At 74.6% G+C, this 57,161-nt stretch carries 41 protein-coding genes and 1 riboswitch; of the genes, 21 read left to right on the forward strand and 20 right to left on the reverse strand.

Going from position 1 to position 57,161, the window contains the following annotated elements:
• Positions 1 to 69: 69 nt before the first annotated feature.
• Positions 70 to 3,231 (reverse strand): AAA family ATPase, encoded by a 3,162-nt coding sequence (locus tag ABZY91_RS20115; protein ID WP_355404069.1) that lies wholly within the window; start codon positions 3,229 to 3,231, stop codon positions 70 to 72.
• Between the two features lie 259 nt (positions 3,232 to 3,490).
• A riboswitch (SAM riboswitch) is annotated at positions 3,491 to 3,613 on the reverse strand.
• A 473-nt stretch (positions 3,614 to 4,086) separates the two neighbouring features.
• Entirely contained in the window at positions 4,087 to 5,469 is a 1,383-nt protein-coding gene (locus ABZY91_RS20120; protein WP_355404071.1) for a helix-turn-helix transcriptional regulator, read from the reverse strand.
• Between the two features lie 400 nt (positions 5,470 to 5,869).
• Here ABZY91_RS20120 and ABZY91_RS20125 point away from each other — a divergent pair, with 400 nt between their 5' ends.
• Both ABZY91_RS20125 and ABZY91_RS20130 read left to right on the forward strand, forming a co-directional pair.
• Positions 5,870 to 9,061, forward strand: a complete 3,192-nt coding sequence (locus ABZY91_RS20125; protein WP_355404073.1) for a M28 family peptidase — start codon at positions 5,870 to 5,872, stop codon at positions 9,059 to 9,061.
• Positions 9,062 to 9,301: 240 nt separating this feature from the next.
• On the forward strand, positions 9,302 to 10,669 hold the full coding sequence (locus ABZY91_RS20130; protein ID WP_355404076.1) for a cytochrome P450: 1,368 nt from the start codon (positions 9,302 to 9,304) through the stop codon (positions 10,667 to 10,669).
• A gap of 36 nt (positions 10,670 to 10,705) precedes the next feature.
• Here ABZY91_RS20130 and ABZY91_RS20135 read toward each other — a convergent pair whose 3' ends face one another.
• The 5 genes from ABZY91_RS20135 to ABZY91_RS20155 form a co-directional block, all read right to left on the reverse strand.
• Positions 10,706 to 11,242, reverse strand: a complete 537-nt coding sequence (locus tag ABZY91_RS20135; protein ID WP_355404078.1) for a hypothetical protein — start codon at positions 11,240 to 11,242, stop codon at positions 10,706 to 10,708.
• 203 nt (positions 11,243 to 11,445) lie between these two features.
• Positions 11,446 to 11,787 carry a PRC-barrel domain containing protein gene (locus ABZY91_RS20140; protein ID WP_329880965.1) on the reverse strand — a complete coding sequence of 114 codons (342 nt, stop codon included), beginning with the start codon at positions 11,785 to 11,787 and terminating at the stop codon, positions 11,446 to 11,448.
• A gap of 58 nt (positions 11,788 to 11,845) precedes the next feature.
• Complete coding sequence (locus ABZY91_RS20145; protein WP_329880964.1) at positions 11,846 to 12,106, reverse strand: GlsB/YeaQ/YmgE family stress response membrane protein; 261 nt, start codon at positions 12,104 to 12,106, stop codon at positions 11,846 to 11,848.
• A gap of 165 nt (positions 12,107 to 12,271) precedes the next feature.
• Positions 12,272 to 14,515: a discoidin domain-containing protein gene (locus ABZY91_RS20150; RefSeq protein WP_355404080.1), complete on the reverse strand. Its 2,244-nt coding sequence runs from the start codon at positions 14,513 to 14,515 to the stop codon at positions 12,272 to 12,274.
• Between the two features lie 417 nt (positions 14,516 to 14,932).
• A complete protein-coding gene (locus ABZY91_RS20155; protein ID WP_329880962.1) occupies positions 14,933 to 16,189 on the reverse strand; it encodes an ROK family transcriptional regulator in 1,257 nt (418 codons plus the stop codon).
• Between the two features lie 194 nt (positions 16,190 to 16,383).
• Here ABZY91_RS20155 and ABZY91_RS20160 point away from each other — a divergent pair, with 194 nt between their 5' ends.
• From ABZY91_RS20160 to ABZY91_RS20185, 6 genes are all read left to right on the forward strand, one after another.
• The gene (locus ABZY91_RS20160) at positions 16,384 to 17,697 is read left to right on the forward strand and encodes a sugar ABC transporter substrate-binding protein (RefSeq protein WP_355404083.1); all 1,314 of its coding nucleotides are present in this window, start codon (positions 16,384 to 16,386) and stop codon (positions 17,695 to 17,697) included.
• Between the two features lies 1 nt (position 17,698).
• Complete coding sequence (locus ABZY91_RS20165) at positions 17,699 to 18,733, forward strand: sugar ABC transporter permease (RefSeq protein ID WP_355404085.1); 1,035 nt, start codon at positions 17,699 to 17,701, stop codon at positions 18,731 to 18,733.
• A complete protein-coding gene (locus ABZY91_RS20170) occupies positions 18,730 to 19,572 on the forward strand; it encodes a carbohydrate ABC transporter permease (RefSeq protein WP_329880958.1) in 843 nt (280 codons plus the stop codon). The genes ABZY91_RS20165 and ABZY91_RS20170 overlap by 4 nt, the downstream gene beginning before the upstream one ends.
• A 38-nt stretch (positions 19,573 to 19,610) precedes the next feature.
• The gene (locus ABZY91_RS20175) at positions 19,611 to 20,960 is read left to right on the forward strand and encodes a GH1 family beta-glucosidase (RefSeq protein WP_355404087.1); all 1,350 of its coding nucleotides are present in this window, start codon (positions 19,611 to 19,613) and stop codon (positions 20,958 to 20,960) included.
• A 194-nt stretch (positions 20,961 to 21,154) separates the two neighbouring features.
• Complete coding sequence (locus tag ABZY91_RS20180) at positions 21,155 to 21,811, forward strand: LysE family transporter (protein ID WP_355404089.1); 657 nt, start codon at positions 21,155 to 21,157, stop codon at positions 21,809 to 21,811.
• Positions 21,812 to 22,069: 258 nt separating this feature from the next.
• Complete coding sequence (locus ABZY91_RS20185; RefSeq protein ID WP_355404091.1) at positions 22,070 to 22,636, forward strand: hypothetical protein; 567 nt, start codon at positions 22,070 to 22,072, stop codon at positions 22,634 to 22,636.
• Positions 22,637 to 22,712: 76 nt separating this feature from the next.
• On the opposite strand, the gene ABZY91_RS20190 is transcribed toward ABZY91_RS20185, so the two are convergent.
• Both ABZY91_RS20190 and ABZY91_RS20195 read right to left on the reverse strand, forming a co-directional pair.
• A complete protein-coding gene (locus ABZY91_RS20190) occupies positions 22,713 to 23,645 on the reverse strand; it encodes a siderophore-interacting protein (protein ID WP_355404093.1) in 933 nt (310 codons plus the stop codon).
• Positions 23,642 to 24,685, reverse strand: a complete 1,044-nt coding sequence (locus tag ABZY91_RS20195) for an ABC transporter substrate-binding protein (protein WP_355404095.1) — start codon at positions 24,683 to 24,685, stop codon at positions 23,642 to 23,644. Before ABZY91_RS20195 ends, ABZY91_RS20190 begins: the two co-directional genes overlap by 4 nt.
• A 140-nt stretch (positions 24,686 to 24,825) precedes the next feature.
• Between ABZY91_RS20195 and ABZY91_RS20200 the strand changes: the two genes are divergently transcribed.
• Together ABZY91_RS20200 and ABZY91_RS20205 are read left to right on the forward strand one after the other, a co-directional pair.
• Entirely contained in the window at positions 24,826 to 25,941 is a 1,116-nt protein-coding gene (locus ABZY91_RS20200; protein ID WP_355404097.1) for an iron chelate uptake ABC transporter family permease subunit, read from the forward strand.
• Positions 25,938 to 27,056 carry an iron chelate uptake ABC transporter family permease subunit gene (locus tag ABZY91_RS20205; RefSeq protein WP_355404100.1) on the forward strand — a complete coding sequence of 373 codons (1,119 nt, stop codon included), beginning with the start codon at positions 25,938 to 25,940 and terminating at the stop codon, positions 27,054 to 27,056. Before ABZY91_RS20200 ends, ABZY91_RS20205 begins: the two co-directional genes overlap by 4 nt.
• Before the next feature lie 61 nt (positions 27,057 to 27,117).
• Here ABZY91_RS20205 and ABZY91_RS20210 read toward each other — a convergent pair whose 3' ends face one another.
• From ABZY91_RS20210 to ABZY91_RS20235, 6 genes are all read right to left on the reverse strand, one after another.
• Complete coding sequence (locus ABZY91_RS20210) at positions 27,118 to 27,942, reverse strand: lipase family protein (protein ID WP_355404102.1); 825 nt, start codon at positions 27,940 to 27,942, stop codon at positions 27,118 to 27,120.
• A 119-nt stretch (positions 27,943 to 28,061) separates the two neighbouring features.
• Positions 28,062 to 28,634, reverse strand: a complete 573-nt coding sequence (locus ABZY91_RS20215; RefSeq protein ID WP_355404103.1) for a 3'-5' exonuclease — start codon at positions 28,632 to 28,634, stop codon at positions 28,062 to 28,064.
• 100 nt (positions 28,635 to 28,734) lie between these two features.
• Entirely contained in the window at positions 28,735 to 29,514 is a 780-nt protein-coding gene (locus ABZY91_RS20220; RefSeq protein ID WP_355404105.1) for a hypothetical protein, read from the reverse strand.
• The gene (locus ABZY91_RS20225) at positions 29,511 to 33,845 is read right to left on the reverse strand and encodes an NEW3 domain-containing protein (RefSeq protein ID WP_355404107.1); all 4,335 of its coding nucleotides are present in this window, start codon (positions 33,843 to 33,845) and stop codon (positions 29,511 to 29,513) included. The genes ABZY91_RS20220 and ABZY91_RS20225 overlap by 4 nt, the downstream gene beginning before the upstream one ends.
• A 51-nt stretch (positions 33,846 to 33,896) precedes the next feature.
• Positions 33,897 to 36,359, reverse strand: a complete 2,463-nt coding sequence (locus ABZY91_RS20230; RefSeq protein WP_355404108.1) for a discoidin domain-containing protein — start codon at positions 36,357 to 36,359, stop codon at positions 33,897 to 33,899.
• 239 nt (positions 36,360 to 36,598) lie between these two features.
• Positions 36,599 to 37,711, reverse strand: coding sequence for a LacI family DNA-binding transcriptional regulator (locus ABZY91_RS20235; RefSeq protein WP_329880943.1), 1,113 nt, complete (start codon positions 37,709 to 37,711; stop codon positions 36,599 to 36,601).
• 170 nt (positions 37,712 to 37,881) lie between these two features.
• Here ABZY91_RS20235 and ABZY91_RS20240 point away from each other — a divergent pair, with 170 nt between their 5' ends.
• From ABZY91_RS20240 to manA, 7 genes are all read left to right on the forward strand, one after another.
• Entirely contained in the window at positions 37,882 to 39,171 is a 1,290-nt protein-coding gene (locus ABZY91_RS20240; protein WP_355404110.1) for an extracellular solute-binding protein, read from the forward strand.
• Between the two features lie 98 nt (positions 39,172 to 39,269).
• The gene (locus ABZY91_RS20245) at positions 39,270 to 40,142 is read left to right on the forward strand and encodes a sugar ABC transporter permease (protein WP_355404112.1); all 873 of its coding nucleotides are present in this window, start codon (positions 39,270 to 39,272) and stop codon (positions 40,140 to 40,142) included.
• A gap of 3 nt (positions 40,143 to 40,145) precedes the next feature.
• Positions 40,146 to 41,108, forward strand: coding sequence for a carbohydrate ABC transporter permease (locus tag ABZY91_RS20250; RefSeq protein ID WP_355404114.1), 963 nt, complete (start codon positions 40,146 to 40,148; stop codon positions 41,106 to 41,108).
• Between the two features lie 104 nt (positions 41,109 to 41,212).
• On the forward strand, positions 41,213 to 42,529 hold the full coding sequence (locus ABZY91_RS20255) for a glycosyl hydrolase (RefSeq protein WP_355404116.1): 1,317 nt from the start codon (positions 41,213 to 41,215) through the stop codon (positions 42,527 to 42,529).
• Positions 42,530 to 42,580: 51 nt separating this feature from the next.
• On the forward strand, positions 42,581 to 45,631 hold the full coding sequence (locus ABZY91_RS20260; RefSeq protein WP_355404118.1) for a glycoside hydrolase family 38 C-terminal domain-containing protein: 3,051 nt from the start codon (positions 42,581 to 42,583) through the stop codon (positions 45,629 to 45,631).
• Between the two features lie 106 nt (positions 45,632 to 45,737).
• Positions 45,738 to 46,739 carry an ROK family protein gene (locus ABZY91_RS20265; protein ID WP_355404120.1) on the forward strand — a complete coding sequence of 334 codons (1,002 nt, stop codon included), beginning with the start codon at positions 45,738 to 45,740 and terminating at the stop codon, positions 46,737 to 46,739.
• A 21-nt stretch (positions 46,740 to 46,760) separates the two neighbouring features.
• A complete protein-coding gene (gene manA, locus ABZY91_RS20270; protein ID WP_355404121.1) occupies positions 46,761 to 48,059 on the forward strand; it encodes a mannose-6-phosphate isomerase, class I in 1,299 nt (432 codons plus the stop codon).
• 158 nt (positions 48,060 to 48,217) lie between these two features.
• Here the strand turns inward: manA and ABZY91_RS20275 are convergent, their stop codons facing one another.
• The 5 genes from ABZY91_RS20275 to ABZY91_RS20295 form a co-directional block, all read right to left on the reverse strand.
• Complete coding sequence (locus tag ABZY91_RS20275) at positions 48,218 to 48,853, reverse strand: thioesterase family protein (protein WP_329880928.1); 636 nt, start codon at positions 48,851 to 48,853, stop codon at positions 48,218 to 48,220.
• Positions 48,850 to 49,179 carry a hypothetical protein gene (locus ABZY91_RS20280; RefSeq protein WP_329880926.1) on the reverse strand — a complete coding sequence of 110 codons (330 nt, stop codon included), beginning with the start codon at positions 49,177 to 49,179 and terminating at the stop codon, positions 48,850 to 48,852. The genes ABZY91_RS20275 and ABZY91_RS20280 overlap by 4 nt, the downstream gene beginning before the upstream one ends.
• Before the next feature lie 233 nt (positions 49,180 to 49,412).
• Positions 49,413 to 50,393, reverse strand: coding sequence for a DUF6528 family protein (locus tag ABZY91_RS20285; RefSeq protein WP_329880924.1), 981 nt, complete (start codon positions 50,391 to 50,393; stop codon positions 49,413 to 49,415).
• A gap of 376 nt (positions 50,394 to 50,769) precedes the next feature.
• The gene (locus ABZY91_RS20290) at positions 50,770 to 52,161 is read right to left on the reverse strand and encodes an FAD-binding oxidoreductase (protein ID WP_355404124.1); all 1,392 of its coding nucleotides are present in this window, start codon (positions 52,159 to 52,161) and stop codon (positions 50,770 to 50,772) included.
• Between the two features lie 153 nt (positions 52,162 to 52,314).
• The gene (locus ABZY91_RS20295; protein ID WP_355404126.1) at positions 52,315 to 52,797 is read right to left on the reverse strand and encodes a cysteine/serine endopeptidase inhibitor; all 483 of its coding nucleotides are present in this window, start codon (positions 52,795 to 52,797) and stop codon (positions 52,315 to 52,317) included.
• A 191-nt stretch (positions 52,798 to 52,988) separates the two neighbouring features.
• Here ABZY91_RS20295 and ABZY91_RS20300 point away from each other — a divergent pair, with 191 nt between their 5' ends.
• The 4 genes from ABZY91_RS20300 to ABZY91_RS20315 form a co-directional block, all read left to right on the forward strand.
• Positions 52,989 to 53,267, forward strand: coding sequence for a hypothetical protein (locus tag ABZY91_RS20300; RefSeq protein ID WP_355404128.1), 279 nt, complete (start codon positions 52,989 to 52,991; stop codon positions 53,265 to 53,267).
• 70 nt (positions 53,268 to 53,337) lie between these two features.
• Positions 53,338 to 54,189 (forward strand): alpha/beta hydrolase, encoded by an 852-nt coding sequence (locus ABZY91_RS20305; RefSeq protein WP_355404130.1) that lies wholly within the window; start codon positions 53,338 to 53,340, stop codon positions 54,187 to 54,189.
• Between the two features lie 640 nt (positions 54,190 to 54,829).
• On the forward strand, positions 54,830 to 55,795 hold the full coding sequence (locus ABZY91_RS20310; RefSeq protein ID WP_355404132.1) for a TauD/TfdA family dioxygenase: 966 nt from the start codon (positions 54,830 to 54,832) through the stop codon (positions 55,793 to 55,795).
• 147 nt (positions 55,796 to 55,942) lie between these two features.
• Positions 55,943 to 57,161, forward strand: a 1,219-nt coding sequence (locus ABZY91_RS20315) for an ROK family protein (RefSeq protein WP_355404134.1), incomplete at its 3' end; no start/stop codon positions are given.

The following is a 57,161-nucleotide window of genomic DNA, read 5'->3' on the forward strand; positions in this document are numbered from 1 at the left end:
GGGATCGTGTCCGGTACGCGGCCCGGCCGCGGGGCGGCCCACCGCCGGCGGTCGCCGGGAGCGCGGGCCTCAGCCGGCGACGAGGTCGGCCGGGCGGTTGCGCGCTCCGAGTGCGCGCACGGGTCCCTCCTCGGGGCCGCCGGCGCCCGTACCCGGACCGACCAGCTTGGCGAGGTCGACCCGGCGACGGACCCCGAGCTTGCGGTAGACCCGGGTGAGGTGCTGCTCGACGGTGGAGACGGTGATGTAGAGCTTGCGGGCGATGTCCCGGTTGGAGAGCCCGCGGGCCGCCAGTTCGGCGACCCGCCGCTCGGCCTCGGAGAGCCCGCCGGCGGCCGGTTCGCCCACCGGATCCGCGGCCGGGCGCTCGGCGGGCACGACGGCCAGCGGCGGGTTGCGCCGGAGCCGGCGGTCGGTCTGCCGGGCGCGGCCGGGGTCCCCGTCGTTCCGGTGGGCCTCGCTCAGCTCGGAGAGGGTGGCGGAGAGGTCGGCCTCGGCGCCGGCCTCCTCCAGCAGGGCGACGGAGCGCTCCAGCAGCTCGGTCCGCTCGGACCGCTCCCCCGCCGCCGCGCGGATCCGCAGGGCCAGACCGCGGACCCGCGGGTGTCCGGCCGGGCCGAGCCGCGCGAGCTGCTGGTCGGCCAGGGCCGCCGCGGTGGGGCGGTGGCCGAGAGCGAGGTACGCCCGGGCCGCACCGAGCCGCCAGGGCGCGATCGCGGGCAGGTGGTCCAGGCCCCACCGGGCCATCGCGTCACCGCAGGCGCGGTAGTCGGCGAGCGCCTCCTCGGCCCGCCCGAGGGCCAGCCGGTGGCCGGCGAGCGCGAACCGGTGGTGCAGCCCCGCGGGGGTGCGGGCCATCCCCTCGGGGGTGGGCAGCTCCAGGAAGTGGGCGGCGTCCTGGTGCAGGCCCGCCGCCGTACGGGCGGCGGCCATGGTGGCCAGGGGAAGTCCGGCCGCCACCCCCCAGGCCTCCGGCCGGACGTGGGCGAAGGCCGCCCGGCCGGCCTCGTCGGCGGCCCGCAGGTCGCCCTGGCGCAACGCCGCCTCGGCCCGCAACGCGGCCAGCAGGGCGTGCCAGTTGGCGCCGCAGCGGGCCCCGGCCCGCTCGGCGAGCGGACCGCACCAGTGCGCGGCCCGGTCGGCCCGGTCGGCGTAGAGCAGGACGGTCAGCGCGGCGGTCAGCGACTCGGTCCGGACACCGCCGAGCCGCCCGGCGCGCAGGATCAGTTCGGCCTGGACGACCGCCGTCTCCGGTGCGACCGTGCCGGCCAGCAGGGCGGCGAGCAGGCGCATGCCGTCGCCCCGGTGGTCGGCCGTCGTCGGCCGGCCCGGCTGCGGGCGGGCCGGGTTGGGCAGCAGACCCGGGTACCAGTACGCGAGCCAGTGGCGCAGGGCCTCGGCGGGGGCGGCGTTGCCGGGCTCGGCCTCGAACCGGGCGAGGGCGGCGACCCCCTGCTCGGTGCGCCCGTGCCAGAAGTGGTGGCGGACGACCTTCAGCTCGTGCCGCCGCGCGGCGGCCGCGTCGGTCACCGTGCCGGGCAGGGTGGGCACGCACTCGACGGCCGCCGTCCCGAAGGAACCGAGCACGCCGACGACGGGGCCGTGGCCCGCCTCGGGCCCGAACCCTCCGGTGCTGTGGAGCCCGTCGGCCCGGCCCGCCACCCCACGGATCGGCCCGCCCGTCGGCCCACCGGACGGGTGGCCGTGCGGGTCAGCACGCAGGTCACCGCGCAGGTGACCGGAGAGGCTGCCGGACAGGTCGCCGGAGAGCCAGCCGGACAGGCCGCCCTCCGTCCCCCCGACGGGGCCGGCGTCGTCCGCGGTCCACGCCCCGCCGAAGCCGGCGGCGCTCCCGAGGGTGCTCGCGGGCACGCTTCCGACGGCGCTCAGCGTCGCACCGAAGCCCCCGGTGCTCCCGGTGCTCCCGGCACCACCGACTCCACCGACCGGGCCGGCACCGCCGGTCCCGGCCAGGCCCGGCGGCCAGCCGTAGGTGCCCGCGCCGGTGCCCGCGCCGCCCCCCGTGCCCGCACCCGGTCCGGGCACCTCGCCGGAGGCACCGCCGGCAGCCGACAGCGAACTGCGCAGGTGCCCCTCCGCCACCCGTGCGTGCCCGTGCACGGTCGCGTCGGCCGCTCCGGCCGCGCGCAGCAGCCGGCCGGCCCGCTGGTGCAGGGCCGCCAGCTCGACCGGCCGCATCGCGGCCAGCAGGTCCCCGGCGGCGGTCGGATGGCGGAACCCGCCGTCCCGGAAGAGACCGGCCGCGTGCAGCAGGTAGAGCGCCCTGGGCAGCGAGTCCGGGGCCAGCAGGAGGAGTTCGGCGAGCAGGTCCGGGGTCGCGGACGCGCCGAGCACGGCGACGCCCCGAGCGTAGTGCAGCGCCAGCGGGTCGATCCGGTGCAGGCAGTGCATCAGCCCGCGCCGGTAGCCCTCGCCGACGACCAGCTCGTCCGGGACGCCGGCGGCCTCCTGGTCGCCGATCAGGCTGTGGACGAGCAGCGGGTTGCCGCCCGTCAGGGCGTGTGCCTCGACGGCCATTCGGGCGGACGCCGCGCCGAGCCGGGCCCGGAGGAGTTCGGCGACCAGGTCGGCGGAGAGCAGGTCGAGGCGGATGTGCTGGTGGTGCGGCTGGCGGGCGAGTTCGACCTCGAAGAAGGGGTTGGACGGGGTCATGGTCTCGCGCGAGCTGAGCACCGTGAGCACACCCGCGCTGCGGGTACGGCGGACCAGGTAGAGCAGGAACTCCAGCGACTGCGGGTCGGCGTCCTGCCGGTCGTCGACGGCGATCAGGACGGGGGCGCGCTCGGCCAGCCGGCGGACCAACCGGAACAGGCCCTCCAGGGTGCGCTGGGTGAGCTGCCCCTGCGGGCCGTCCGGCAGGACCGGGCGGGCCCCCTCGGCGGCGCCCTGGGCGAGCAGCGACTCCGCCGCGGCGGCCTCCTCCGGTTCGAGGTCGGCGCCCTGGAGCAGTTGCCGGGCCAGCCCCAGCGGGAACTCCCGCTCCAGCGGCGAGCCGGTGCCGACGAGGACGTGCGCGCCGCGCTCGGCCGCGGTGTCGGTGAAGGCGTAGAGCAGGTCGCTGCGGCCGCTGCCGACCGACCCGTGCAGGACGATCACGCTTCCGGCGCCGGCCGCGCAGCGGTCGAACGCGTCGCGCAGTCTCCGGTACTCGGGCTCCCGGCCGACCGGGAGGGATCTCGACGGGTCTCGGGGCGCGGGGAAGGTGGGCATCCGTTCTCCTGGAGCAATGCGCACGGGAGGTCGGGCCGCTGGGCGCTCCTCCTCGCACGGGGTCGTGGGCGAGGGAATCGGACGGACCGACCGAGGCGGGCAGCACTGCCCGGCCGGCCGACCGGCGTCAGCGACAGAGGGAGCTGGCGCGCCGGAGCAGGTCGACGTCGAGCCTGGCCACCAGCCTGAGGCCCGCGGCGTTGCGTCCGCCCGCCCGCTGTTCCACGACCTTCTCCGTCCCCCGAGCCCAACCGGGCCATGACTGCGCTTGTGACGACGCGTCATCGGAACGCCACGTCACCCGGCTTATCCCCGGGGCACCCCACCGCAGTGTGGGGGTTGCCAGTCAGCCGGCCGGGGCCCGTGGCTGACATTCTTCGCCGGTCCGAGTCTAGGAAGGCGCCGCCGATCCCGTCAATTGCGGGAACCGCCCTCGGCGTCCACGAATCCGCCGGTCCGGACGTCGGCCGCACCGCCGCGAAACGGGGCGCAATCCGGCCGCAACACCGCTGCCACAGTGGGTCGGTGGGCGGACGGCGAGGTCCGGACCGGCGAGTTCCGCTCTGACGCGCCGTCGGTTGCCCGGGGGCCGGTCCGGGGCCCGGCCGACCGTGCGCGAAGGGCACCGGCGGCCTCACCCGGCGGGCCCGGGGGCCCGGGTGAGGCCCCTCTCGACGGCCGGCGAGGCGGCCCGGTCCCCGCTCGGGTACGACCGGACACACGATCGGCGCGATCACCCGGCCCCGCAAGGATCCCGCCACGGCCCCGCCGGTCCCGCTCCGGCGCGCGCCCTCGCCCGCCGTCCCACCCGCCGTCCCGCCCGCACCGTCCCGTGCCGTCGGGCGCCCTCGACCCCTACCCCGCCAGCCCGTGCGCCGTCAGCCGCTCGCGCAGCCCGGCCAGTTCGTGCCGCACCAGCGCCGGCAGCCCCGCCCCGCCGGCGTCCGCCGCGAACACCGGGCCCAGCAGCTCCGCCGCCGCCCGGGGGTCGCGCGCCACCAGCAGGCAGTCCGCGACCCGGACGGTGAACAGCAACCGGGCGGAGGGCAGTTGGTCGGGCGCGAGGAGGGCGAGCGCCGTCTCGGCGGCGTCCACGGCCCGGCGCGCCAGCCGGAGGTCCCCGGCGGCGGCGGCCGCGTCGCGCAGCGCCGCGGCGGCGCCCGCCTCCACCCGCAGCCGCATCGAGGCGATGGAGAGCCAGGCCGCGTCGGTCTCGTCGTGGGCCCCGATGTGGTCGAGGTGGAGCCGCGCGCGGGCGAGGTGCCGGACGGTGGCGCGGACGTCGCCCGCCAGCGCGTAGGCGCGGGCCTGGCCGATCTGGCTCATCGCCCCCGCCCAGTGCCGGCCCGGCGCCGCCCGGGCCATCTCGCGGGCGTACCCGAGCGCGGCGGCGGGGTCGCCGTCGAGGCGGGCGAGGGCACTCATGTCGCTGAGCGCGGCGACCTGGGTGGCGGGGTCCCCCGCGAGTTCGGACCAGCTGAGGGCGCGGTCGAAGCAGGCCATCGCGGTGGCGTTGCGGCCGTCCTGCATGCGCAGGGCGCCGGCCGCGTGGGCGTACTCGGCGGCGAGCCGGGCGAGCGGGCGCCGGGTCAGGCCCGCCGGGTGGGCGGCGAGGCGCCGGAGGATGACCCGGAGGGTCTCCTCGACGGCGGCGGTGCCGGGGCCGGTGGGGGCCTCGCCGGCGCGGAGGTGGGCGGCGAGCAGGCCGGTGAGGGCGTGGGCGGTGTCGGGGTCGAGGGGCGGGGCGGTCTCGGGGTCGGCGGCGCGGAAGGCGGCGTGCAGGGCGGCGAGGTCGGTGGCTTCGGGGACGGCGCAGCCGTCGGCGTCGTGCAGCGGACAGAGCAGTCCGTAGTCGGGGAGGCGCTCGGGCGGCCGGGCGGTGAGCGAGGGCGGGAGGGCGGGGCCGACGAGGGAGACGGGCGGGCCGGGGAGCGGGGGGCGGGCCCAGTCGGCCGGCAGCCCACCGCCGTCCTCCGGTTCGCCGTCCTCGGCCCGTCGGCAGGCGGTGCGCAGTTCGCCGCCGGCGGCGAGGAGGTCGTCGAGGCGGTCGGCGAGGCGCGGGCTGGTGCGGCGGGTGCCGTGTTCGAGCTTGCTGACGGCGGTGTGGTCGTAGCCGATCTCGGCGCCCAGCTGGGCCTGGGTGAGGCCCGCGCGGCGGCGCCACTGCCGCAGGCGGAGGCCGAAGGCACGCCAGAGTTCGTCCTCGGCGAGGGTCGCCGCGCCGCGGTTCCGGTGCAACGGGGCTGCCCTCCCGAGTGCGCTCCCGGGCCTTCCGGTGGGGAGGTCCGCTCAGGAGGACGGTACTGGACGGAGGACCCCTCCGTACATGACGTGGTCTCAACCACTTTTCCCCTCTGGTCTCAACCTCTCCACCAGCTGGTCTCAACCTCTGCACGTGCCCTGGCCTCCCACGCTGCCCTTCCGGACCCCAACACCGTTACCGGGTGGGCGGCTTGACAGAACTTGCCAACAGCTCGAAGTGCTCGCCGAACCCGTTGACCGTGGCATGACGGCGTGTGAGGGTTCCGGCACCCGAGCGCGGACGCCCGCAACGGCCGTCCCCCATGCGGCCCGCGGTGAGTGCCTTTCCGGCACACCCGTCCGCGGTCGAGCACCCCCACGTTCGAGGAGCCTCGTAATGAAACGCAGATTACTGACGGCGGGCACCACCCTGGCCGTCCTGGCAGGCATGCTCACCGCCACCGCGGTCGGGCAGGCCGCTGCCGACCCGGGCCCGTCGGCCATCGCGCCGCCGAGCGCGCTGACCGCAGCCGTGAACGCCGCCGACCAGGCGGCCGCGGCAGGTCTGGACGCCCTGGCCAAGGGCCCGGGCGAGACGTACGAGCGTCAGTCCGTCACCCCCTGGCTCGCCGGCCTCTACTCCGTCGCCTACGAGCGCAGCTACAAGGGCCTGCCGGTGGTCGGCGGCGACGCCGTCGTCATAGCCGACGGCGAGGGCAAGGTGCGCGGGTCGCAGTCCGCCTCCTCCGGCCCGATCGGCGTGCCGACCACCCCCCTGATCAGCGCCGACAAGGCGGAGAAGACCTCCCGCACCAAGCTGGTCACCGTCAACGGCGTGGAGACGCGCCGCCTGGTGGTCCGCGTCCAGGACGGCGCCGGGCGACTCGCCTGGGAGACCGTGCTCACCGGCCGCACCGAGTCGGCGCCGAGCCGTCTGCACGTCTTCGTCGACGCCCGCAGCGGCGAGGTCATCGACAGCTACGACGACGTCCGGGCCGGCACGATCAACAGCAAGTGGAACGGCCCGCCGCCGGTCACCATCACGACCACCGGCTCCGGCAGCTCGTACTCGCTGCGCGACCCGAGCCGGCCGGGCCTGAGCTGTGCCGACAACGCCACCGGCCAGGTGTTCTCCAAGTCCTCCGACTCCTGGGGCAACGGCAGCCCCACCAGCAAGGAGACCGGCTGCGGCGACGTGATGTTCGCGGCGCAGAAGGAATGGGACATGCTCCGGGACTGGCTGGGGCGCAACGGCCACAACGGGAACGGCGGCAGCTGGCCGGTCAAGGTCGGCCTGAACGACGTCAACGCCTACTGGGACGGCTCCTCGGTCTCGATCGGCCACAACAACGCCAACGAGTGGATCTCCTCGATCGACGTCGTCGGCCACGAGTTCGGCCACGGCATCGACCAGTTCACCCCGGGCGGCGCCAACAACGAGAACGGCCTGGGCGAGGGCACCGGCGACATCTTCGGCGCGCTGACCGAGGCGTACGTCAACCAGCCCGCCCCGTACGACAACCCGGACTACACCGTCGGCGAGATGATCAACCTGGTCGGTCGCGGTCCGATCCGCAACATGGCCAACCCCTCGCTGGTCAACGGCGACCCGAACTGCTACTCCTCCTCGATCCCGAGCACCGAGGTCCACGCGGCCGCCGGCCCGCTGAACCACTGGTTCTACCTGCTCGCCGAGGGCTCCAACCCGGGTGGCGGCAAGCCCACCAGCCCGACCTGCAACAGCTCCACGATCACCGGCATCGGCATCAAGGACGCGGGCCGGATCTTCTACGGCGGCATGCTGCTCAAGACCAGCGGCATGACCTACAAGAAGTACCGGACCACCACCCTGACCGCCGCCAAGAACCTCGACTCCACCTGCAACCTGTTCAACCGCACCAAGGCGGCCTGGGACGCGGTCAGCCTCCCGGCGCAGCCCGCCGACCCGACCTGCAACGTGACCGGCCCCGAGTTCTCCCTCGCGGTGAGCCCGACCGCCGGCTCCGTCCAGCCCGGCGCGTCCACCTCGGCGACGGTCAACACCGCGGTGGTCTCGGGCAGCGCCCAGACCGTCGCCCTGACCGCCTCCGGCGCGCCGAGCGGCGCCACCGCGACGGTCAGCCCGTCCTCGGTGCAGAGCGGCTCGTCCGCCACGCTGAACATCACGACCTCCAACACCACGGTCCCCGGCACCTACGTGATCACGGTCACGGGTACCGCGGCGACCACCCACACCGCGCAGTACACGCTGACGGTCGGGAACGGCAACCCCAACCCCAACGCGCCTGACATCAGCGTCGCCAACGTCCAGGCGCACCTGAGCCAGTTCAACACCATCGCCTCGCAGAACGGCGGCAACCGCCGCACCGGCACCGCCGGGTACAGCCAGTCGCTGGCCTACGTGAAGGCCAAGCTCCAGGCGGCCGGCTACACCGTCAGCGAGCAGACCTGCTCCACCTGCACCTACACCGCCAACAACCTGATCGCCGACTGGCCGGGCGGCCCGGCCGACCAGGTCACCATGTTCGGCGCGCACCTGGACGGCGTCGCCGCCGGCCCGGGCATCAACGACAACGGCTCCGGCTCCGCCGTGCTGCTGGAGACCGCGCTGGTCCTGGCGCAGCAGAACCCGACCATGAACCGGCACGTCCGGTTCGCCTGGTGGACGGGTGAGGAGCAGGGCCTCCAGGGCTCGAAGCACTACGTCAACCAGCTGAGCTCCACCCAGCGCAGCGCGATCAAGGGCTACTACAACTTCGACATGGTCGGCTCGCCCAACGCCGGCTACTTCATCAACAACGTCAACTCCGCCACCTCGGCACCGATGAAGGCGTACTGGGACTCGCTGAACCTCCAGCCGGAGGAGAACGTCGAGGGCCAGGGCCGGTCGGACGACGCCTCGTTCCAGTCGGCGGGCATCCCGACCTCCGGCTACGCGGCCGGCGCCAGCGCCACCAAGACCTCGGCCCAGGCGGCCAAGTGGGGCGGCACCGCGAACCGCGCGTACGACTCCTGCTACCACTCGGCGTGCGACACCACCAGCAACATCAACGCCACCGTGCTGGACCGCAGCGCCGACGGCGTCGCGTACACCCTGTGGAAGACCTCGGTCGGCACCGGCCCCATCCCGACCAACGACTTCTCCATCGGGGTGAACCCGGGCTCCGGCACGGTCAAGCCGGGTGAGTCGACCAACGCGTCGGTCTCCACCCAGACCACCTCCGGCTCGGCCCAGACGGTGAACCTCACCGTCGCCGGCGCCCCGACCGGTGTGACGACCTCGGTCAGCCCCTCCTCGGTGCAGTCCGGCGGCTCGGCCACGCTGAACATCTCGGTCGGCTCCTCCGTCCCGGCCGGGACCTACAACCTGACCGTGACGGGTACCGGCTCGGTCAGCCACTCCACCTCCTACTCGCTGGTGGTCGGCACCGACCCGGGGCCGGGCAACGGCACCTGGGCGGCCGGTACCACCTACCAGGCGGGTGACACCGTGACCTTCAACGGTCTCAGCTACCGGTGCCTCCAGGGCCACACGGCCCAGGTGGGCTGGGAGCCTCCGATCGTCCCGGCCCTCTGGCAGCGGATCTGAGCGGACCGGATCCGTTTCCGGGACGGGACATAGGCGGTGCCGCGGTTCGTCGAGGGGGACGAACCGCGGCACCGCCGCTTTGTGCGCCCCGGCTCCGCGCCGGCCCTCCCGGCGCCCCGTCACCGCTCCGGGGACCTCCCCGCCGGGGTGACGCCCGGTGACCGGAGCGTCACCGCACACCGGCGGGCTGACGTAGAGTCGGCGCGGACCCCACGCCGGTCCCCGACCGAGGAGGCACCCGTGACCATCACCGCGCACCCCGGCCCCGACCGCCCCGCAGGCTCCGACGACGCACCCACCGGGGGCAGCGGGAGCACCGGGGGTACCGCTCCCGCGCCCGTTCCCGAGCTCCCCGCCGAGGCGGTCGAGGAGTGGCGCACCGAGGAGGCGGAGCTGGTCGACCTGCTGTCCCGCGCCCACCGGCACCTCGGCGGCGTCGCCGCGTTCCGGATCGGCCCCCGGCCCACCGTGCTGGTCACCGACCCGGAGGCCGTCCAGCACGTGCTCGGCCGCCACCCCGAGCGCTACGTCAAGCGCTCCCACCGCGCCCGGGTCCTCACCGGCGAGGGCGTCCTCTCCGCCACCGGTGACGCCTGGCGGAACCAACGCCGAGCGCTCCAGGCCCAGTTCACCGGGACCGGGATGCGCCGCCACGAGCAGCGGATCGCCGCCGCCGCCCACCGGGCCGCCGACCGCTGGGCGGCGTACGCCCGCACCGGCGAGACCCTCGACGTCGGCGACGAGATGCGGCACTTCGCCCTCGACACCATCTGGCGGGCCCTCACCGGCCACCCGCTCGATCCGGCCACCGCCCACGAACTCGACCGCATCGCCGCCGTGGTGGCCGCCCTCCCCCAGCTGCCCTCCGACGGCGACCGGGCCCACGAGGCCGTCGCCGCCGACCTCGCCCGGATCGACGCGGTCGCGCACGCCGCCATCGACACGGCCCGCCACCGGGAGGACGGCCCCGACGGGCCCGGCGTGCTGCGCGTCCTGCTCGACGCCGCCGAGCACGACCCCGCGTACACCGACCGGCTGATCCGCGACGAGCTCGTCACGCTGCTGGTCGCCGGCCACGAGACCACCGCCACCACGCTCACCTGGCTCTACCTGCTCCTCGACCGGAACCCCGAGGCGCGCACATGGGCCCTCGCCGCCGGTCCCGAGGGCTCCCCCGAACGGCGCGAGGCCGTCCAGGCACTGGTCTCCGAGACGCTCCGGCTCTACCCGTCGGCCTGGATCCTCCCCCGGCACGCCCTCACCGACGACACCCTGGCCGGCCACCGCGTCGAGGCCGGCACCGACCTGCTGGTCTGCCCGTACCTCACGCACCGCGACCCGGTGCTCTGGCCCGACCCCGGCCACTTCGACCCGACCCGGTTCACCGCCGGCGGCGCCCGCCCCGCACACCTGGCCGCCTACTTCCCGTTCGGCCTCGGCGCCCGCGCCTGCCTGGGCACCCAGTTCGCCCTGCGCGAGTCCACCGCGGTGCTCGAACTCCTGCTCCCCGCGCACCGGGTGGAGTTTCTGAGCACCCCCGCCGGGGCCACCTACAGCATCACCGTCCGCCCCGACGGCCCGACCCCGGCAGTCCTCACGGGGCCGTGACCGCCCTCGGGCGGGCCGCCGCCGGCCGCGCCGCCCTCAGACCTTGACGACCTTGAAGTCGGTGTACGCGCGGTCGCGGTAGATCTCGGTGGCCGCTCCCAGCCAGGCCTTTCCGTCGGTCCGGTGGGCGACGGTCCGCCGGGACGAGTCCTCCAGCTTGAAGCCCGCCTCACCCGGGACGACCTTCCACTCCGTCGCACACCCGGAGGACCGGGTCAGCCTGATGCCCTTGTCGACCGAGCACCAGGTGTCGTAGCCGCCCCAGTTGGAGCTGGTCGACCGGATCGTGTAGCCGGCCCCCTTCGTCTCGAAGACGACGGCGGTGCCGTTGCCGTTCTCGTCGTTCGTCAGCAGCACCCAGTCGTTGTTCGTGTCCACCTCGAAGGTCACCCCCCGGTTCCCGTGGTTCGAGGCGATCAGGTAGTAGGACTGGCCCGTCTCGATGGCCTCGTCCTGCGGGACCGAGTGGCCGGCGGGGGCCGTGAGGCCCACCAGCGCGACCGCGGCGATCGCGGCGGCGCAGGCCTGACGGGCGGAACGGTGACGGGAAGCGGCCGGGACCGGGTTCTGCATGACGGGACTCCAAAGGTCGTACACGCTGCGATGCGGTGTCGGAGAGAACGATCGCAGGGCCCGGCGCCCCCGGGCGACCGCCCGGAGGCCGGTTCACCCGATGGGGGGAACCCGACGTCCGCGGGCCACCGCCCGGCCGCACGGCGGCGGCCCGCCCTCGCGACGGGCGAGGGCGGGCCGTGGGCCGTGGGCCGTGGGCAGTCCTAGGCGAGCGGGCCGTAGTAGCCGCCGAGGAGTTGGAAGTAGGCCGGGTCCAGGGCATTCAGGAACGGCGGTGCCGACCTGATGTCGGTCTTCGTCCGGCCGATGTGGACGATCCGTTCGGCCGGGTCGATCTTCGTCACGGTGCCGGCGGGCAGCAGCACCTGGTGGCCGAAGAGCCACCCGGTGTCGACCACCAGGTAGGCGGCGTCGACCTCGACGGTGTGCCGGTCCACCTTGCCCACGTAGCCGTCGAGGGCGTGGACCGCGAAGCCGGTGAGGTCGAGGGCGGCCTCGTGCCCGGATCCGCCGAGGTAGCGCCACAGACCGTTGCTGTCGCTCATCTGAACTCCTTCTCCTTCCAGCGGTGTTCGGGTCCCTGCGCGGCCGGTCGCGCAGGGGTCAGCGGCGCCGGCCGACCTGGGCCGCGGTGGTGAAGGAGATGAGCGCCGCGGCGACGCCGACCTGGAGCAGGTGGCGGATCCAGTCGACGCCACCGGTGTGCCGCACGCCCAGCGCGCCGGCGAGGGCGTTGCCGACGAGGGCGCCGACCAGTCCCAGCAGGATCGTGAGCCAGAGCGGCACGGGCTGCCGGCCCGGCAGGACGAGCTTGGCGAGCAGGCCGACGACCAGCCCGACGACGAGTGCCCAGATCAGGGTCATGAGTAGGCCTCCTGTTCGGCTCCGTACGCCCCGGCCGTCCGGCGGGGGCGTCCACCGTCTGCCCCCGTCCGGCGGTTCCACTCCTCCCGGATCGGCGCGCGGCGCGGACGCGCCGGTGACCCGGCCGGTGGTGCGGCCGGGCCACGACGTCAGGGGGTCGTCGGGTCAGGGAAAGGACACCACCGTCGACGGGACGGTGGAGGTGCCCGAGGTGGCGCCGCCGGTGCCGTTGATCACGTGCTCGAACTGGCCGTTGCCGCCGAGCGAGACCACCGACAGCCCGTGGAACCGCACGCCCGGCCGGACCGGTGCCTCGAATCCGTGGTCCATCCGGATCGTCGGGTCCACGTTGAAGTAGCAGTAGCTGCCGAGGCCCCACCCCTCGTGGACGGCGACGTCGTCGCCCACCTTGTACGCGGCGAAGCCCTTGGTGGCGCCGTTCTGCACGGCCGCCTGGTTCGGGGCGTCGTAGGCGATCTCGTTCTGGTAGAAGATCGTCCGGCCGCGCTCGCCGGTCCACTCGACGTCGTACTTCTTGAAGTGCTCGACGAAGAGGCCGGTGGCGAGCACGTCGTCGCCGCGGACCAGCAGGCCGTAGTCGGAGGGGTTGACGGTCCAGCCCACGCCCGCGCCGTGGTCGGCGCGCCAGATCCAGGTGTGGTCGATGACGACGTCGTCGCTGTTGACGACGATCCCGGTGGTCGCCGATCCGGGACCCGCCCCGCCGACCCGGACGAAGACGTCCTGGAGGGTGGTCGGGTCCGCCGCGTGGTCGGCGGCGGCGTCGTCCGGGCCGATCTGCACCAGCGTCGCCGAGTTGACGGGTCCGGCGTCGACCAGCAGGCCGGCCAGCCGGACGCCGTCCACGTCGGCGACCCGGATCGCGGTCACCCCGTGGTCGGGCACCACGGTGGCCAGGCCGAGGCCGAGCACCACCGTGCCGGGCCTGGTCACCTCGATCGGCCGGTCGACGTGGTAGACGCCGGGGGTGAAGAGCAGGTCCAGGCCCTGCGCGAGCGCGGTGTTGATGGTGGCGGCGGTGGCCCCGGGCTTGACCAGGTAGAACTGCGTGAGCGGTCGCGAGGTGCCCTGCGGGACGCCGTCCCAGGAGACGCCGCGGGCGTCGGTGCGCCTGGCCGGGACGAAGACCCGGTACTCGTTGCCGTCGAGGTAGAGGAAGGGCTTCTCGCGCGAGACCGGGGTGGTGTCGAGCGTGGTGTAGGGCGGGTTGGGGAAGCCCTGCGCGGGCGCGCCCTGGACGCCGGAGAACACCTGGTTCCACACCCCGTTGGAGAAGCCGCCGATCGCGCTGTCCCGGGTGTACCACTGCTGTTGCGAGTAGTTGCCGATACCGCCGTCGATCCGGCTGTCGGCGATGTAGCCGCCGCTGGCCCATCCGTAGCCGTTCGGGGCGAGGTTGAGACCGCCGCGGACGTGCATCCGGCGGAACGGCGCGGCCTGGGCGACGGCCCAGCGGTCGGTGCCGTTGACCGGGTTGAGCGCCAGGTTCTCGGCGGAGCGCCAGAAGTTCTGGGTCGCGTTGCCGTTGAACCAGCCGGCGTCCACGGTGACGTCGCCGTTGATCGTGGTGTCGTCGGGCTTCAGGCCGAGGCCGGACACCGAGGTGTAGAAGCCCAGTTGGACGTTGAGGTCGCGGTAGCTGCCCGGCTTGAAGAGCAGCGCGTACCGCTCGGGCCCGAACTGGTTGGCCTCCTGCCGACGGAAGATCTCGTCGGCCTTGGCCTGGATGCCCGGTGTGGCGGGGTCGAAGACCAGCACGTTGGGTCCGAGGTCGCCGCCGCCCTGCACCGGCGGCACGCCCGGCCCGTCGGTGGCCGCGATCCGGAACTCCCAGAGCGAGTAGCCGTAACCGGTGCCCCGGGCGAGCCCGTTGACCCGGACGAAGCGCCCGCTCCCGGAGACCGTGAGGGTCTCGGTGCCGCCGGTGCCGTGCTCGGTGGAGTGCAGCGTCCGCCAGGTGGTGCCGTCGTCCGAGGTCTCGATCCGGTAGGAGCGCCCGTACGCCGCCTCCCAGGCGAGTTCGACGCGGCACAGCTGCCGGACGGAGCCGAGGTCGACCTGGAGCCACTGCGGGTCCGCGAACGCCGAGGACCAGCGGGTGCCGGGGTCGCCGTCCACCGCGTTGGCCGCGGACAGGCCGCCGTTCTCGACGGAGGAGGCGGTGGCGGGCCGCCCCTTCGCCGCGTCGGCGGCGCCGCAGTCGGCGGCCCGGCCGGTTGCCCGGTCGGCTGCGGCCTGCGCGGACGCCGGCCGGGCGGACCCGGCGTGGGCCGGCTCGGCGAGCGCGGCCGGCCCGGGCAGAGCGAGGGCGCCGGCCGCGAGCAGGGCCAGGCCGATCCGGGCGGCCGGGGCGGGACGTGGACGTGGACGTGCTGAGGTGAGCCTCATGGGCTGCTCCTCCGGGTGGGGGTCGGTGGGTGAGGGGGCGCACGCCCGTGCCCGGCCCGGCACAGTGGGGCACCGGGCGGTGGGGGGACGGTGGGGCGGCTCGGCGGATCCGCGTGCCGGCCGGCTCGGGTGGGGCGGCCGGGCAGCGCGGACCGCCGCAACGGGCGGTCACCGGGGTACGTACCGGCCACGTGTCGGGCCACACGTCGGGGTGCGGACCGCCGCACGTGCGGCGGTCCGTGGCGGGGCACGCGTCGTGGCACGTACCGGGGTGTCACCGACCCGTTGTCCGGGCCCGGGGAGCACCTCCTGACCGGGAGTCTCAGGGCTTCCGATCCGGAGTGTCAACCCTTCGCGCCGACTTTACTCACGCCGTGAACTAGCTTGTACCGCAACGAATTCCACTGAACTCCGAGGTCAGGCCCGCACCTCCGACGGCGTCCGGGCCGGGCTCCCGGCCCGGCCCGGGAACTCGCCCCCGGACTCCAGGAAGTCGGAGAGCGGCAGGGTCGCCGCGCCGACCGTGACCGCCTCCGGGCCGAGCGTCCCGAGCACGATCGAGGTCTGTTCGCGGGGGAAGCGCAGCGCGTACTCGGTGGCCGCCGCGCGGATCGCGGGCAACAGCCGGGGGCCGAGCAGCAGGCCCGCCCAGCCTCCGATCACGATCCGCTCGGGGTTGAACAGGTTCACCAGGTCCGCGATGGCCGCGCCCAGGTACTCCGCCGCCTCGGCGAGCAGCGCACCGGCCGCCGGCTCGTCCGCCTCGGCCGCCGCCAGCAGGGCCGCGAGCCCGGCCTTCTCCCCGGCGCCGGGCGGCGCCGCGCCCCACCGCTCGACCAGCGCCTCGGCCCCGACGTACGCCTCCAGGCAGCCGCGTGCGCCGCAACGGCACCGGCGTCCGCCGACGTGGACCTTGGTGTGGCCCCACTCGCCCGCGCTGCTGGTGGCTCCCCGGAAGCGGGCGCCGTCGGCGATCACGCAGGCCCCGACGCCCGAGCCGAACAGGGCGATCACCGCGTGCCGGAGGCCGCGCCCGGCCCCGAACCACATCTCGGCCTGGCCGAGCGTCTTGGCGCCGTTGTCGACGAAGAGCGGCAGGTCGGTGCCGGCCCGCAGCAGCCGCCCGAGCGGGACGGCGTCCCAGCCCACGGTCTGCCCGTGCACGACGATCCCGAGGCCGTCCGAGGCCGGCTCCCCCTGCTCGACGATGCCGGGGACGCCGATGCCCACGCCGAGCACGCCGGCCGGGTCGGTGCCGGTGCGTTCCAGGACCTCGGCCAGGCCGGCGAGGATCAGCTCCACCACGTGGTCGACGTCGTGGCCGCGGCCGGCGAGCGGCCGGTCGCTGGCGGCCAGCTCGGTCCGGGCCAGGTCGAACAGGGCGACCCGGACCTGGGTCTCCCCGACGTCCACGCCGACCAGGTGGGCGCGGCCGGCGGCCACCCGGAGCAGGATCCGGGGGCGCCCGCCGTCCGACTCGACCGAGCCGCACTCCTCGATCAGCCCGTCGGCGAGCAGCTCGCCGGTGACGTTGCTGATCGAACCGGCGCTGAGCCCGGTGATCACCCCCAGCTCCTGGCGGCTGAGCGGCCCGTCGAAGTACAGCCGCCGCAGCAGCGTCGACCGGCTGCCTCTGCGCAGGTCACGCACCGTCTTCTTGCCTCGTGCGGTCATGGGGTCTCCCTCCTGATCCGAATCTATCGCTGTCCGAACCCTTGACGGAAGCTTTTCTCACACGTTAAATCACGGCCTGAAGTAAGCCGTGGAGCACGGAACTTCACCACCCGAGACAAGACCCCCCGCACCGCGCCGCACAGCGGCACCCGCCGTCGGCCCGTACCGCCCACACCCGAGAGGGGCAATCCGCCATGCCCATCAGCCGCGCCGCCGCGACGGCCGCCCTGGCCGCCACCCTGGTCCTCACCGCCACCGCCTGCGGCGGAGGGTCCGCGTCCGGCGGCGGGGGCGACGGCAGCCCCGGCACGCTCACCTACTGGGCCTCCAACCAGGGCACCAGCCTGGAGAACGACCGCCAGGTCCTGGAGCCGGAGCTGAGAAGGTTCGAGCAGCAGACCGGCATCAAGGTGAAACTGGAGGTCATCCCCTGGTCCGACCTGCTCAACCGGATCCTCGCCGCGGCCACCTCCGGCCAGGGCCCCGACGTCCTCAACATCGGCAACACCTGGTCCGCCTCGCTCCAGGCCACCGGCGCCCTGCGCCCGTTCGACGGGGCCGCCTTCGACCGGATCGGCGGCAAGGACCGCTTCCTGCCGGCCGCCCTCGGCTCGGCCGGCGCGGCCGGGAAGGACCCGGCCGCCGTACCGCTCTACTCGATGGCCTACGGCCTCTACTACAACAAGAAGCTGTTCGCCGAGGCCGGCATCGAGCGGCCCCCGGCCACCTGGGACGAACTGGTCGCCGACGGGCGGAAGCTCACCACCGGAGGCCGCTACGGCCTCGCCCTCGAAGGCGGCAACGTCTCCGAGAACGTCCACCACGCCTTCACCCTCGCCAAGCAGCACGGCACCGACTTCTTCTCCCCCACCGGCGAACCCGCCTTCGACAGCGCGGGCGCCGTCGCCGCCGTCAAGCAGTACGTCGACCTGCTCGGCACCGAGAAGATCGTCGCGCCCGGCAACGCCGAGTACGCCAACAACCAGTCCGTCACCGACTTCGCCACCGGCAAGGCCGCCATGCTGATGTGGCAGGCCGCCGGCGCCAACCTCGCCTCGCACGGCATGAACCCCGAGGACTACGGCGTCGCCCCCGTCCCCGCGCCGGCCGGCGCCACCGGCGACCGCGCGACCACCTCGATGGTCGCCGGGATCAACCTCGCCGTCTTCAAGAACACCCGGAACACCGACGGGGCCCTCTCGTTCGTGAAGTTCATGACCGGCGCCGAGGAGCAGACCCGGCTCAACAAGGCCTACGGCTCGATCCCCCCGGTCAAGGACGCCCAGGCCGACCCCGCCTTCGCCACCCCCGAACTCAAGGCCCTCACCGCCGTCCTCTCCGGCAGCGCGCTGCCGCTCCCGCAGGTCGCCGACGAGAGCCAGTTCGAGACCCTGGTGGGCACCGCCGTCAAGAACCTGCTCGCCGCGGCCGCCGCCGGCAGGCCCGCCACCGACGGCTCCGTGAAGGCCGAACTCACCAAGGCCCAGCAACAGATGCCGGCCAAGTGACGTGACCCGGACCCCCGCCGCCCGCACCCCTGCCGCCCCTGTCCCGGCCGTCCCCGCCCCGGCCGTCCCCGCCCCGGCCGCAGCCGGCCCGGGTGCCCCCGCCCCGCGCACCCCCACCCGGCTCGGCCGCCTCCGCCCGCCCCGCACCGCACTCCCCTATCTGCTGCTGCTCCCCGCCCTCGTCCTCGAACTCGTCGTCCACCTGCTCCCGATGGTCGTCGGCGCCACCATGAGCCTCAAGCGGCTCACCCAGTTCTTCATCCGCGACTGGTCCGCCGCCCCCTGGGCCGGGCTCGCCAACTACCGTACGGCGGTGGACTTCCACGCGCCCGTCGGCCGCGCCCTGCTGCACTCGTTCTGGGTCACCTGCGCGTTCACCGTCCTCACCGTCGGCCTCTCCTGGCTGATCGGCACGGCGGCGGCCGTCCTGACCCAGGACTCCTTCCGCGGCCGGGGCCTGCTGCGCGCCGTGTTCCTGCTGCCGTACGCACTGCCGGTCTACGCCGCCGTCATCACCTGGTCGTTCATGTTCCAGCGGGACACCGGCCTGATCAACCACGTCCTCCACGACCAGCTCCACCTCGTCGACGACAAGCCGTTCTGGCTGATCGGCGACAACAGCTTCACCGCGCTGGTCACCGTGTCGGTCTGGCGCAGCTGGCCGTTCGCCTTCCTCACTCTCACCGCGGGGCTGCAGAACATCCCCCGCGAGCTCTACGAGGCCGCCTCGCTGGACGGCGCCGGGATCTGGCAGCAGATCCGCCGGATCACCCTGCCCTCGCTGCGCCCGGTCAACCTGGTACTGGTGCTGGTCCTGTTCCTCTGGACCTTCAACGACTTCAACACGCCGTACGTGCTCTTCGGCCGCTCGGCCCCGGAGGCCGCCGACCTCGTGTCCGTCCACATCTACCAGTCGTCCTTCGTCACCTGGAACTTCGGCGCGGGCTCGGCGATGTCCGTCCTGCTGCTGCTGTTCCTGCTGCTGGTGACCTCCGGCTACCTCCTGCTCACCTCGCGCCGGAAGGACGCAGCATGATCAACCCGCCCGCCTCCTTCCGCCGGACCCGGTGGATCGTCCTCGGCGCGCTCGCCGTCTTCGCCCTCGTCCCCGTCCTGGTGATGCTGAGCAGCTCGCTCAAACCGCTCCGGGACGTCCAGGGGCCGTTCCGCTGGATCCCGAGCACCGTCACCTTCCGCCCCTACCTCGACATCTGGCGGACCGTCCCGCTCGGCCGGTACCTGGTCAACTCGCTGATCGTGGCCGGCGGGGCGACGGTCTGCTCGGTCCTGGTCGCGATCCTCGCGGCGTACGCGGTCAGCCGCTACCGCTTCCGGGGGCGGCGGATGTTCACCGTGACCGTGCTCTCCACCCAGATGTTCCCCGGCATCCTGTTCCTGCTGCCGCTCTTCCTGATCTTCGTCAACGTCGGCAACGCGACCGGCATCCCGCTGTACGGCAGCCGCGGCGGCCTGATCCTCACCTACCTGACCTTCTCGCTGCCGTTCTCGATCTGGATGCTGGTCGGCTACTTCGACTCGATCCCCCGCGACCTCGACGAGGCGGCGCTGGTCGACGGCTGCGGACCGCTCCAGGCCCTGGTCCGGATCATCGTCCCGGCCGCGGTGCCGGGCATCGTCGCCGTCGCGGTGTACGCCTTCATGACGGCCTGGGGCGAGGTGCTCTTCGCCTCCGTGCTCACCGACGACGCGACCCGCACCCTCGCCGTCGGCCTCCAGGGCTACGCCACCCTCAACGACGTCTACTGGAACCAGGTGATGGCGGCCTCGCTGGTGGTGAGCGTGCCCGTGGTGGCCGGCTTCCTGCTGCTCCAGCGCTACCTGGTCGCCGGCCTCACCGCCGGAGCCGTCAAGTGACACCCTCCCCCGTCCCGCAGACCCCCGAAGGGCACCCCGTGACCGACCTCAGTGCGCTGAGTTCCCTCCCCGACGACTTCCTCTGGGGCGCGGCCACCGCCGCCTACCAGATCGAGGGCGCCACGGAAGCCGACGGCCGCGCCCCCTCCATCTGGGACACCTACTCCCACACCCCCGGCAGGGTCGCGGGCGGCGACACCGGCGACACCGCGTGCGACCACTACCGGCGGTGGCCCGAGGACGTCGCCGTGATGCGGCGACTCGGCCTCGACGCCTACCGGTTCTCGATCGCCTGGCCCCGCGTGGTGCCGCAGGCCGACGACCGCGTCAACCCGGCCGGCCTCGACTTCTACGACCGCCTGGTCGACGCCCTGCTCGCCGCCGGCATCAGGCCCTTCCCGACCCTCTACCACTGGGACCTCCCGCAGGCCCAGCAGGACCGCGGCGGCTGGCCCGTCCGCGAGACGGCCGAACGCTTCGCCGAGTACACCGCCGTCGTCGCCGCCCGCCTCGGCGACCGGGTCACCGACTGGGCGACCCTCAACGAGCCGCTCTGCTCCGCCTGGATCGGCCACCTCGACGGCGCCATGGCCCCCGGACTGACCGACCTCACGGCCGCCGTCCGCGCCTCCTACCACCTGCACCTCGGCCACGGACTGGCCGTCCAGGTGCTGCGCGAGACCGTCCGCGACGCCCGGATCGGCATCGTCAACAACCTGAGCCCGATCGAGCCCGCCACCGGCTCCGAGGCCGACCACGCCGCCGCCGTCCGCGCCGACGGCCACGTCAACCGCTGGTGGCTGGACCCCGTCCTCGGCCGCGGCTACCCCAAGGACATGCGCGAGGTCTACGGCGTCGACCTCCCCGAGCGCGACGGCGACGCGGACCTGGTCGCCGCCCCGCTCGACTGGCTCGGCCTCAACTACTACTTCCGCCAGATCGTCGCCGACGACCCCACCGGCCCCGCCCCGTACGTCCGCCAGCTCCCCGGCCCCAACCCCGAACGGACCGCCATGCCCTGGGAGGTGCACGCCCCCGGCCTGGAGCAGCTGCTGCTCCGTCTCACCCACGAGTACGGCGCGGAGCGGATCTACGTCACCGAGAACGGCGCCGCCTACCCCGACGTCGTCGCCCCCGACGGCAGCGTCCACGACCCCGAGCGCACCGCCTACCTCGAACGGCACCTCGCCGCCTGTGCCCGCGCCACCGCCCAGGGCGCCCCGCTGGCCGGGTACTTCGCCTGGTCGCTGCTGGACAACTTCGAGTGGGCGTACGGCTACGACAAGCGCTTCGGGCTCGTCCACGTCGACTACCCGAGCCAGCGCCGCACCGTCAAGAGCAGCGGTCTGCGCTACGCCGACCTGATCGCCGCCCACCGACGGCGCTGACGCCGGCCGGGTGCGTTACGGGCGTGCGGGCGTGCGGGCCCGCACGCCGCGGCACCGGCCGGCGGCGGGCTCCCCGGCGACCGAAAACCGGTGGTCCGGGCGGACGGGCCGGGGCTACGCTCCGGGGCACCCGGACGCCCCGCGCCGGGTCGCCCCTCCGCGCCGGACCGCCCCTCAGAACTCGGACCGCCCAGATGACCGACGCCCTGATCTCCGGACTCCTCGCCGGCTACGGCATCGCCATGCCCGTCGGCGCGATCTCCGTCATGATCGTCACCCTCGCCTCGCGCGTCTCGCTCGGCCGGGGCATGGCCGCCGCCCTGGGCGTGGCCACCGCCGACGGCCTCTACGCACTGGCGGCGATGCTCGGCGGGGCGGCCGTCGCCCGGCTCGTCACCCCGGCCGCCGGGTACCTGGAGCTCCTCGCCGCCGGGGTGCTCGCCGTACTCGCCGTGCGCGGTCTGCGCGGCGCGCTCCGCGCGTACCGGCACGAGCGGGGCGGCGGGCCCGAGGACCCGGCGGCCGGGCCCCCGTCCGCCTCGTCGAGTCCACCGGGCTCACCGTGGCGCACCTACACGGCCCTGGTCGGCCTGACCCTGCTCAATCCGCTGACCGTGGTCTACTTCGGCGCCCTGGTCGTCGGCGGGCGGACCGGCCCCGGCTCCCTCGGACCCGGCCTGGTGTTCGTCCTCGCCGCGTTCGCCGCCTCCGCGAGCTGGCAGGCGCTGCTCGCGTCCGGCGGCGTCCTCCTGCGCCGCGTCCTCACCGGCTCACGCGGCCGGCTCGTCACCGGCCTGGCCGGCAACGCCGTCGTCCTCGGCCTCGCCGTCCGGCTCGTCTGGTCCCGCTAGGCCGGCTCTCTCGGATCCTGTCGGAACGGCACACGGGGTCGGGCGCCCGGCCGGGCCTGCCGGCGGACCGTCCTCGTACGGGGTCGTACCCCGGCGGCGGACGGATCGGCCGGGGCGAAGCTGCCGGTGGTTCTGCCTCTCCCCTCCGGTCCGGCTGCCATAGCCTGGCGCCCGGCGCACGGACGTGTCCGACGTTCCGTCAGATGTGCGCCGGCGCAAGCCTGTCAGCCCTCGCCCGGAAGGACCCGAAGCCCTCCCATGACCAGCACCCTCCTACGAGCCGCCGCCCTGGCGGCCGCCGCCGCGATAGGGTTCGGCACCCTCGCCACGGGCGCCGCCCAGGCCGCGCCGACGGCCCCGGCCGCCGTGGCCGCCCCACCCGCCGTGGCCGCCGCGCTCTCGCCGCCCACCCGCATCCCGATGAACAGCGTGCTCAACCGCAACCAGGGCTGGTACTCGCCGAACGGCCGCATCATGCTGGCCATGCAGGGCGACGGCAACGTGGTCCTCTACCGCGACACCACCCCCATCTGGGTGGCCCGCGGCGCCATGCCCAACGGCAACATCCTCGCCATGCAGGGCGACGGCAACCTCGTGGTCTACGCGGCCGACAACACCCCGCTCTGGTGGAGCGGGACCGGTGGCAACCCCGGGGCCGAGCTGACGGTCTACAACGAGGGCGCCATCGCGGTCGAGCGCAACGGCAGGGTCCTCTGGACCTCCGCGCCGCCCGCCCCCGACCCCTTCCCCTGTCCGCCGTGGGGCCCGCCCTACCCCGGCCAGTACATCCCGCCGTGGTGCCCGGTCTGGCCCTTCCCCAGCTAGGCCCCGCCGCGACCGGCCGGCGACCGGCCGGAGCCGCCGTCCCGCCGGTCGTCCGGACCGGCGGGACGGCGAGGCGCTACGCCCCCTCGGTCGCGCCCGACCCGTGGGCGGCCAGGGCCTCGGAGCGCAGGTCCTCCTCCGAGGCACCGCGGCGCCAGTAGCCGGAGAACTCGATCCGGCGCCGGTCGAGGCCCCGCTCGCCGACCAGGTGGCGGCGCAGCGCGCGGACGGTTCCGGCCTCCCCGGCGAGCCACGCGTACACCTCGTCCCGCGCCTGCCTCGCGTCCCCGCCGTCCTTGACCCCGCCCTCCTTGTCCCCGCCGTCGTCGTCGCCGGGGAGCGTCGCGGCGCGGACCGCCCCGACCAGCAGGTCGGTGCCGACCAGCCAGCGCGTCTCTCCCACGGCCCGGGTGGGCAGGTCCTGGATGTCCTCGGCGTGCGGCACCTGGAGGAAGGCCTGCACGGTGACGTCGGCCGGGAGCCACTCCAGGATCGCCGCGGCGGCGGGCAGCGCGGTCTCGTCGGCGACGAGGAGCACCGTGCGGGTGCCGGCCGGCGGGCGGAAGCCGACACTGCGGTTGTCCTCGACGGCCGGGCCGAGCAGCAGCACCCGGTCGCCCGGTTCGGCCCGCGCCGCCCAGCGGGAGGCCGGACCGGTGTCGCCGTGCAGGGCGAAGTCGACGTCCAGCTCCGTTCCCCCGTCGGGCAGTCGCCGCTGGGAGCGCACGGTGTAGGAGCGCATGACGGCCCGTACGGACTCGTCGAGGGCGCGCCACCCGGCGAACCAGTCGGCGCCCGCCTCGACGGGGAGGACCGGCTCCTCCTGCCCGGGGTGGGGCAGGAAGAGCGAGAAGCTCTGGTCCCGGCCGCCGCTCGCGAAGCCGTCAAGTCCCGCGCCGCCGAGGGCGATCCGGACCATGGTCGGACCGAGCCTGCGGCTGCCGACCACCTCGGCGGCGAAGAAGCGGAACTGCTCGGCGACGGCCGCCGCCGAGCCCGTCCCGGTCATCCGAGCTTCCGGGCGCCCTGGACCGCCTTCGCCAGGTTCTCCAGCAGCGGCGCCGCCCCCAGCCAGGAGAACCGCGGCACGGCGTCCCACGGCGCGACCTGGCCGGCCTTGACGGCGGGCAGTGCGGACCAGGCGGGCTTGGCCGCGAGGTCGGCGGGCTGCAGGGCGGTGGTCCGGTTGTCGAGCAGGATCAGATCCGCCTGGTACTTCCCGGCGTTCTCCCAGCTCAGGCCCTCGAAGTAGCCGGCGGGGTCGAGCGAGTCGGGGACGACGAAGTCGATGCCCAGCTCGCGGAAGTACATCAGGTCGGAGCCGACGCCCGGGTTGGAGACGTAGAAGAGGTCGGCGCTGCCGGAGGCGGCCATGACCTTGAGGCCGCCGGCGGCCTTCGCGGCCTGGCGCAGCGTCTCGGCGGCGGCCTCGAACCGGGCCTTCGCCTCGGTGACCCGCTTGGCGTCGAGGTCCGCGCCGAGCGAGGCCGCCAGCTCGGCGTACCGCTTGACGGGCTCGGGAAGCGGCGCCCGGGCGGTGGTGATCGCGACGCTGGGGGCGAGCGCGAGGATCTTGTCCCTGCTCTCGTCCGGCACGTACCAGAGGGCGTCCGGGTCGTACATGTGGGTGACCAGGAGGTCGGGGCGCAGGGCCGCGTACTTCTCGATGCCGAACTCGCCCCAGGCGTTGCCGACGATGGTGACCCGGTCGACGTCGAGGTTCCCGGCGGCGGGGTCGGCCTTCCCGTTCGCGAACTTGGTCTCGCCGAAGACGCCGACGAGCTGCGCGTCGAGGCCGAAGTCGTGGAGGGCGGCGGCGGTGCCGGTGAAGGCGACGATCCGCTTCGGGGTGCCCTTGGCGGTGACGGCCTTCTTGCGGTCGTCGGTGAACGACCAGGCCTTGCCGTCGGCGGTGTCCTGACCGTTCGTCCCCTTGGAGCCGCTGCCGCTGCCGCTGCCGCAGGCGGCGAGGGCGGCGCCGAGGCCGGCGACGCCGGCGGCGGTGAGCAGGGTGCGGCGGGTGGGGCGCGGGGGGCGGGCGATGGGCATGGGAGCGCCTTTGTTCGTGATGGTGCTGGTGAGGGGGTCGGGGCCGCGGCGACCCGGGGTAGATATTAGGTTAGCCTAACCATAGTTCTCCGCCGCCGACCCCCGGCGGCCCCCCGTCCGCCGGCTCCCGGAGCAGCACCATGCACGACGTCATCCCCCGCTCGGGGCCGCCCGAGCGGACCGAACCGGCCGGAGCGGGCACGTCGGCCGCCCCGGCCTCCGCGACCGTGCCGGCCCCGCCCGCCGACGCGCCGGACCGGACCCGCGGCCGGCACCGCGCCCGCGCCCTCGGACTGGTCGGCGCGCTGCTCCTGCTGGCCGCCGTCCTGGTGCTCAGCATCGCGGTCGGCGCCAAGGCGCTCTCCCCCGGCGAGGTGTGGCAGGGGCTCACCGACCCCGGTTCGCCCGCGTACACGGTCGTGAACCGGATGCGCCTGCCGCGCACCCTGCTCGGGCTGCTCTCCGGCGCCGCGCTCGGACTCGCCGGGGCCGTCATGCAGGCCGTCACCCGCAACCCGCTCGCCGACCCCGGCCTCCTCGGCATCAACGCCGGCGCCTCCGCGGCCATCGCCACCGCCGTCGCCTTCCTCGGCATCGGCGGCTTCACCGGCTACGTGTGGTTCGGCCTGATCGGCGCCGCCGTCGTCTCCCTGCTGGTGTACGCGGTCGGCGGCGGGCGGCAGGCCACGCCCGCCGGACTGGCCCTGGCCGGCGCCGCGCTGAACGCCGCGCTCTACTCGTACGTCAGCGCCGTGATGCTGCTCGACTCGGCCTCGCTGGACCGGATGCGCTTCTGGACCGTCGGATCGCTGGCCTCCGCCGACCCCTCCACCGTCGCCGCCGTGACGCCGTTCGTCCTGGTCGGCCTGGTGCTCGCGCTCGCCCTCGCCCGGCCGCTGAACGCGCTGGCCATGGGCGAGGAGTCCGCGCAGTCGCTGGGCGCCCGGCCGGCCCGGGTGCGGACCGTCGCCGTCGTCGCGGTCACCCTGCTCTGCGGGGCGGCCACCGCCGCGTGCGGGCCGATCGTCTTCGTCGGCCTGACCGTGCCCCACCTGGTCCGCGCCCTGACCGGCCCCGACCTGCGCTGGATGCTGCCGTACTGCGCCGTCCTCGCGCCGGTGCTGCTGCTCGGCTCGGACGTCCTGGGCCGGGTGCTCGGGCGGCCCGGCGAGCTCCAGGTCGGCATCGTCACCGCCGTCCTCGGCGGCGTCTTCTTCCTCCTCTTCGTCCGTCGGGGAAAGGCGGCCCGGGCATGACCTCGACCACCCCCGCAGCCGCCGGCACCGAGGCCGCACCCGGCACCCGCACCGAGGACCGGACCACCGGCCGGACGACCGGCCGCACCAGGGCCGTCCGCACCGCCGGCGGCCTCTCCCTCCGCTACAGCCCCCGGGCGGTGACCACCGTCACCGCCTGCGTGCTCGCCGCGCTCGCGCTCGCCGTCGTCACCCTCGGCCGGGGCGACTACCCGCTCGGCCCCGTCGAGGTGATCCGCGCCCTCACCGGCGGGGGCGACCCGGCGGCGGACTTCGTCGTCAACGAGCTGCGCCTGCCGCGCGTGGTCACGGCGCTGCTCGCCGGCGCCGCGCTCGCGCTCTCCGGCGCCGTCCTCCAGGCCCTGGTCCGCAACCCGCTCGGCAGTCCCGACATCCTCGGCCTCACCCAGGGGGCCGCGACCGGCGCACTGCTGGCCGTCGCGGCCGGTGCCGGCAGCCTCACCCTGGCCGGCGGCGCGGTCACCGGCGGGATCGGCGCCGGGGTGCTCATCTGGGTCCTGACCCGGCGTCAGGGCGTGACCGGGCACCGCCTGGTACTGATCGGCATCGGTGTCGCCGCCGTGCTCACCGGCGTCAACGGCTACCTGCTCACCCGGATCAAGCTGATGGAGGCCGCCCGCGCCCTGCTCTGGCTCACCGGCAGCCTCGACGGGCGCGGCTGGGACGACGCGCTGCCGCTGCTGGCCGTGCTCGCCGTCCTCCTCCCCGTGGTGCTGCTCGCCTGCGGACCGGGCCTGCGGATGCTGGAGATGGGTGACGACGCCGCCGTCGCGCTCGGCGTACCGGTCGCGCGGATCCGTCTGGTCCTGCTGGCGTGCACCGTGCTGCTCGCGTCCGTCGCGGCCGCCGCCGCCGGACCGGTCTCCTTCGTGGCACTCACCGCACCGCAGCTGGCCCGCCGGCTCACCCGGGCCCCCGGGCCCAACCTCGTCGCCTCGACGGCCATGGGCGCCGTCCTGCTGGTCGCCGCCGACCTCGCCGCCCAGCACGCCTTCGGCGAGCGGCAGTTGCCCGTGGGCGTGGTGACGGGCGTGCTCGGCGGCGGCTACCTGGTCTGGTTGCTCGCCGCCCAGCACCGGGCCGGACGGCTCTGACCGCCCGGACGGCCGCCTCCCGCCGCGCCGGGAGGCGGTCCACCCCTCGGCGGGGCTCCCGTCAGACCTGGGCGAGGTTCTTCTCGAACGCGGCCAGGTAGTTGGGCAGGTGGTGGTCCTTGATCCCGTCCGTCTCGGGGGCGAACAGGTCGGCGCGCACGCCCTTGGCACGGTCCTTCAGCCCGGCGACGAGCGGCATGCGCTCGTGGAGCCTCCCGTCGGCGTCGAAGTGGCGCAGCGCCTCGACGTGCGTGAAGACCGGCTCCGGCGGGAGCTGCGGGACGATGTCGTTGTTGTTGACGAAGCGGTAACAGCGGTTCCTGAAGGCCGTGTTGTGGGCGCCCGCGAGCAGCCGCTCGCAGGTGCGGGGCTGGCCGAAGGTGTAGACGCCGTCGGGCAGCAGCTGCGGCGCCTCGAAGTACCAGCGGGCGCCGGCCAGCATGGCGAGCGCGCCACCGAGGCTGTGGCCGGTGAACCAGACCGTCTGATCGTCCGTGCGCAGGTCGCGGACGGTGTCGCGGATCTGCGGGTAGACGGACTGCAGGGCCTGGTGGAAGCCGTAGTGCACGAAGCCCTTGTTCGCCGGGCCGGGGACGGGCGGGGTGCTGACGTCGCTGAGCCAGTCACGGATCTTCAGCACCTCGGTGCCCCGGAATCCGGCGACGATCATGCGGTCGCCGGCCATGACGTAGGCCTGGGTGTCCTCGATCGGGAACGGCATCCGGTGCGTCGACTCGAAGTGCCGTACCTCCTCGAAGCCCCAGGACCGGGCCGTCTCCTCGATGCCGGCCCGGTCCAGCGAGGCCAGTCCGGCGGCCTGCGCCATCCAGTAGGCGTGCGGGAGGGAGTAGCCGGTCGTCGAGTGGTCCAGGGCGGGGATGGCCATCGGTGTCCTCCGGGGAGCGGGCCGCAGTGGGTCTCAGCGGGTCGCCCAGCAACCTAGCGACGCACACGGACGAACACGAACCGTCCGGCTCCGGAACCACCCGTTCGGCCGCGCCCTCGTCAACCGGCCGTCCCGCCGGGCCAGGCGCCCCGGGCGGCCAGGCCGAGGACCAGCGCGGCGATGTTCCAGGCGTCGTCCTCGCCGCTGTGGTGGCGTCCTTCGAGCGGCAGCCCGGCGATCTCCAGGGCCTGGGCCATCCCGGGGCGCTTGCGCAGCCCGTGTGCCTCGGTGAACACCGCCTTGGCGTTGGTGTGCCGGTGCCCGAAGGGGTACGCGGTGCCGGTGGCCTTGCACTGCCGGGTGAACTGGTTCCGGTCGTAGTCGCCCCAGCTCGCCCACGGCAGGGCCCCGGCCCGGTGGTCGGCGGCGAGCAGCCGGCAGGCCGAGGCGAAGTCGAGGCCGGTGTCGACCTCGGCCTGGGTCAGCCCGGTGAGTTCCGTGCAGAACTCGCTGACGGCGGACCGTGCGGGCCTCACCAGGATGCGGTGCCGCCCGACCCGTTCCCCCGTCCCGAGGTCGACGACGGTCAGCCCGATCTCGATGATCTCGTTCACCGCGCCGGGCGGCGGCCGGCCCTCCCAGCACGTCGCTTCGACATCCACGACATTCAGCAGTCCCCCCACACTCTCCATGCCCCGAGAGTAGGGAGACGACGGCCACGGGTCACCCGGATTTCCTGCCGCCGCGCCCCCGGCCGGGGTGGCACACCGGGGGCGCGGCCGCCCGGGGTGGTCAGTGGCGGTGGTGGTTGTCGGGTTGGGCGGGGTCGCCGGGGTGTTCGAGGCCGGGGACGAGGGTGAGGCGGGTGGCACGGGCGTGGTCGAGCCAGCGGACGAAGGCCGCGCGACGGACGGCCGCGAGGACGGTGGCGGCGGGATCGGGGCGGTCGGGCCGGCCGGGCTGGTCGGGCCGGCCGGGCCGGTCGGTGGGCGGGTCGGGCGGCGTGGTCCGGCGGGCGGCGGTCCAGCCTCCGGCGGTGACCCACGTGTCCGGGGCCGCCGTGCGGAGGGCCTCCGCCAGGGCGAGCGGCAGGGTGGCGGGGTCGGCCTCGCACGTGCCGCCGTCGGGGAAGGCGAGGTGCCAGACGGTGGGGGTCGCCGCCGGTCGGGTCATGGCGAAGTAGTGGGCGACCTCCTCCGCGGTCGGGGCCACGGCGGCGGTGACGGCCTCGTGGACGGCCCGCACCGCCGCGCTGCCCTCGTAGGCGGCGGCGGTGACGGAGCCGAGTTCGACGGCCGCCTGCTGGTCCAGGCGGTCATGGGCGGCCTCGGGGAGGACGGACAGGCCGCGTTCGGCGGCGACCGCCTCGCAGAGCGCCTCCGTCAGCAGCACCTGCGCGACCCAGCGGGCCAGTTGACGGTCCTCCCCGCTGCCGGGCCGCGGCAGGGCGGAGGCGCGCGGGCCGGTGCGGAGCGCCGCGAGGCGGCGGTCGAGGCCGGTGCGCGGGAGGGGCCGGCCGTCGAGGAGTCCGAGCACCGGGGCGTCGGCGGGCGCGGGCGGGATCGCGGTCACGGCCCGACCACCACCGCGACGGTCGGGGCGTACTGGCAGCGGCCGAACCACATCACCTTGGCGAGCGCCCAGTAGGCGCCGGAGTCGGCGTCCTCGGGCGCGGTGAGGGTGAACTCCTCGACCGACTCGGCCCCGGCCGCGAGGGTGAAGCCTCGGACCGGCGCGCCGACCGCCTCCCAGGTGCCCCAGGGCGAGACGAGCTGGAGTTCGCCGCGGATCTCGCCCCGGGTGCGGTTGACGAGGCGGAGGCCGAGGGCGGCGCCGACGCCGGGGGTCAGCCGGACCGACGCGGTGGCCGCCTCGACGGTCAGGCCGGTGTCACGCCCCTCCACGGACCGGGTGCCCTGGGCGGCGGTCCAGTCCTCCGGGGTGTCGCCGGGCACCGGAAGGATCTCCGGCAGGTCGCCGACGGCCACGGTGACCACGTCCTCGACGTCCTGGCCGTCGTGCGTGAGCCGGACGGCCGCGAAGTACAGGCCGGGGGCGGTACCGGCGGGCGGGGTGAGGGTGACGGGGAAGCGGAGGTGTCCGCCGGCCTCCAGGCGGTAGGGGCGGGCGCCGAGGCTCGCCGCCCACCCGTCGGGCGCGAGGATCCGCGCCGTGCCCTCGACGGCGGCGTCCCGCAGGTGGGAGGAGAGGGCCACCGAGAGCGTGACCGGCTCGCCCGCCGTCCGCAGCAGGCCGGGCGAGGCGCCGACCGAGACCGGGAGGTAACCGAGCGGCGCCGGGCCCCGGTTGTGCAGCCAGTAGCGGGCGTGCACGGGCTGGGCCGCCTCGGCGACCGGGCCGAGGACCGGGCCGCCGGCCGGCTCCGCCACCGCGGGCCGGGCCAGCACGGTGGCGATCCGGGATCCCGCGAGGTCCGGATCGGCCGGGCCGGTCGGCCGCTCCAGCAGGTCGGCGGCGTGCAGGTCGGTCAGCCCGAGGGCGCCGCCGAGGGTGACGGCCGAGCCGAGGCCGGTGGACTCGACCAGCCGGACGGCGAGTCGGCCGTCCCAGGGGGCGGTCGAGCCGTGCGCGATCGGGTTGCCGGCCGGCTTGAGCGCGCCGAGCAGGGTCCGGCGGGCCGGCTCGACCCGCAGCCAGGAGAGGGTGCCGGGCAGCGGGCCGTCCTGGGCGGGGGTGAGCCGGGCGTACAGCGGATGGGTGAACTCCTGCCCCTGGGCGGGGAGTTCCTGTGCCCGCCAGTCACCCGGTCCGCCGGTCAGCGCGTAGTGGAACTCGTGGGTCCAGTGCTGGAGTTGGAAGGAGGCGCCGTCGGGCAGGGTGCGCCGGGGCGGGTCGATCCAGACGCCCGAGGGCCACCCGGTGCAGGAGCGCATCAGCGAGAGGTGCAGCGCACCGGTGGCATCGACGGCGAAGCCGGGCAGACCGAAGCTCAGCAACGCCGCAGTGTGGTCCACGAGTTGTTCGGTGTCAGGGAGAGCGCCCGGGCAGGCGGCGGCGATCCGGGCGTCGGCGAGGTCGGCGGCGAGCGGGGCAGGGTCGGTGACGACCAGGGCCGGCAGGGCCCTCAGGTCACGCAGGTCCGCGCCGGGCTGCCAGACCTCGGCGAGCGGGGTGCGGGCGGGCACCCAGACGGCGCCGCGCTCCTTCAGGACGGCCGCGTACTCCGCACCCGCCCGGTCGATCAACTCCCGCGTGGCGTCGTTGGTTTCCGGTCCGCCGAGGAGGATCCGGAAGTCCGGCAGGTTGGAGTCCACGTCGAGCCAGCCGTACCGGGCCCAGTCGGCTCCGGAGGTGGTGGCGGTGACTCCGACCCGGGCGAGCGCGACCACCAGCTCCCGCGCGTCGGCGGCCGACGCGAGATCGGGGACGATCACCTCCGCGACGCCGAGCGCGCGTTCGCCCAGCACCGCGCCGGAGACCGGGTCGGTGAGCGTCACCCGGGCCGTGGCGCCGAGACCGAACCAGGTGTTGGCCGGGTTGTCCAGGGTCCAGGGCGCCTCGGCGGAGTCGACGTCGGGCAGGGCGAAACCGCGTCCGACGACCGCGCCGGCGACCTCGCTGACCGGCAGGGCGCCGGGCAGGTCGACGGGGAAGCGGAGCCGCAGCAGCCGGTCGGCGCCCGTGTAGTCGACGACCCTGGTCCGGCAGTCCACCCGGTCGAGGCCGCGCCACAGCGTGACGGTCTGCTCGTACCGGAGGCCCCGGGCCCCGGCATCGACACCGTCATCGGCACCGGCGCCGGCATGGGCACCGGCACCGTCATGGGGCGCGGTAGCGGTGACGGTGCCGCGGACGACCAGTCGCTCGCCGAGCGGTCCGGTCTCGCGACGGACCTCGGCCGGCCGATCGCCGGAGCCGGTCACCGGCCCCCTGGGGACGAGGTGCCAGGGGCCCTCGCCGAAGTCGGGGTGCTGCGGGTACTCCTCGTAGACCCGCAGCTCGTTGCCGATCCGCCCGTCCTGGATCAACTCCCTTCCGCGCAAGAGGTCCTGGACGGAGGAGAGGCCGCCGCCGCGCGCCGGGTCGGCGGTCACCCGGTAGCGGCCGTTGGCGATGGTGAGGCCCTCGGCGACGGACCAGGCCGGGTCGCCGCCGCCGGCCGCCGAAGGGACCAGCCGCCAGGTGCGCCAACCGAGCGCCGGCACGTCCTCGGCCAGGAAGCGCAGGGTGCCGCGGTCGACGGCTCCGGGCACCTCGGCCCCGGTGTCGTCCAGCACCCGTACGCCCGGGCGGCCCTCCCCGTCGACGGTTCCCGGGGGCAGCCGGACGGCCACCAGGTCGGTCCGGTCGAAGGAGAGCGTGTTGGTGACCACCACGGCGACGCCCTCCCCCGTCGTGGCGATCCGGGCCGCCAGCGCGTCGAGCGCCCGGTCGCGGACGTCCGCCGCCAGGTCGTACGCCTCCCGCCAGCCGCCGAGCAGGTCCAGGTAGACCTGGTCGGACTCGGAGCCGGTGATCGCGTCGTGGTGCGCTCCGTAGGCGAGTTGGCGCCAGACCTTGTCCAGCGCGGCCGACGGGTACTGCCCGAGCCCCTGCACGACGGCGAGGGTGGCGAGCTTCTCGGCGTCGACGGCGGCCACCTCGGCCGCCCGCTGGGCCTGCTTGGTGTCGATGTAGGAGACGTCCTTGCCGGTGTAGACCGGGTTCATGTCGCGGGTCTGCGGGCTGGGCCGGCGACCGGTCTCCGCCAGCTCGGCGCGGACGGCGTCCAGGAAGTCACGCGGAGTCCCGCAGACGAAGCGCGGCCACAGGTACCTGCCCGCCCAGGAGCGGTGGATCTCGGTGACCCACTTGTTGGGCGGGGTGTAGTCGGTGCCGACCGGCAGCAGCAGGTTCCTGGTCGCGCCCACCGGCTTGAGCTTCCGGTACAGCTCGTAGACGGCCTGCTCGGCGGTGGCGAGGTCGGCGGAGGAGTCCATCCACCAGCCGGCCGAGTAGTGGTGCGGCATGTAGTGGGTGAGCACGCCGTCGCCCGAGGGCGCGATCCACTCGAACTCGCTGGGGAACTGCATGACCCGCGCGTCGTCCTTGGCCTCGCGGAAGTTCTTCTGGATCGGGCCCCACTGGTGGAACGGGCCGCGCGCCCAGGCGCTCCCGGTGAGCCCGGCGGCGGCGAGGTGGCCGGGGAACTGCGGGTCGTGGCCGAACACGTCGAGCTGCCAGGCCGTCCGAGGGTCGCCGCCGAGGATGTCGCGCTGGTAGCCGATGCCGTGGACGATGTTGCGGATCGTCGTCTCGGCGCCGGTGAGGTTGGTGTTGGGCTCGTTGTAGGTGCCGCCGACGAGTTCGACCTGGCCGCGGTCGAGCAGCAGGCGCAGGCTCGCGCGGCGCTCCGGGTGCTGGTCGAAGTACGGCTTCAGGTAGTCGACTTCGGCGAGCACGAACGTGTAGACCGGGTCGCGCAGCGCGAGGTCCAGGTGGGCGTCGACGAGGGCGAAGCCGTTGCGCTCCCAGAGCGGCCGGGTGGTGGCGTCGGCGGCGAGGAGCTCCCAGGGCGAGGTGTAGGCGGCCTGGGTGTTCCACCACACCGGGTCGTAGTGGAAGTGCGGGACCATGAACATGGTCCAGCCGGGCTCGGCGACCTCGACGACGCCCTCGGCGCGGGCGCCACCGGTCCCGGCGCCGGCGTCGGTCCCGGCGGCGCCGGGGGTCGCGCCGAAGGCCGTGACCTCGACGGCGAGTCGGGCGCCGACCGCGGCACCGGTGATCTCCAGGGGGACTTCGACCAGCCCCGTGCCGGACGCCTCGCCGCGCACGCCCGGGCCGGTGACGGCGATCCGGGCGGGCGGGCCGTCGAGGGTGACCCGCAGCAGCTGCCGCGGGGCCTCCTCCGGTCCGACGAACAGGTCCGTGCTCTCGACGGCGGTGATGGTGACCGGCACGGGGGCGGGTCCTTTCCTCGGTGGGGCGGAGATCCGGGCGTGTCCGACGCCCTACGCGCCCCAGGCCTCGAACTCGTAGATGCGGGCCGCGGGATCGGTGCCCTGGGTCGGCCTGGTGACCACCAGCCGGACGTACCGCGCGGTGGTGCTCACCGGGTGGGTGGTGGTGCCCGCGGTGTTGCCGGTGACGGTGGTGACGGTGGTCCACGGGTCGGTGTCGGCCGAGCGGGCCTGCACCGTGAAGTCGCGGGTGTTGAAGCTCGCGCTCTCGCCGCCGGCCTGGGCGTGCCTGACCACGAACTTCGACAGAGCCTTGGCCGAACCGAGGTCCACCTCAAGCCACTTGCTGCTCCCGGTGGTGCACCACTTGTCGCCGTTGCCGCCGTTGACGGTGCCGTTGACGGCCTTGGCCGGGCCCTCGCCGGTGTTGCACTGGCCGGAGGCGGTGGCCGGGCGGTTGAGCGCGAGGTTGCCGCCGGCCGGTGGGGTGCCGGTCCACGGGACGGTGGTGGCGGCGGCGGTGGAGCGGCCGTACTCGGTGGAGACGGCCTCGACCTCGATCACGGTGTTCGCCTCGGTGCCGGCCCGGTCCAGCCGGTTGACGTAGTAGGCGTCGGAGGGGGTGGCGCCGAGGTAGCCGCGGGTGCCGTCGGCGTTGCGCCGGTACAGCTCGTAGTGGTGCACGGCGCCGCTGGTCGAGGGTGTCCAGGAGAGCCGGAGGGACTGGCTGGCGCCGGCCACCACGTCGCTCGCGCCGAGCACGGTCAGCCCGCCGGGTGCGCCGGGTGCGTCCACCGCGCCGTCGTACACGGCGAGTTGGCCGATCCTCACGTCGTAGGAGGGATTCGAGCCGGCCGCCTGGAGGCCGATCTGGGCGATGGTGCGGCCCGCGTAGGCGGAGAGGTCGAGGGTCTTGCGCTCCCATCCGGTACCGGAGTTGCTCCCGAGGTCGAGGGTGGTGAAGGTCGTCGGCGCGTCGGTGAAGGAGATCGCGGCCTTGAGGCCGGTGGCTCCGGCGGCCGGGGTCCTGACCACGACCGAGAGCTTGCTGTCGGCGGCGACCGGGAGCCTGGTCTGGTAGAGCCGGACGGTGTTGACGGCGTTCAGGTTGCCGGTCAGCCGCAGCGAGGAGCCGCCCTCGTAGGCGTCGGTGAAGTCGACCGACGGGGTGAGCCTGGCGCCGGTCGAGGAGACCAGCCACTGGTAGGTGGGCGGGACGTCCTGGAGCGAGAGGTTGTTCCAGCCGCCGGTGGCGACCCGGGTGCCGGCCGCGTTGTGGAAGTCGCCCTCGCCGGAGGAGAAGTTGGTGACGAAGGGCTTCGCGGTGATCGGGGTGGACTCGGCGACGTAGCTCGCGAGGCCCTTCCAGGCGGACGAGGTCGAGGTGTTGGAGGGGTCGTTGTTGGCGCCGACCCAGTAGCGGGCGTCCTTGGCGAGGAAGTCGGCGCGGTCGGCGGCGGACTTCCAGGTCCACTCGGGCCGGTAGAGGCCGAGCGAGGTGGTGTGCGGGCCGTTGGCCGGGAAGAGGCTGTTCCAGTCCACACCCGTGTTGTAGCCGTTGGCCTCGGTGTCGATGCCGGAGTAGAGCTCGTACTCGCTGCGGCCGAGGCCGCGGGCCAGGGTCCGGGAGGAACCGAGGCCTCCGGACGACCAGTTGAAGTTGAGGAACATCGAGTCGGAGGTGCGCCGGGCGCCCTCCTGGAGGAAGGCGTCGTTGGCGGAGGTCAGCGCGTTCTGCCAGTTGACGGGCCCCGACTCGGTCATGGCGTCGTACCACATGAAGTCGGTGGCGGTCTGCGCCCTGGTGTACTGCATGAGGTTGCGGATCTCACCGGCGAGGGCCGAATCGCCGCCGCCGGTCTCCTGGTTGATGAACCAGCCGTCGAAGCCGTAGTACTGGGCGGCCTGGGCCAGCTTGTCGGCGACGGGGTAGCGGGAGCCGGACTTCTGGACGAAGTCGCGGACCCACTGGAGCTGTCCGCCGTACGCGGCGGGCGGGAAGAAGACGGTGCCGTAGACCTTGACGCCGTTGCGGTGGGCGGCGTCGATGACGGTCGGGTTGGGTGCCAGGATCAGACCTTCGCCGGCCGAACCGCCCCAGAAGACCAGCTTGTCGACGTACTGCCAGTAGCCGAACGCGTAGTAGTGGGGGTCGGCGGACCCCTGGGAGGGGTTGTTGGAGGTGGGGCCGAAGGAGACCAGGGAGGCGATCTTCCCCTCGCCGGCCCGGGCGTTGGGGTTGGCCCTGAGCGCCGGGTCACCGGTGCGCGGCTGGAGGGGGACCCGGGAGCGGTTGAACCGGGCGTCCGGATCGGTGGCCGGGTCCCAGTTCAGCAGGGTGTTCGGGTACCAGTAGGAGGCGTAGGGCTGGGTGCCGGCGGCGGCGTTCGCCGCGGCGGGGGCCGCCGGGGAGGGGGCGGCGGGGGTCGGGGCAGCCTGGGACGCGGTGGGTGCGGTGCCCAGGACGGCGGCCCCGAGAGCGGCGCTCAGCAGCAGGGATGTCCGTCGTGACATGCGGTGGCTCCGATCGCGCGGAGGAGGGTGGGGCGGACCGCCCGGAAGGGGGCGGGCCCGGGGGTGCATGCGTGCGTGGTGGTGCCGGTGGTTCCTGTGGCCGGAGGGCGCGCGGCCCTGGGGCGGCGTGAAGGACGCGCGGTTCCAGGTGCGTACGGACCGGCGGAGTGACCGTGGGCGGTTCGGCGGACGCCCGCCCACGGTGGCGCGCCGAGCGGGGGTCGCTCGGCGCAGCGAGGCTAAACCGGTTCAGAGCCGCTGTCAACGGTGCCCGCGAAGGCCACCCCGGAGGGTGAACCTGCCCCCCGCGCCGGGCCGGTCGCGGCCGACGAACCCGCCCCGGGCGGCGAGGTGGACTCGCGGACGGTCAGCCGGGGGGTCGGCATCTGCAGGTCCCGGCCGGGCCCGGCGTCGTCGATCACCGCGAGCAGGCTGCGCGCGACCTGCTCGCCGAGCGCGAAGGTGTCCCGGCTGAGCGCGGTCAGCGGCGGGTGCACGATCCGGGCGAGCACCGAGTCGTCGAACGAGACGATCGACAGCTCGCCGGGCACCGCGACGCCCATCTCGCCGGCCACCCCGAGGCCGGCCACCGCCATGACGTCGCTGTCGTAGACGATCGCGGTGGGGCGTCTGGGCCGGGAGAGCAGGGCGCGGGTGGCGGCGGCCCCCTCGGCGTCGCTGAAGTCGGTCGGCACAGAGAGCGCCTCCTCCAGGCCGAGCCGCCGGGAGGCGTCGCGCAGCGCGCGGATCCGCCGCTGGGTGTGCTGGAAGTGCGGCAGCCCGGCCAGGTGGGCGATCCGCCGGTGTCCGAGGGCGGCCAGGTAGTCGACGATGGAGAGCATCGCCTCGCGGTCGTCGGCCCAGATCCGCAGGGGGCCGGCGCCCTTGCCGGGGCCGCCCAGCACGACGGCGGGCAGGCCGAGTTCCTCCAGGACCGCGAGCCGCGGGTCGCGCAGCTGGAGGTCGACCACGATGAAGCCGTCGACGCGGTGCTCGGAGGTCCAGCGCCGGTAGACCTCGATCTCGGCCGCGGTGTCCTCGACCACCATCAGGTGCAGGGCGACGGAGCGGGCGGAGAGCACGGCCTGGAGGCCGGAGAGCAGCTGGCTGAAGAACGGCTCGACGCCGATGGTCCGGGCCGGGCGGGCGATCACCAGCCCCACCGCGTCGGACCTGGCCCCGCCGAGGGCGCGGGCGGCGCTGTGCGGCCGCCAGTTCATCTCCTCGGCGACCCGGAGGATCCGGGCCCTGGTCGCCTCGCTCACCCCGGGGCGCCCGTTGAGCGCGAAGGACACCGCGCCCTTGGAGACACCGGCTTGGCGCGCGATGTCGGCGATCGTCGGTCTGCCCACGGGTTCCGACTCCTCTCTTGACATCCAAGTTTAGGCGGGAGCATAGTCCCTGGCATAGCTAGACCGGTTTAGTAAGACAGGTTCCACAATCCGGCGCAATCCCCGAACCACCCCCAGCACGATCCCCGAAGACGCATCCCCCACCCATTCCCCAGGACCGGGAGACCCTCATGCGAAGAATCTGGGCGGCAGTGACGACGGCGGCGGTGGCCGCCACCGTGCTCACCGGCTGCGGACTGAGCTCCGACGACAGGAGCGACGACACGGCGGCGAAGGTCGCCGCCGCCACCGGCGAGGTCAAGGGCAAGGTCTCGCTCCAGACCTGGGCGCTGAAGCCGAAGTTCACCGCCTACGTGCAGGGCGTGATCGACGGCTTCCGGCAGAGGTACCCGGGGGTCGAGGTCGAGTGGCTGGACCAGCCGGGCGACGGCTACTCCGCCAAGGTGCTCAGCCAGGCCGCCGCCGGGACCCTTCCCGACGTGGTCAACCTCCCGCCGGACTTCGCCCTCCCGCTGGCCCGGCAGAGCCTGCTGCTCGACGTGGCCAAGGCCGATCCGAAACTCGCCGAGGAGTACGTGGCCGGCGGTGTCGACGCCTACCGGTTCGCCGGCCAGGACGGCACCTTCGGCTACCCGTGGTACCTCAACACCGATGTGAACTACTGGAATTCGGAACTGCTGAGCAGGAACGGGCTGGACCCGAAGAACCTCCCCGGCACCCTCGACGAACTGATCGCCCAGGCCCGGACCATGAAGGAGAAGTCCGGCGGCTCGACCTACCTGATGAGCCGCAAGCCGGGCCTCGGCGACCTCGTCAACGCGGGCGTCAAGGTGATGGCCGACGACGGCAGGTCGTTCACCTTCAACACCCCCGAGGCCGCCGCGCTGCTGGACAAGTACCGCGCCGCGTACAAGGACGGGCTGCTGCCGAACGACGTCCTCACCAACACCTACGCCGGCAACTCCAAGCTCTTCAACGCCGGCACGGCGGCCTGGACCACCGGCGGCGGCAACTTCATCAGCAGCCTCGCCACCGACAACCCGACCCTCGCGCCGAAGATGCTCTCCTCCCCGGCGATGGGCACCCCGCCGCTCTACGTGCAGGGCCTGTCCATCCCGAAGAGCACCAAGAACCCGGCCGCCGCGGTGGCCCTGGCCCGCTGGGTCACCAGTGCGGAGAACCAGGCCAGGTTCGCCCAGCTGACCAGCATCTTCCCGTCCACCAAGGCCTCGGCCGGCGACCCGTTCTTCAGCAGGAGCGACGGCACCAACGCTGGCGACGCCAAGGTCGTCGCGTTCACCTCCCTCGCCAAGGCGAAGATCCTCCAGCCCGTCCAGGTCGACGACGCGATGAGCACCGTCATCAACCAGCAGATCGCCCTGGCGATCAGCGGGGACACGAGCTCCAAGCAGGCCCTGGACACCGCCGTGGAGCGGTGCAACCAGCTGCTCAAGGGCTGATCCCGCACCGGACCGACCAGTACCGGCGGCGCGGCGGCACCCCCGGGCCGCCGCCCGCCGGGAATGACCCGCACCGCTCGCCCCAGGAAGGCATCGGCATGACCCACCGGCGTTGGTTCACCCCCTGGCTGCTCGCCGGGCCCGCGATCATCTGGCTGGCCGTCTTCAACCTCTGGCCGGCGATCAACACGGTGATCCTCTCGTTCACCAATGCCAAGCCCCTGGGCGGCGGGCATTTCACCGGCCTCGACAACTACGAACGCGCTTTCAGCGACGACCAGTTGGCGGACGCCCTGCTCAACAGCACCGTCTACCTGCTGATCTGCCTGCCGCTGCTCACCGTGCTGCCCCTGCTGCTCGCCCTGCTGGTCCAGCGCAAGCTCCCCGGCATCACCGTCTTCCGCACCGCCTTCTACACCCCGGTCGTCGCCTCCGCCGTCGTGGTGGCCCTGATCTGGGGCTGGGTGCTGGACGACCGCGGCCTCGTCAACGGCGTGCTGCGGCAGACCGGGCTGGCCGACTCCCCGGTCCCCTTCCTCACCGACCGCTGGCTGCTGCTCTTCAGCGCGATCGCCCTGACCACCTGGAAGGGCCTCGGCTACTACATGGTGATCTACCTGTCCGCCCTGGCCAACGTCGGCCGCGAGCTGCACGAGGCCGCCGCCGTCGACGGCGCGGGCAGCGTCCGCCGGTTCTGGCACGTCACCCTGCCGGGCGTGCGGCCCACCATGACGCTGGTCTCGGTGCTCATCTCGGTCTCCGCGCTGCGCGTCTTCTCCGAGCTGTACGTGCTCTCCAACGGCACCGGCGGCCCCGGCGGCCGGGACATGTCGGTGGTCATGCTGATCCAGATGTACAGCCGCGGCTTCACCGGCCACCTCGGCTACGCGTCGGCGCTCAGCCTGCTGCTCTTCGTCATCACCCTCGGCCCGATGCTGCTCCTGACGCGCCTGAACCGGAAGGCGGCCTGAACCGTGACCCACACCGCCGCCCCCGTCCCGCCGCCCCGGCCCGCCGACCCCGCTTCCGCCGCCGACCCCGCCACCGCCGCGCCGCCCGGCGGGCGACCCGGACCGCGCACCGGCCGCGCACCGCGGCCCCGCAGCCTCCACAACCCCGGCCCGGTCCGGACGGCCGGGCGCTACCTGCTCCTGCTGACCGTCCTCCTGCTCGTCATCGGCCCCTTCCTCTGGCAGCTCTCGACCTCCCTCAAGGGCCCCGACGAGGACGTCTACACCTCGACACCGAGCTTCTTCCCCGAGGACCTCACCTTCGCCAACTACGGCAAGGTCGCCGACACCATCCCGGTCTGGACCTACGCCGCCAACTCGCTGGTCGTCGCCGCGATCGCGATCTTCGGCAACGTGGTCGGCTGCACCCTGGCCGGCTACGCGCTGGCCAAACTGCGCTTCCGCGGCGCCGGACTGCTCTTCGGCCTCCTCCTGGCCACGCTGATCCTGCCCGGCGAGGCGACCGTCGTCTCCCAGTACGTCACCGTGCGGGGGCTGGGCCTGGCCGACTCGCTGACCGGCGTGGCGCTGCCCGGCGCGATCGCGATGCTGAACGTGCTGCTGATGCGCACCGCGTTCGCCGCGGTACCGCCCGAACTGGACCAGGCCGCGCTGGTGGACGGCGCCAACGTCCGGCAGCGCCTGTGGCACGTCGGCCTGCCGAACGTCCGCGGCATGCTCAGCGTGATCGTGATCTTCACCTTCATCGGCGCCTGGGACGACTTCCTCTGGCCGCTGATCGTGCTCAACGACCCGCAGAAGTACACGCTGACCGTTGGCCTCCAGTACCTGAACGGCACGTTCAGCGCCAATCCCCGGCTGATCGCCGCCGGCACCATGATCGCGTTCCTGCCGATCGTCGTGGTGTTCGCCGTCTGCCAGCGGTTCTTCTTCAAGGGCGTGGAGGAGGGAGCCGTCAAGGGATAGCCCGCCGCCCGCCCGACCCGTCGCCGATCCGTCGCCGCCCCGACCACCCGTCGCCGCCCCGACCGCCCCGCGACGGCCGCACCCACCGAGGAAGCGCACCGAGCATGACCGCCGCCCAGCCCCCCTCCCCGGCCACCGCCCCCCACCCGCGCCCCGCCGCCTCCCGGCCGCGCGCCGCACCCCCGCGCTTCGGCGTCAACTACACCCCCACCGCCGGCTGGTTCCACCACTGGCTCGACTTCGACCTCGACGCCGTCCGCGCCGACCTCGACTCGATCGCCGCGCTCGGCCTCGACCACGTCCGGGTCTTCCCGCTCTGGCCGCTCTTCCAGCCCAACCGCACGCTGATCCGCCCGCGCGCCGTCGAACAGCTCGTCGACCTGGCCGACGCGGCCGGTGAACGCGGACTCGACGTCGCGGTGGACGGCCTCCAGGGGCACCTCTCCAGCTTCGACTTCCAGCCCTCGTGGACCCAGACCTGGCACCGGCGGAACATCTTCACCGACCCCGACGTCCTCGACGGCCAGGCCGAGTACCTGCGCACCCTGGCCGCCGCCCTCGCCGACCGGCCCCACTTCCTCGGCATGACCGTCGGCAACGAGGTCAACCAGTTCTCCGGCGAGCCGCACCCCGACCCGGACCGGGCCACCCCCGGGCAGGTCGAGGCCTGGCTGCACCGGATGGTCGGCGCCTGCGAGCAGGGCGCGCCCGGCCGGCTCCACCTGCACGCCTCCTACGACGCCGCCTGGTACCTGGACGAGCACCCGTTCACGCCCTGGCACTCCGCCCGGATCGGCGCCGCCACCGCCGTGCACTCCTGGGTGTTCAACGGCACCGCGCAGCGCTACGGCGCCCGCTCCACCGCCGCCGACCAGCACGCGGCCTACCTGGTCGAGCTGTCGAAGGCCTGGGCGCCGGACCCGCACCGGCCGGTCTGGCTCCAGGAGGTCGGCGCCCCCGCCCCGCACATCGCCGCCGAGGACGCCGCCCGGTTCACCGGCGCCACCGTCGAGGCCGTCCTGGACTGCCCCGACCTGTGGGGCGTCACCTGGTGGTGCTCGCACGACGTGGACCGCGCGCTGGCCGACTTCCCCGAGCTGGAGTACAGCCTGGGAATCCTCACCACCGACCGGCGGGTCAAGCCGGCCGGCGCCCGGCTGGCCGCCGCCGTCACCGCCGTCCGCGAAGGCTGGCGGGCACCGGCCCCGCGCACCACCGCGGTGGTGGTCGCCACCGGCGACGAGGTCACCGCGCCCAAGCGCTCGGTCTGCGGCCCGGGCGGCAGCGTCTTCGAGGCGTTCATGCGCCTGGCCGGGGACGGCGCCCGCCCGACCACGGTGCTCGCCGAACACGCCGGGGATCCCGCCCACCTGTCCGCCCGGGGCATCACCGAGGTCGTCCACCCGGACGACGTACGCTGACGGCCCCTCCCACGTTCGTTCCCCCTCAGTCGCACAACGGAGTCCGCTGACATGCACGATGACCGCAGCCTGGTCGAAGCCCGCCTCAAGCGCGTCCTGGACGAGCGCATCCGCCCGGCGGTCCACCCCGAGTCCGTCCCGCTCTCGGTCACGATCTGGACGGCGCCCGGTGAGCCCGTCCCGGTCGCCGAGGGCCTGGCCGCGCCGCGCTCGCCGATCGCCGTCGGCGACGCCTGGGGTGCGCCGTGGGGCACCAGCTGGATCACCGTGACCGGCACCGTGCCCGAGGCGTGGGCCGGGCGCACGGTCGAGGCCCTGATCGACCTCGGTTTCGACGCCAACATGCCGGGCTTCCAGTGCGAGGGCCTGGTCTACCGGCCGGACGGCACGCCCGTGAAGGGCCTCAACCCGCAGAACCAGTGGGTGCGGATCGCCTCCCCGGCGGCCGGCGGCGAGCCGGTGCTGCTGCACGTCGAGGCGGCGTCCAACCCGGTCATCCTGGACTACCACCCCTTCCTGCCGACCGAGTTGGGCGACAAGGAGACCGCCGGGAGCACGCCGCAGTACCGGCTGGAGCGGATGGACCTGGCCGTCTTCGACGAGACGGTCTGGCAGCTGGTGATGGACCTGGAGGTGCTCGGCGAGCTGATGGCGGAACTGCCGGCCGACGGCGCCCGCCGCTGGGAGCTGCTGCGGGCGGTCGAGCGGGCACTCGACGCGATCGACCTCCAGGACGTCAACGGCACCGCGGCCGGGGCCCGTTCGCACCTCACCGAGGTGCTGGCCGCGCCCGCCGTGCCGTCCGCGCACCGGATCAGCGCGATCGGCCACGCCCACATCGACTCCGCCTGGCTCTGGCCGCTGCGCGAGACGGTCCGCAAGGTCGCCCGCACCACCGCCAACATGACCGCGCTGCTGGAGGACGAACCGGACTTCCTCTACACCATGTCCCAGGCGCAGCAGTTCGCCTGGATCAAGGAGCACCGCCCCGAGGTGTACGCCCGGGTGAAGAAGGCGGTCGCGGACGGCCGGTTCGTGCCGGCCGGCGGCATGTGGGTGGAGTCGGACACCAACATGCCGTCCTCGGAGGCGATGGCCCGTCAGTTCGTGCACGGCAAGCGGTTCTTCCTGGAGGAGTTCGGGGTCGAGAACCAGGAGGCCTGGCTGCCGGACACCTTCGGCTTCACCGGCGGCCTGCCGCAGATCATCCGCAACGCGGGCTCCAAGTGGCTGCTCACGCAGAAGATCTCGTGGAGCCAGGTCAACAAGTTCCCGCACCACACCTTCCTCTGGGAGGGCATCGACGGCACGAGGATCTTCACCCACTTCCCGCCCGTGGACACCTACAACTGCTCGATGAAGGGCAGCGAGATCGCCCACGCGGCACGGAACTTCAAGGACAAGGGCGTCGCCCGGCGCTCGCTCGCGCCGACCGGCTGGGGCGACGGCGGCGGCGGCACCACCCGCGAGATGATCGCCAAGGCGGCCCGGCTGCGCGACCTGGAGGGCTCGGCCACGGTGCGCTGGGAGCGGCCGGCCGAGTTCTTCGAGAAGGCCGAGGCCGAGTACCCGAAGCCGCCGGTCTGGGTGGGCGAGCTCTACCTGGAGCTGCACCGGGCCACGCTCACCAGCCAGGCCCGGACCAAGCAGGGCAACCGGCGCAGCGAGAACCTGTTGCGCGAGGCCGAACTCTGGTGCGCCACGGCCGCGCTGCGCACCGGCCACCCGTACCCGTACGAGCAGCTGGACCGGATCTGGAAGACGGTGCTGCTGCACCAGTTCCACGACATCCTGCCCGGCTCGTCGATCGCCTGGGTGCACCGCGAGGCCGAGGCCACGTACGCGCGTCTGGCGGCGGAGCTGGAGGAGCTGATCGGCGCGGCCCAGCAGGCCCTGGCCGGGGACGCGGCGGGCGGGCGCGAGCTGGTCTTCAACGGTGCCCCGCACGTCCGTTCGGCGGTGCCGGCGGGCGGGGCGTGCCCGGTGCCGGCGACCGGCGCGGGCGGCGGCTGCACGGTGACGGCGCGCGACGGCGGCGGCTTCGTCCTGGACAACGGCCTGCTGTCGGTGGCCGTGGACGGCTACGGGCTGGTGGTCTCGGCGGTCGACGCGGCGAGCGGCCGGGAGACGGTCGCCCCCGGGGCCCGGGCCAACCTGCTCCAGCTGCACCCCGACTTCCCCAACATGTGGGACGCCTGGGACGTGGACCAGTTCTACCGCAACACCGTGACCGACCTGACCGCGGCGGACGAGGTCGCGGTGTCCGTCTCCTCCCCCGACGAGGCGGCCGTCCGGGTGGCCCGCTCGTTCGGCTCCTCCACGGTGGTCCAGACGCTGAGCCTGCGGGCCGGGTCGCGGCGCCTGGACATCGACACCGAGGTCGACTGGCACGAGACCGAGAAGTTCCTCAAGGCGTCGTTCCCGCTGGACGTGCACACCGAGCGGTACGCGGCCGAGACCCAGTTCGGCCACCAGTTCCGCCCGACCCACACCAACACCAGCTGGGAGGCGGCCAAGTTCGAGGCCTGCAACCACCGCTTCGTCCACCTGGAGGAGCCGGGCTGGGGCGTCGCGCTGGTCACCCCCTCGACGTACGGCCACGACGTCACCCGGGCGGTCCGCGCGACGGACGGCGGGACGACCACCACGGTCCGCTTCTCCCTGCTGCGCGCGCCGCGCTTCCCCGACCCGCAGACCGACCAGGGCGTGCACCGGTTCCGGCACGCGCTGGTGCCGGGCGCGGCGATCGGCGACGCGGTCCGCGAGGGGTACGCCGTCGGCCTGCCGGAGCGCCGGGTGACCGGTTCGGCGGAGGCGGTCCGGCCGCTGGTGGAGCTGGACGAGGCGGCGCTGGTGGTCAGCGCCGTCAAGCTCGCCGACGACGGCAGCGGCGACCTCGTGCTCCGGGTCTACGAGGCCGGCGGCGGGCGGGCCCGGGGCCGGCTCCGCACGTCCTTCCGGCCGGCCGCCGCGGTGCCCTGCGACCTGCTGGAGCGCCCGTGGGACGGCACGCGCGGCGAGGTCGCGGTGGACGGCGACGGCGTCACGCTGAGCCTGCGGCCGTTCGAGCTGGTCACCCTGAGGCTGACGCCCTCGGCCTGATCCTGTTTGCTGTCCCTGTCGACGGTCCGTCCCGTCGCCGTCGCGATCGATCGCCCCCGCCCGGCCCCCGGGCGGGGGCCCGTACCCCGCCCCGGAGCCACCCGCCATGACCGCCCCCACGCCGCCCTCCTCCGCCCGGGCCTCCGCCGCGCCGGCCCCCGACGCGCTGGCGGGCGCCGGCTCCGCCGCCGGGCCGCTGTTCGCCGCAATCGACATCGGCGGGACCAAGATCGCCGGGGCGCTCGTCGACTCCGCGGGGGCCCTCGCGCACCGGGTCCGGTTCCCCACCCCGGCCCGGGACCCCGGCGCCGCCGTCCTCGCCGTCGTGCACCGGGTGCTGGACCGGCTGGCGTCCGCCCCCGGGTGGGCCGCCGTCGGCGCCGTCGGCATCGGCAGCGCCGGCCCGGTGGACCTCGGGCACGGCACCGTCAGCCCGGTCAACATCCCCGGCTGGCGCGACTTCCCGCTCACCGCCGAGGTCGCCGCGCACCCGTCCGTCGGCCCCCGCACCGTCGTACTGGCCGGGGACGGGGTGGCGATGGCCGCCGCCGAGCACTGGCGCGGCGCGGCACGCGGCGCCGACAACGCGCTCTGCCTGGTCGTCTCCACCGGCGTCGGCGCCGGTCTGGTGCTGGACGGCGCCGTCCGACCCGGCCCCAGCGGCAACGCCGGCCACCTCGGCCACATCACCGTCGACCTCGACGGCGACCCGTGCCCGTGCGGCTCGCGCGGCTGCCTGGAGGGCCTCGCCAGCGGCACCGCGATCGCCCGCCGCGCCCTCGCCGGGGGCTGGCGCCCGACCGGGGACGACCGCTCCGCCCGCGCCGTGGCCGCCGACGCGCTGGCCGGCCACCCGGTCGCGGTGGCCGCCTACGACCGGGCCGCCCAGGCACTGGCCGCCGGGATCGCCGCCACCGCCTCGCTGGTCGACCTGCACCGGGTGGTGATCGGCGGCGGGGTCGCCGCCGCCGGCCCGGCCCTGTTCGACCCGCTCGCCCGCCACCTGGACCGGTACGCCGCGCTGCCGTACGTCCGCGGGCTCGACGTCCGCCGCGCCGAACTCGGCACCGACGCGGGCCTGATCGGCGCCGCCGCGCTCTGCCGCTGACCCTCCCCCCGGAGCACCCGCATGCCCACCCCGCCGTCCGCCCCGCCCGCGCACACACCTCCGTCCGCGCTGCCCCCGTTCGCCCTGCTGGCCAATCCCGTGCGCGACTACGCGTGGGGCTCCACCACCGCCATCCCCGCGCTCACCGGCACCCCGCCGACCGGCGCGCCGCAGGCGGAACTCTGGATGGGCGCACACCCGTCCGCGCCGTCGGTGCTCGACGACGGGCACGGACCGCGCCCGTTGGACCGGCTGATCGCCGAGGCCCCCGCGCAGTTGCTGGGGCCGGAGACCGTCCGGCGGTTCGGCCCACGGCTCCCCTTCCTGCTCAAGGTGCTGGCCGCCGACCGGGCGCTCTCCCTCCAGGTCCACCCGACCCGTACCCAGGCCGAGGCGGGCTGGGCCGCCGAGGAGGCCCGTGACGTCCCGCTCGACGCCCCGGACCGGGTCTACCGGGACCGCGGCCACAAGCCCGAACTCATCTGTGCTCTGGGTGACTTCGAGGCGCTCTGCGGGTTCCGCCCGGCCGCAGCGACGGCCGCGCTGTTCGACCGGCTGGCCGTGCCGCTGATCGCCCCGTGGGCCGCGGCGCTCCGCCGGCGCCCCGCCTCGGAGGTGCTGCCCGCGCTGCTGCGGCACGTCCTGGAGGTGGCCCGCCCCGGGGCCGGCGACCTCGCCGCCGTCACCGCCGCCCTGCACCGGACCGCCGCGGACGGCGGCCCGTTCGCCGAAGCCTGCGCCGGGTACGCCCGCGCCGCCGCGGACCACCCCGGCGACCCCGGGCTGGTCGCCGCCCTGCTGCTCAACCACGTCCGGCTCCGGGCCGGTCAGGCGCTCGCCCTGGACGCGGGCGTGCCGCACGCCTACCTGCGCGGGGTGGGCGTGGAGCTGATGGCCAACTCGGACAACGTGCTGCGCTGCGGCCTCACCGCCAAGCACGTCGACGTCGACGGCCTGCTCGCGGTGACCGCGTTCCGCACCGGCGAGCCGGCCGTACTGACCGCCCGCACCCCCGACGACGGGGGCACCCCGGACGGTGCACGCACTCCGGGCGGCGGCGGGATCGAGGAGCGGTTCCCCTCGCCCGCTGCCGAGTTCCGTCTCTCGCGGCTACGGCCCACGGCCGTACCCGTCCGGGTCGACCTGGCGGACGCCCCGCAGATCCTCCTCTGCACCGCGGGCCGTGCCCGCCTCCGTGCCCCCGGTGGCGCCGGCCTCGACCTCCCCCCGGGCCGCTCCGCCTACCTCCGCCCCGGCGCCGGTCCCGTCCGTCTCACCGGCCCGGGCGCGGAGCTCTTCCGCGCCACCGTCGGCGGCTGAGGAGCGGTACGCGCCGGACACCGCCTCCACCCCTTGCACAGGAAGAAGCCCCAGTCGACTTCCTGTGCCCGGCGTCGGCTCACGCGGTGGATCGGTGCGCGCGGTGGTTCGGCGCGTGCGGTGGATCGGTGCGCGGTGTCCCGGCCTCGCGCGGCGGCTCAGCGCCCGCGGTGGCGGTACGACCCCACCGGGACGCTCCGGGTCAGCGCACCGAGACCCGGCAGGCGCCGGCGGGGCCGGTGGTGGGCCGGCACGGGCGCGGCCACCGGTCCGCGCGGCGACTTCACCGCCACGCGGGGCGGCTGCGCCGGGCCCTCGCCCGTCGATCCGTCTGCGATCGGCCCCTCGGCCGTCGGGTCCACCGGCTGGAACGCCGAGAGGAAGCTCCGCTCGGACGGGCTGAGCGTACGGGACCGGCCGGACGCCTCGTCCCGGGCCACCACCACCGTCCGCGCCCGCATATACGTCCGCGGGTCGCGGCACACATTCACCACGACATGCGCGGAACTGCGCCCCAGACGTTCAACGCTCAACCGCACCAGCAATGGTTCCGGCTGATGGTGCAGCTGCTCCAGGTAATCGATCTCGTGCCGGGCGATCAGGAATCCGGACGGAAATAGCGAATCCCGGACGGCGACCGCGTGGTGACAGAACAGGTCGTAAATTCCCTCCTGAACGTAGGAGACCAGCCGGGCGTTGTTGATGTGCCCGTTCTCGTCGACGTCGCTCCACCGGGTGGGACAGGCCAGGACGTGCGCGTTGGCGTGCGCCGCGTGCGTGTGCGGCGCGCTCACCGCTGCTTCGGCCCGGCGTCGCCCCGACCGGCGGCGGCAGCCCCGGCGGGCAGCAGCGCCCGCTGCAACCTCGCGTAGTAGACGGCGTGTTCGGACGCCATCCGGGCGGCGGTCCAGCCCTCCTCGGCGGCCTCCGCGGCGGCCTGGACGACCAGGCTGTCGAGCACCCCGTCGACGGCGCGGCAGAGCTCCGCCACCGCCGCGAAACGCTCGGGGACGTCGGCCCCGGAGGCCGCGTCACGGGCCGGGAACGCGGCGAGCGAGTCCACGGCGAGCCGCAGTTCGTCGACGGTGTCCGACCGGTTTTCCGAAAGGCAATTGCGCACAGTTTTCTCCCGAAACGGATACGGCATTGTCTGATGTTCGAACCCAGTGAGTGGTTCGAGTCCCCCCGGCGCCATGGACGCTATCCCAGCCCGGGCACCTCGCGGATGGTTTACGGAACCAGAGCGGAAACTGACCACCATTGGAGTAGTTTGCCGCTGCATAAAATCAGCCGCATCCACCGAATGCCAGCCCGGTCCCATAGTCCCACCGGTCGCTCCCCCGGGCCTTCCGCTCACGCCGCGCTCCCCCAACTGGTCCACCAGCGCGCCTTGTAGAGCCAGGCGCCGGGCAACCTCCGGACGGCGTCCGGACGGTGCAGCGAGAGCACCGAGGTGCACCAGGAACAGGGGCCCGCGTGGTCCGGGGCCGCGATGAGCAACCGCCCCGAACCCGGCTCGTCGCCGACGCTCTTGACGTCCCTCCCCGCCTGCTCGCCGCCCAGGCCGACCTTCGAGAAGCGGTCCGTCGCGGGATCGAACCGCCAGAGGTGCCCGGCGGTGCTCACCCAGAAGCGCCCGGGCGTGGCGAGCACCGGCGCCAGGTCGTGACCTCCCGGCTCCGGCAACGGCACCGCCCGGACCGCGGTCAGGGTCGGCGCTGCCGCGGTGCCGCCCACCCGGAGCGCGGTCAGCGTGTCGTCGCCGACCGCCCAGAGCAGTCCGGTCCGCCGGTCCCAGTGCACGCCGTGCGCGCCCGGGAGCCGGAATTCGGCGTGCACCGAGCTCCGCGGCCCCTGCGAGGCCGTGTAGAGCCGGATCCACCCGCCGGTGGAGGCCGCCACCGCGACGTTCCCGTCCGGCAGCAGCTCCGCGCTGTGCGGGTTGGCGAGCGGACCGGTGTCGACCGCCCAGGCGGCGGCGCCGGTCGCGGTGTCGACCGCGGCCGCCAGCCCGCCCGAGGCGGTCGTGAGCAGGTAGCGGCGACCGTGCCGCACCCGGCTCTTCGCCTCGTCCGGCATCGACCAACTGCGTTCCGGCCGGAGGTCGTCGAGGTCCGGCGCGGTGTCCGCCGACCACGACCAGACCACCGGCAGGCGGTCCGGCCCCCGGTAGGCCATCAGCTCCTCGGCGCTCTGCAGCACCAGCACCCGCCGGGACGCCTGGTCCACCACGACGACCGCCCATCCGGGCCCCGCCGTCGCCTGCCCGGTCGGCACCGTCGCCGCGACCGCCGCGAGCACCGCCACACCCACCGCCACGCGCCACGTCCGCACCCACTTCACCTCCACCGTCCGCCCTCGCCCCACCGTCCGGTGTCCTTCCCCGACCCGCCAGCGGGCAGGCTCCGACCGGCCTATCCGCTCCCCCCGGGCCACCTCCCCGCCAGGGGCCCGCTACCGCCCTCCGGCGTAGCCCGCACCGGAGCACCGGTCTGCGCCCCGCCCGACACTCCGGGCCGGGACCCCGCCCGACACTCCGGCCGCCCTCGTCGGTGCGCCGCGCCTTCGGTGCGGAGGAGGCGGGGCCGGGCGGCACCCCGGGTGAGGGCGACGCGTCCGGCCTCGCCGACCGTCCGCGCCCGCCCGGCCCGCGGACGCCGCCGAGGCCCCCGGGGACCGGTGCCGCGCGCCCCGGTCCGCCGGCCCTCGCCTACCGGCCGGCGACCAGGTCGCCGAGGCGGGCCAGCGGGGAGGTCGTGGGACGGCCGGCGGCCTCCTGACGGTCGGCGGCGTGGTAGACCGCGTAGAGGGCGTGCACGCCGAGCCAGCGCAACGGCTCGGGCTCCCAGCGGCGGACGGTGTGGCCGACCCAGGGCAGCCGGGTCAGCTCGGTGTCGCGGCCGAGGACGAGGTCGCACAGGGTCCGCCCGGCCAGGTTGGTGGTGGTCACCCCGCTGCCGACGTACCCGCCGGCCCACCCGAGCCCGGTGCGGCGGTCCAGGTCGACGGTGGCGCACCAGTCCCGGGGCACGCCGAGCACACCCGCCCAGGCGTGGTCGATCCGGGCGGACCGGGCGGCGGGGAAGAAGGCGTCCAGGACCTCCCGCAGCTGCCGGACGGTCGCCTCCTGCGTGGTGCCGTCGGTGTCGGTCCGCGAGCCGAAGCGGTAGGGCACGCCGCGCCCGCCGAGGGCGATCCGGTCGTCGGCGGTGCGCTGCGCGTACATGTAGGCGTGGGCGAAGTCCCCGAGCACCTCGCGGCCCTCCCAGCCGGTCCCGGCCCAGAACGACGGCGGCAGCGGCTCGGTGGCGATCATCGCCGAGTTCATCGGCAGCCAGGTGCGCCGCTCCCCGGCCAGCCCGGCGGTGAACCCCTCGGTGGCGCGCAGCACGTACCGGGCGGTGACGGTGCCGTGCGGTGTGACGGCGGCCGGCCGGTCGCCACCCCGGATCTCGGTGACCGGCGTCCCCTCGTACACCGCCACGCCCAGCCGCTCCACGACCGCCGCCAGCCCCGCAGCCAGCTTGGCGGGCTGCACGCGCGCGCCGTGCGGGCTCCACACCCCGCCGAGCGCGCCCTCGACCCGCAGTCGCTCCCGGGTCTGCGACGCGCTCAACTCCTCGACACGGCCCGGTCCGTAGGCGGCCTCCGCGTCCGCGAACGCCCGCAACCGGGCCAGCTGGGCCGGTGTCCGGGCCACCTCCAGCACCCCGCCCCGGACGAGGTCGGCGTCGACGCCCTCCGCCGCCAGGGTCCGCGCGACCTCGCCGACGGCCGCGTCCATCACCCGCTGCATCGCCGCGGCCCGCTCCCGCCCGTACCGCCGGGCGAACGCGCCGCGCCCGGCGAACCCGTTGTAGAGCCACCCGCCGTTGCGCCCCGACGCTCCGTACCCGCAGAACCGCGCCTCCAGTACGGCGATCCGCAGCCCGGGGTCGGCCTTCCTCAGGTAGTACGCCGTCCACAGCCCCGTGTACCCGCCGCCCACCACGCACACGTCGACGTCGAGGTCCCCGGGCAGCGCGGGCCGCGCCTCGGGCACCCCCAGCTGCCGCCACCAGAACGACACCCCGCCGTTCACACCCGCAACGCCAGACGCCACGACCCCGACCTCCACTCACGCCGTTCCCGGATCCCCGGACGCTACGCGCGCCCCGGGCTCCCGGACCACCGCCACCGTGCAAGGAATCCGGCCGTCCGCCCCTGCACCCTGTCAGGGACGGACGACCGGACCGGCAGGTGCCGGCGGGCCCGCTCAGCCCGGGGTGGAGCCGGTGACCGGGTCGGAGAGGGGGATGCTCCCGCCCGCGAGGCCCGCCTTGACGAACTGCCAGGTGAGGCCGTTGATGACGCCCTGGCCGAGGGGGGCGAACGTGGCGAAGGCGGGCCGGCTGAGGTCGATGTGGGTGGCGTCGCAGGACGGACACTGGTCCTTGACGGGGACGGTCACGGTCCTGCCCTGGTAGGTGACCTTGACCGAGATGCCCTTGCAGACCGGGTCGTTGTTGGGGTTCGCCGTGGTCCACCAGGTGTGCGAGACGGCGACCAGCATCTGGGTGGCCGCGTCGATCCGGCTCCCGCAGGCGCCGTAGCCGGCGTCGTTGTAGTAGGTGGCCTTGCCCTTCACGGGCTTGTTGATCGGTATCGCGGCGCTCGCGGTGCCGGCACTCAGCGCGACGAGCGCGGCGGCGGCCAGCGGGACGCCTGCCAGGATCCGGAGGTTCGGGACAACTCGCATGTGCACCCTCCCGGTTCGGTTCGGTGGGAGGACGGTAGGCAGGCCCGGCACGACCGGTACAGACATCTGACATGTTGTCATGAACACAAGTCAGCGAGCTTTACCAACGCGGCCGAAGGGGGGACGATACGTGACCGCACGGTCCCCCGGCTCGTTGACCCGGCACCGTCCACGCGTCCTCGGAGGCCCCCGTGCGCACCGCTCTCCCCACCGCCCTCCCCACCGTCCTGACCGTGCTGCTCGGCGCCGCCGCGCTCCTCGGGACGGCCGCCGGCCAGGCCGCCGCCGCGCCGGTGCGAGTGCCGGTGCCGGTGAACGCGCCCGCGAACGCGCCTGCCCCTGCGCCCGCACCTGCGCACCGGGAGGTCAACCAGGGCTACAGCATCCCCGTCGGCGCCGTCACCGACCTCGGCGCACTGCCCGTGCTCGGCAGCCTCGGGCTCGACTTCGCCCGCCTGCTCGGCGCCTGACGGGACCGGCTCCCCCGCACCGGCGGGAACCCGGTGTACAGCGGGAGGACGGCTTGACAAGATCACTGTCATGCACACCTTCTCCGCACCCGACGGCACCCTCCTCGCCTACCGCGTCGAGGGCGACGGCGACGGCGACCCCGTCGTCTGCCTGCCCGGCGGGCCCATGCAGGACTCCCGATACCTCGGCGACCTCGGCGGGCTGGCCGCCCGCACCGGCCGCCGCCTGGTCGTCCTCGACCTGCGGGGCACCGGCGACTCCGCCGTACCCGCCGACACCGCCACCTACCGCTGCGACCGCCTGGTCGACGACGTCGAGGCGCTCCGCGTCCACCTCGGGCTCGACCGGCTCGACCTGCTCGGCCACTCGGCCGGCGTCAACCTCGCCGTCCGGTACGCGGAGCGCCACCCCGAGCGGGTGGCGCGGCTCGCGCTGATCACGCCCTCCGTGATGGCCCTCGGCGTGACGATCGACGGGGAGACCCGGCGCGAGACCGCCCGGCTCCGCCGGGGCGAGCCGTGGTTCGCCGAGGCGTACGCGGCGCTGGAGGCGATCACCTCCGGGCGCGGCGGACCGGCCGACTGGCCGGCCATCACCCCTTTCACGTACGGGCGTTGGGACGACCAGGCCCGGGCCCGGGCGGCGGCCGAGGGCGATCGACGCAACAGCGAGGCGGCCGGCGTCTTCGGCTCCGAGGGCGCCTTCGACCCGCCGGCCACCCTGGCCGGGCTCGCCGCCTGCGCGGCGCGCGTCCTGGTGCTCGCCGGCGAAGTGGACGTCAGCGCTCCCCCGAAGGCGGCGGCCGAGGTGGCCGCGCTCTTCCCGGACGCCGGGTTCGCCGTGCAGCCGAAGGCCGGGCACTACCCGTGGCTCGACGACGCCGAACTGTTCACGGCCGAGGTCGCGGGCTTCCTGACGTGACACGGGGCGACGCGGGGCCCGTCCGGAGCTGCTCCGGGCGGGCCTTTCGCATGCGTGCGGGCCTCCTCCGGGGTTTCTTCCGCTGCGAAAGTTAGTAATCCCGATACTCCCCCGACAGGCGGGAACACTCCGCCGTCGCACCCCCGACATCACCCCGACATCGGCCGCAACACCGCGCCACAGCGCCGCAACACCCCTGTCCACCAGGCAGAACGGACGATTGACAGGGAGGCCGCGCCTTCAGCACCATGAGCGCCGAGCCACTCGAAACGCCCGGAGGGAGGGCCGATGAGCACCGTTGACCGTGCCGAGCACGGCCCCGTTCGCCGGGGCCCGTGTCGCCGCCGCTGTTGTCGCGGAGCGCTCGCCCGCTGACACCCGTCCGGGCCGCGCCGACCGCGTCCCCGGACCGGCGCACCCGCACCCGGACCCGCACCCGCACCCGGGGTGGCGCGCCGCCCCGCCGTGCCCGTCCGGCCGCGGCCGGCCCGCACACCGCCGCACCCACGTCACCCGCTTCCCGTTCCGCCTGCCCGCGACCGGCCCTGCCGCCGTCACGCCCCGGCGCACCGCGGCACGCCGTCGAAGCGGCCTCCCACTCCCCTCCACCCCGCCTCCCCACGAGAGCTGAGGAACCGTCATGAGCTTTGCCCAGAACCAGATCACCGAGCTCGACCTCACCCCGGCCGCCGGCCGGATCGGCGCGATCGTGAACGACGTCCGCCTCGGCGGCGACCTGCCCACCGGGACCGTCGCCGCCATCGAGGCCGCGCTCCACACGCACAAGGTCCTGTTCTTCCGCGGCCAGCAGCACCTGGACGACGCCGAGCACGAGGCGTTCGCCCGCCTGCTGGGCCACCCGGTCGGCCACCCGACCGTCCCCAGCGCGGACGGCCGCTACATCTTCGAGCTGGACGCCACCAAGGGCGTGCGCGCCAACAACTGGCACACCGACGTCACCTTCGTCCCGTCCTACCCGAAGGCGTCGATCCTGCGCTCGCTGGAGCTCCCGCCGGCCGGCGGATCGACCGTGTGGGCCAACACGGTCGCCGCGTACGAGGACCTGCCGGAGCCGCTGAAGGTGCTGGCCGAGTCGCTGCGCGCCGTCCACACCAACGACTACGACTACGCGGCCAGCCTGGCCCTCCGCCCGGAGCTGGCGGACAACGCCGAGATCGCCAACCTGTTCCGTCAGGTGTTCGTCTCGACCGCGTTCAAGACCGAGCACCCGCTGGTCCGGGTGCACCCGGTGACCGGTGAGAAGAGCCTGCTCCTGGGCGCGTTCGCGCAGCGGATCCAGGGCGTCTCGGGCGCCGACAGCCGGGCCCTGATCACGCTCTTCCAGCGGTACGTGGAGCGCCTGGAGAACACCGTCCGCTGGGACTGGCAGGTCGGCGACGTCGTCATCTGGGACAACCGGGCCACCCAGCACTACGCGGTCAACGACTACGGCGACGAGCCGCGCCTGGTCCGCCGGATCACCCTGGACGGCGACCTGCCGGTCGGCGTCGACGGGGTGCCGAGCCGGCTGCTGGAGCCCGCCGACCCGCCGAAGGTGGCCGGTCTGGTGCCGGCCGAGGAACTGGAGGCCGCAGCCCGCGGCTGACCCCGCCGGCCCGCCCCGGCCCTGCGAACCCGACGCGGGGCCGGGGGGCGCGACACCGCGCCACCCGGGCAGACCGCCGGGTTCGCCGCACCGCCCACCGCCCCGGCACCCATCGCCCCATCGCCCCGACGCCCCGAAGGACCGCCGATGTTCACCGCATCCCCGCCCCCGGCCGAGAAGCCCCGCACCGGGGACGAGCGGCGGGACGTCAACGCCGCGGCCGTGCTGCGGGCGGTGCTGGACCACGGTCCGGTCGCCCGCAGCCGGGTCGCCGCGCTCACCGGACTCAGTCCGGCCGCGGTGTCCCGGCAGGTGGTCGACCTCTCCCGGTTCGGGCTGCTCCGCGAGCGGCCCGAACTGGCGGGCGGCGGCGCCGGGACGGTGGGCCGCCCGCAGCTCCCGGTGGACGTCGACACCGGCCGGCTCGCCGTCGCCGGCCTGCACATCGGTGTTCCGTACACCACCTTCGCCTTCCTCGACCTGCGCGGAAACGTGCTGTACCGCCAGGAGTTGAGCAACCGTGGCCGCACCGGCCACGCGGTGCTCCGGCCGCTGCTGGAGCGGCTGCCCCGGCTGCTGGCCGCCGTGCCGGACGGCCGGACGCCGGTCGGCCTGGGCGCGGTGACCGGCGGCGCGGTGGACCGGGAACGCGGCGTGATGGTCCGTCACGAACCCCTCGGCTGGCGGGACCTGCCGCTCGGCGAGCTGCTGGCGAAGGCCTCCGGCCTGCCCGTCCAGGTGGACAACCACGCCCGGGCGCTGGCCCAGGCGGAAATCCTGTTCGGGCACCCCGCGGCCCGCCGCTCCATGGTCCACCTGTTCGTCGGCCACGTGGTGGACGCCGCGCTCGCGGTGGCCGGCACCGTGCACGTCGGACCGCAGTCCCCGACCGGGGACGTCGCCCACCTCCCCGTGGCGGACAGCGACGAGCTCTGCCACTGCGGCCGCACCGGCTGTCTGGCGGTCGCCGCCTCGGACACCACGCTCTTCGAGGCGGCGGCCGCCGAAGGCATCACCCGGAAACCGGACCGCACCGAGTTCACCGCCGCCGTACTGGCGGGCGACCCGCGCGCCGACAAGCTGGTCCGGCGCCGGGCCGCGACCGTCGGACGCGCGCTGGCACTGCTCGCCGACGTGGTCAATCCGGACCTGCTGGTCCTGACCGAGACCTTCGCCCTGCTGGACAAGGCCTACCTGGACGTGGTGCGGGAGGAGTTCGCGCTCCGCTCGCACCTTCGCCGGGACGCCGACCTGCTGATCGCCCAGCAGCGCGGGGCCGACGTGCTGGCCGTGGCGGCGGGGGCGGCGGCGCTCGCCGCCCTCTACGCCCGGCCGCTGCACGCCATGGCGGCGGCGGCCGAGGCCC

This window comes from Kitasatospora sp. NPDC002965 (assembly GCF_040611255.1).
GTDB lineage: Bacteria > Actinomycetota > Actinomycetes > Streptomycetales > Streptomycetaceae > Kitasatospora.

Excerpts from the sequence above, each read along its gene's own strand:
- ABZY91_RS20260 (WP_355404118.1), top strand. The coding sequence starts at position 42,581 with ATGCACGATGACCGCAGCCTGGTCGAAGCCCGCCTCAAGCGCGTCCTG.
- ABZY91_RS20140 (WP_329880965.1), bottom strand. The coding sequence starts at position 11,787 with ATGAGCGACAGCAACGGTCTGTGGCGCTACCTCGGCGGATCCGGGCAC.
- ABZY91_RS20210 (WP_355404102.1), bottom strand. The coding sequence starts at position 27,942 with ATGGCCATCCCCGCCCTGGACCACTCGACGACCGGCTACTCCCTCCCG.
- ABZY91_RS20215 (WP_355404103.1), bottom strand. The coding sequence starts at position 28,634 with ATGGAGAGTGTGGGGGGACTGCTGAATGTCGTGGATGTCGAAGCGACG.
- ABZY91_RS20115 (WP_355404069.1), bottom strand. The coding sequence starts at position 3,231 with ATGCCCACCTTCCCCGCGCCCCGAGACCCGTCGAGATCCCTCCCGGTC.
- ABZY91_RS20125 (WP_355404073.1), top strand. The coding sequence starts at position 5,870 with ATGAAACGCAGATTACTGACGGCGGGCACCACCCTGGCCGTCCTGGCA.
- ABZY91_RS20185 (WP_355404091.1), top strand. The coding sequence starts at position 22,070 with ATGACCAGCACCCTCCTACGAGCCGCCGCCCTGGCGGCCGCCGCCGCG.
- ABZY91_RS20180 (WP_355404089.1), top strand. The coding sequence starts at position 21,155 with ATGACCGACGCCCTGATCTCCGGACTCCTCGCCGGCTACGGCATCGCC.
- ABZY91_RS20200 (WP_355404097.1), top strand. The coding sequence starts at position 24,826 with ATGCACGACGTCATCCCCCGCTCGGGGCCGCCCGAGCGGACCGAACCG.
- ABZY91_RS20230 (WP_355404108.1), bottom strand. The coding sequence starts at position 36,359 with ATGTCACGACGGACATCCCTGCTGCTGAGCGCCGCTCTCGGGGCCGCC.
- ABZY91_RS20245 (WP_355404112.1), top strand. The coding sequence starts at position 39,270 with ATGACCCACCGGCGTTGGTTCACCCCCTGGCTGCTCGCCGGGCCCGCG.
- ABZY91_RS20195 (WP_355404095.1), bottom strand. The coding sequence starts at position 24,685 with ATGCCCATCGCCCGCCCCCCGCGCCCCACCCGCCGCACCCTGCTCACC.
- ABZY91_RS20190 (WP_355404093.1), bottom strand. The coding sequence starts at position 23,645 with ATGACCGGGACGGGCTCGGCGGCGGCCGTCGCCGAGCAGTTCCGCTTC.
- ABZY91_RS20255 (WP_355404116.1), top strand. The coding sequence starts at position 41,213 with ATGACCGCCGCCCAGCCCCCCTCCCCGGCCACCGCCCCCCACCCGCGC.
- manA (WP_355404121.1), top strand. The coding sequence starts at position 46,761 with ATGCCCACCCCGCCGTCCGCCCCGCCCGCGCACACACCTCCGTCCGCG.
- ABZY91_RS20240 (WP_355404110.1), top strand. The coding sequence starts at position 37,882 with ATGCGAAGAATCTGGGCGGCAGTGACGACGGCGGCGGTGGCCGCCACC.
- ABZY91_RS20170 (WP_329880958.1), top strand. The coding sequence starts at position 18,730 with ATGATCAACCCGCCCGCCTCCTTCCGCCGGACCCGGTGGATCGTCCTC.
- ABZY91_RS20305 (WP_355404130.1), top strand. The coding sequence starts at position 53,338 with ATGCACACCTTCTCCGCACCCGACGGCACCCTCCTCGCCTACCGCGTC.
- ABZY91_RS20150 (WP_355404080.1), bottom strand. The coding sequence starts at position 14,515 with ATGAGGCTCACCTCAGCACGTCCACGTCCACGTCCCGCCCCGGCCGCC.
- ABZY91_RS20145 (WP_329880964.1), bottom strand. The coding sequence starts at position 12,106 with ATGACCCTGATCTGGGCACTCGTCGTCGGGCTGGTCGTCGGCCTGCTC.
- ABZY91_RS20265 (WP_355404120.1), top strand. The coding sequence starts at position 45,738 with ATGACCGCCCCCACGCCGCCCTCCTCCGCCCGGGCCTCCGCCGCGCCG.
- ABZY91_RS20205 (WP_355404100.1), top strand. The coding sequence starts at position 25,938 with ATGACCTCGACCACCCCCGCAGCCGCCGGCACCGAGGCCGCACCCGGC.
- ABZY91_RS20310 (WP_355404132.1), top strand. The coding sequence starts at position 54,830 with ATGAGCTTTGCCCAGAACCAGATCACCGAGCTCGACCTCACCCCGGCC.
- ABZY91_RS20295 (WP_355404126.1), bottom strand. The coding sequence starts at position 52,797 with ATGCGAGTTGTCCCGAACCTCCGGATCCTGGCAGGCGTCCCGCTGGCC.
- ABZY91_RS20135 (WP_355404078.1), bottom strand. The coding sequence starts at position 11,242 with ATGCAGAACCCGGTCCCGGCCGCTTCCCGTCACCGTTCCGCCCGTCAG.
- ABZY91_RS20160 (WP_355404083.1), top strand. The coding sequence starts at position 16,384 with ATGCCCATCAGCCGCGCCGCCGCGACGGCCGCCCTGGCCGCCACCCTG.
- ABZY91_RS20155 (WP_329880962.1), bottom strand. The coding sequence starts at position 16,189 with ATGACCGCACGAGGCAAGAAGACGGTGCGTGACCTGCGCAGAGGCAGC.